This is a genomic window from Flavobacterium tructae, from assembly GCF_002217475.1.
Lineage (GTDB): Bacteria > Bacteroidota > Bacteroidia > Flavobacteriales > Flavobacteriaceae > Flavobacterium > Flavobacterium tructae.
This window is the reverse complement of sequence record NZ_MUHH01000017.1, coordinates 414,333-472,003: the sequence shown is the minus strand read 5'-3', so window position 1 is coordinate 472,003 and position 57,671 is coordinate 414,333. Positions and strand designations below refer to the sequence as shown.

General features: G+C 34.7%; 52 protein-coding genes (2 of these 52 cut by a window edge). 31 read left to right on the top strand and 21 right to left on the bottom strand.

Annotated elements, in window-relative coordinates; genetic code table 11:
• The 5 genes from tamL to B0A80_RS07015 all read left to right on the top strand — a co-directional run.
• On the top strand, positions 1–704 hold the 3' end of the coding sequence (tamL, locus tag B0A80_RS07035) for a translocation and assembly module lipoprotein TamL (RefSeq protein ID WP_089076838.1). The gene continues 1,858 nt to the left of window position 1, outside the view; only the last 704 of its 2,562 coding nucleotides appear in the window; the start codon falls outside the window, past its left edge; it ends in the stop codon at positions 702–704.
• Positions 705–762: 58 nt separating this feature from the next.
• On the top strand, positions 763–1,830 hold the full coding sequence (gene fbaA, locus B0A80_RS07030) for a class II fructose-bisphosphate aldolase (RefSeq protein WP_017498372.1): 1,068 nt from the start codon (positions 763–765) through the stop codon (positions 1,828–1,830).
• 82 nt (positions 1,831–1,912) lie between these two features.
• Positions 1,913–2,767, top strand: coding sequence for an acetyl-CoA carboxylase, carboxyltransferase subunit beta (accD, locus tag B0A80_RS07025; RefSeq protein ID WP_070905905.1), 855 nt, complete (start codon positions 1,913–1,915; stop codon positions 2,765–2,767).
• Between the two features lie 434 nt (positions 2,768–3,201).
• Positions 3,202–3,600 carry a helix-turn-helix domain-containing protein gene (locus B0A80_RS07020; RefSeq protein WP_070905906.1) on the top strand — a complete coding sequence of 133 codons (399 nt, stop codon included), beginning with the start codon at positions 3,202–3,204 and terminating at the stop codon, positions 3,598–3,600.
• Between the two features lie 54 nt (positions 3,601–3,654).
• Complete coding sequence (locus B0A80_RS07015) at positions 3,655–4,023, top strand: lipocalin-like domain-containing protein (protein ID WP_089076837.1); 369 nt, start codon at positions 3,655–3,657, stop codon at positions 4,021–4,023.
• Between the two features lie 251 nt (positions 4,024–4,274).
• Here B0A80_RS07015 and B0A80_RS07010 read toward each other — a convergent pair whose 3' ends face one another.
• Both B0A80_RS07010 and B0A80_RS07005 read right to left on the bottom strand, forming a co-directional pair.
• Positions 4,275–5,321 (bottom strand): NAD(P)-dependent alcohol dehydrogenase, encoded by a 1,047-nt coding sequence (locus tag B0A80_RS07010; protein WP_017498376.1) that lies wholly within the window; start codon positions 5,319–5,321, stop codon positions 4,275–4,277.
• Between the two features lie 96 nt (positions 5,322–5,417).
• Complete coding sequence (locus B0A80_RS07005) at positions 5,418–6,665, bottom strand: ABC transporter permease (RefSeq protein WP_017498377.1); 1,248 nt, start codon at positions 6,663–6,665, stop codon at positions 5,418–5,420.
• Positions 6,666–6,831: 166 nt separating this feature from the next.
• Between B0A80_RS07005 and purH the strand changes: the two genes are divergently transcribed.
• From purH to rodA, 6 genes are all read left to right on the top strand, one after another.
• A complete protein-coding gene (gene purH / locus B0A80_RS07000) occupies positions 6,832–8,358 on the top strand; it encodes a bifunctional phosphoribosylaminoimidazolecarboxamide formyltransferase/IMP cyclohydrolase (protein ID WP_070905910.1) in 1,527 nt (508 codons plus the stop codon).
• Between the two features lie 54 nt (positions 8,359–8,412).
• Entirely contained in the window at positions 8,413–9,441 is a 1,029-nt protein-coding gene (locus B0A80_RS06995; RefSeq protein ID WP_017498379.1) for a rod shape-determining protein, read from the top strand.
• Positions 9,442–9,549: 108 nt separating this feature from the next.
• Entirely contained in the window at positions 9,550–10,374 is an 825-nt protein-coding gene (gene mreC, locus B0A80_RS06990) for a rod shape-determining protein MreC (RefSeq protein WP_017498380.1), read from the top strand.
• Positions 10,367–10,873, top strand: coding sequence for a hypothetical protein (locus tag B0A80_RS06985; protein ID WP_026110182.1), 507 nt, complete (start codon positions 10,367–10,369; stop codon positions 10,871–10,873). Before mreC ends, B0A80_RS06985 begins: the two co-directional genes overlap by 8 nt.
• Entirely contained in the window at positions 10,870–12,834 is a 1,965-nt protein-coding gene (gene mrdA / locus B0A80_RS06980; protein ID WP_089076836.1) for a penicillin-binding protein 2, read from the top strand. The genes B0A80_RS06985 and mrdA overlap by 4 nt, the downstream gene beginning before the upstream one ends.
• A gap of 15 nt (positions 12,835–12,849) precedes the next feature.
• A complete protein-coding gene (gene rodA / locus B0A80_RS06975; RefSeq protein WP_070905914.1) occupies positions 12,850–14,085 on the top strand; it encodes a rod shape-determining protein RodA in 1,236 nt (411 codons plus the stop codon).
• Positions 14,086–14,293: 208 nt separating this feature from the next.
• Here the strand turns inward: rodA and B0A80_RS06970 are convergent, their stop codons facing one another.
• The 6 genes from B0A80_RS06970 to xrtF form a co-directional block, all read right to left on the bottom strand.
• A complete protein-coding gene (locus B0A80_RS06970) occupies positions 14,294–14,974 on the bottom strand; it encodes a DedA family protein (RefSeq protein WP_017494825.1) in 681 nt (226 codons plus the stop codon).
• 129 nt (positions 14,975–15,103) lie between these two features.
• Complete coding sequence (locus tag B0A80_RS06965) at positions 15,104–15,445, bottom strand: heavy-metal-associated domain-containing protein (RefSeq protein WP_017494824.1); 342 nt, start codon at positions 15,443–15,445, stop codon at positions 15,104–15,106.
• A gap of 137 nt (positions 15,446–15,582) precedes the next feature.
• Entirely contained in the window at positions 15,583–17,589 is a 2,007-nt protein-coding gene (locus B0A80_RS06960; protein ID WP_089076835.1) for a TonB-dependent receptor plug domain-containing protein, read from the bottom strand.
• Positions 17,590–17,701: 112 nt separating this feature from the next.
• Positions 17,702–18,097, bottom strand: a complete 396-nt coding sequence (locus B0A80_RS06955) for an HYC_CC_PP family protein (RefSeq protein WP_070905918.1) — start codon at positions 18,095–18,097, stop codon at positions 17,702–17,704.
• Positions 18,098–18,142: 45 nt separating this feature from the next.
• Entirely contained in the window at positions 18,143–18,589 is a 447-nt protein-coding gene (locus B0A80_RS06950) for an exosortase F system-associated membrane protein (protein WP_070905920.1), read from the bottom strand.
• Complete coding sequence (xrtF, locus tag B0A80_RS06945) at positions 18,579–19,115, bottom strand: exosortase family protein XrtF (protein WP_089076834.1); 537 nt, start codon at positions 19,113–19,115, stop codon at positions 18,579–18,581. The genes B0A80_RS06950 and xrtF overlap by 11 nt, the downstream gene beginning before the upstream one ends.
• A 71-nt stretch (positions 19,116–19,186) precedes the next feature.
• On the opposite strand from xrtF, the gene B0A80_RS06940 reads away from it, so the two are divergent.
• The 13 genes from B0A80_RS06940 to rpe all read left to right on the top strand — a co-directional run bounded on the left by B0A80_RS06940 (position 19,187) and on the right by rpe (position 34,663).
• Entirely contained in the window at positions 19,187–19,642 is a 456-nt protein-coding gene (locus tag B0A80_RS06940) for a GAF domain-containing protein (RefSeq protein ID WP_089076833.1), read from the top strand.
• Between the two features lie 156 nt (positions 19,643–19,798).
• Positions 19,799–20,065 carry a 30S ribosomal protein S15 gene (rpsO, locus tag B0A80_RS06935; protein ID WP_007804772.1) on the top strand — a complete coding sequence of 89 codons (267 nt, stop codon included), beginning with the start codon at positions 19,799–19,801 and terminating at the stop codon, positions 20,063–20,065.
• Positions 20,066–20,228: 163 nt separating this feature from the next.
• Entirely contained in the window at positions 20,229–22,364 is a 2,136-nt protein-coding gene (locus B0A80_RS06930) for a polyribonucleotide nucleotidyltransferase (protein WP_089076832.1), read from the top strand.
• 212 nt (positions 22,365–22,576) lie between these two features.
• Complete coding sequence (locus B0A80_RS06925; RefSeq protein ID WP_089076831.1) at positions 22,577–22,969, top strand: hypothetical protein; 393 nt, start codon at positions 22,577–22,579, stop codon at positions 22,967–22,969.
• Between the two features lie 303 nt (positions 22,970–23,272).
• Positions 23,273–24,814 carry a tetratricopeptide repeat-containing sensor histidine kinase gene (locus B0A80_RS06920; RefSeq protein WP_089076956.1) on the top strand — a complete coding sequence of 514 codons (1,542 nt, stop codon included), beginning with the start codon at positions 23,273–23,275 and terminating at the stop codon, positions 24,812–24,814.
• Positions 24,807–25,553, top strand: coding sequence for a LytR/AlgR family response regulator transcription factor (locus B0A80_RS06915; RefSeq protein ID WP_017494813.1), 747 nt, complete (start codon positions 24,807–24,809; stop codon positions 25,551–25,553). The genes B0A80_RS06920 and B0A80_RS06915 overlap by 8 nt, the downstream gene beginning before the upstream one ends.
• A 198-nt stretch (positions 25,554–25,751) precedes the next feature.
• Positions 25,752–26,003, top strand: a complete 252-nt coding sequence (locus tag B0A80_RS06910; protein WP_070905932.1) for a hypothetical protein — start codon at positions 25,752–25,754, stop codon at positions 26,001–26,003.
• Between the two features lie 237 nt (positions 26,004–26,240).
• A complete protein-coding gene (locus B0A80_RS06905) occupies positions 26,241–26,960 on the top strand; it encodes a hypothetical protein (RefSeq protein ID WP_070905934.1) in 720 nt (239 codons plus the stop codon).
• A gap of 20 nt (positions 26,961–26,980) precedes the next feature.
• Positions 26,981–29,716 carry a TonB-dependent receptor gene (locus B0A80_RS06900; RefSeq protein ID WP_089076830.1) on the top strand — a complete coding sequence of 912 codons (2,736 nt, stop codon included), beginning with the start codon at positions 26,981–26,983 and terminating at the stop codon, positions 29,714–29,716.
• A gap of 5 nt (positions 29,717–29,721) precedes the next feature.
• Positions 29,722–30,954 carry a DUF4249 domain-containing protein gene (locus B0A80_RS06895; protein ID WP_017494809.1) on the top strand — a complete coding sequence of 411 codons (1,233 nt, stop codon included), beginning with the start codon at positions 29,722–29,724 and terminating at the stop codon, positions 30,952–30,954.
• Complete coding sequence (locus B0A80_RS06890) at positions 30,942–32,678, top strand: hypothetical protein (RefSeq protein WP_089076829.1); 1,737 nt, start codon at positions 30,942–30,944, stop codon at positions 32,676–32,678. Before B0A80_RS06895 ends, B0A80_RS06890 begins: the two co-directional genes overlap by 13 nt.
• Positions 32,679–32,802: 124 nt before the next feature.
• A complete protein-coding gene (locus tag B0A80_RS06885; protein ID WP_007804760.1) occupies positions 32,803–33,666 on the top strand; it encodes a sigma-70 family RNA polymerase sigma factor in 864 nt (287 codons plus the stop codon).
• 334 nt (positions 33,667–34,000) lie between these two features.
• Positions 34,001–34,663, top strand: coding sequence for a ribulose-phosphate 3-epimerase (rpe, locus tag B0A80_RS06880; RefSeq protein WP_017494806.1), 663 nt, complete (start codon positions 34,001–34,003; stop codon positions 34,661–34,663).
• Here rpe and B0A80_RS06875 read toward each other — a convergent pair.
• Both B0A80_RS06875 and B0A80_RS06870 read right to left on the bottom strand, forming a co-directional pair.
• Positions 34,640–35,425, bottom strand: a complete 786-nt coding sequence (locus B0A80_RS06875) for a DNA/RNA non-specific endonuclease (protein ID WP_089076828.1) — start codon at positions 35,423–35,425, stop codon at positions 34,640–34,642. The two genes, rpe and B0A80_RS06875, sit on opposite strands and share 24 nt — an antisense overlap.
• A 122-nt stretch (positions 35,426–35,547) precedes the next feature.
• Positions 35,548–37,731 carry a carboxy terminal-processing peptidase gene (locus B0A80_RS06870; RefSeq protein ID WP_017494804.1) on the bottom strand — a complete coding sequence of 728 codons (2,184 nt, stop codon included), beginning with the start codon at positions 37,729–37,731 and terminating at the stop codon, positions 35,548–35,550.
• A gap of 201 nt (positions 37,732–37,932) precedes the next feature.
• Here B0A80_RS06870 and surE point away from each other — a divergent pair, with 201 nt between their 5' ends.
• The 5 genes from surE to B0A80_RS06845 all read left to right on the top strand — a co-directional run bounded on the left by surE (position 37,933) and on the right by B0A80_RS06845 (position 42,748).
• Complete coding sequence (surE, locus tag B0A80_RS06865) at positions 37,933–38,712, top strand: 5'/3'-nucleotidase SurE (protein WP_089076827.1); 780 nt, start codon at positions 37,933–37,935, stop codon at positions 38,710–38,712.
• The gene (locus B0A80_RS06860) at positions 38,705–38,977 is read left to right on the top strand and encodes a hypothetical protein (protein ID WP_017494802.1); all 273 of its coding nucleotides are present in this window, start codon (positions 38,705–38,707) and stop codon (positions 38,975–38,977) included. Before surE ends, B0A80_RS06860 begins: the two co-directional genes overlap by 8 nt.
• A 69-nt stretch (positions 38,978–39,046) precedes the next feature.
• Positions 39,047–40,165 carry a lipid-A-disaccharide synthase gene (lpxB, locus tag B0A80_RS06855; RefSeq protein WP_089076826.1) on the top strand — a complete coding sequence of 373 codons (1,119 nt, stop codon included), beginning with the start codon at positions 39,047–39,049 and terminating at the stop codon, positions 40,163–40,165.
• Positions 40,166–40,177: 12 nt separating this feature from the next.
• Positions 40,178–40,663, top strand: a complete 486-nt coding sequence (locus B0A80_RS06850) for a C40 family peptidase (protein ID WP_089076825.1) — start codon at positions 40,178–40,180, stop codon at positions 40,661–40,663.
• 48 nt (positions 40,664–40,711) lie between these two features.
• The gene (locus B0A80_RS06845) at positions 40,712–42,748 is read left to right on the top strand and encodes a ComEC/Rec2 family competence protein (RefSeq protein WP_089076824.1); all 2,037 of its coding nucleotides are present in this window, start codon (positions 40,712–40,714) and stop codon (positions 42,746–42,748) included.
• 52 nt (positions 42,749–42,800) lie between these two features.
• On the opposite strand, the gene B0A80_RS06840 is transcribed toward B0A80_RS06845, so the two are convergent.
• The 7 genes from B0A80_RS06840 to B0A80_RS06810 all read right to left on the bottom strand — a co-directional run bounded on the left by B0A80_RS06840 (position 42,801) and on the right by B0A80_RS06810 (position 51,845).
• The gene (locus B0A80_RS06840) at positions 42,801–43,247 is read right to left on the bottom strand and encodes a thioredoxin domain-containing protein (RefSeq protein ID WP_017494798.1); all 447 of its coding nucleotides are present in this window, start codon (positions 43,245–43,247) and stop codon (positions 42,801–42,803) included.
• A gap of 270 nt (positions 43,248–43,517) precedes the next feature.
• On the bottom strand, positions 43,518–43,970 hold the full coding sequence (locus tag B0A80_RS06835; protein ID WP_017494797.1) for a thioredoxin domain-containing protein: 453 nt from the start codon (positions 43,968–43,970) through the stop codon (positions 43,518–43,520).
• 226 nt (positions 43,971–44,196) lie between these two features.
• Positions 44,197–44,664 carry a thioredoxin family protein gene (locus B0A80_RS06830; protein ID WP_089076823.1) on the bottom strand — a complete coding sequence of 156 codons (468 nt, stop codon included), beginning with the start codon at positions 44,662–44,664 and terminating at the stop codon, positions 44,197–44,199.
• A 53-nt stretch (positions 44,665–44,717) separates the two neighbouring features.
• Entirely contained in the window at positions 44,718–46,202 is a 1,485-nt protein-coding gene (locus B0A80_RS06825; RefSeq protein ID WP_089076822.1) for a peptide MFS transporter, read from the bottom strand.
• Between the two features lie 14 nt (positions 46,203–46,216).
• Positions 46,217–47,875, bottom strand: coding sequence for a peptide MFS transporter (locus tag B0A80_RS06820; protein WP_070905952.1), 1,659 nt, complete (start codon positions 47,873–47,875; stop codon positions 46,217–46,219).
• A 79-nt stretch (positions 47,876–47,954) separates the two neighbouring features.
• On the bottom strand, positions 47,955–49,631 hold the full coding sequence (locus tag B0A80_RS06815) for a peptide MFS transporter (RefSeq protein WP_017494793.1): 1,677 nt from the start codon (positions 49,629–49,631) through the stop codon (positions 47,955–47,957).
• A gap of 42 nt (positions 49,632–49,673) precedes the next feature.
• Positions 49,674–51,845 (bottom strand): S9 family peptidase, encoded by a 2,172-nt coding sequence (locus B0A80_RS06810; protein WP_089076821.1) that lies wholly within the window; start codon positions 51,843–51,845, stop codon positions 49,674–49,676.
• 183 nt (positions 51,846–52,028) lie between these two features.
• Here B0A80_RS06810 and B0A80_RS06805 point away from each other — a divergent pair, with 183 nt between their 5' ends.
• On the top strand, positions 52,029–53,345 hold the full coding sequence (locus B0A80_RS06805) for a hydroxymethylglutaryl-CoA reductase, degradative (protein ID WP_089076820.1): 1,317 nt from the start codon (positions 52,029–52,031) through the stop codon (positions 53,343–53,345).
• A gap of 101 nt (positions 53,346–53,446) precedes the next feature.
• Positions 53,447–54,361, top strand: a complete 915-nt coding sequence (locus tag B0A80_RS06800) for a GYDIA family GHMP kinase (RefSeq protein WP_089076819.1) — start codon at positions 53,447–53,449, stop codon at positions 54,359–54,361.
• 44 nt (positions 54,362–54,405) lie between these two features.
• On the opposite strand, the gene B0A80_RS06795 is transcribed toward B0A80_RS06800, so the two are convergent.
• The 4 genes from B0A80_RS06795 to B0A80_RS06780 form a co-directional block, all read right to left on the bottom strand.
• Positions 54,406–54,753, bottom strand: a complete 348-nt coding sequence (locus tag B0A80_RS06795) for a hypothetical protein (RefSeq protein WP_233430720.1) — start codon at positions 54,751–54,753, stop codon at positions 54,406–54,408.
• A gap of 444 nt (positions 54,754–55,197) precedes the next feature.
• Positions 55,198–55,782 carry a hypothetical protein gene (locus B0A80_RS06790; protein ID WP_233430719.1) on the bottom strand — a complete coding sequence of 195 codons (585 nt, stop codon included), beginning with the start codon at positions 55,780–55,782 and terminating at the stop codon, positions 55,198–55,200.
• A gap of 187 nt (positions 55,783–55,969) precedes the next feature.
• A complete protein-coding gene (locus B0A80_RS06785) occupies positions 55,970–56,548 on the bottom strand; it encodes a hypothetical protein (protein ID WP_233430718.1) in 579 nt (192 codons plus the stop codon).
• 5 nt (positions 56,549–56,553) lie between these two features.
• Positions 56,554–57,671 carry the 3' portion of a type III secretion system effector protein gene (locus tag B0A80_RS06780; RefSeq protein ID WP_124020563.1) on the bottom strand. The gene runs 382 nt beyond the window's last position, so 1,118 of the gene's 1,500 nt are visible here — the last part of the coding sequence; its start codon lies beyond the right edge, outside the window — the gene reads right to left on this strand; its stop codon occupies positions 56,554–56,556.

Genomic DNA, 57,671 nt, shown 5'->3' with positions numbered 1-57,671 from the left:
CCAAAACCACAAAAAAGGATCTTGCCGATAATACGTTCTATCAGTTTAAAACCAAAATAGAATCAGCCGGTACTTTGCTGTCAGCTATTTCAAACATTGGGAATTTTCAAAAAAATGACAAAGGCAATTACGAAATTTTTAATCTGGAATATTCAGAATATATCAAAACTGAATTTGATTATATCAAACACTGGGATTTTGGAAAAGAAAAAGTACTGGCCGTAAGAACCTTTTTCGGAATTGCGGTTCCATTTGGAAATTCAAATTATATCCCGTTTTCACGAAGTTATTATGCAGGAGGTTCAAACGACAACCGCGCATGGCAGCCCTATTCTTTGGGGCCCGGAAGCACAAATGCTGTAAATGATTTCAACGAGGCCAATATGAAAATTGCAATGAGTGCCGAGCTTCGCTTTAAAATTTTTGGCGCTGTTAAAGGAGCCATCTTTGCAGATGCCGGAAATATCTGGAATGTGCTCGATAATGTGATTGATGAGAAAGCAAAATTCTCTGGCGTAAACGATTTAGCTGAAATTGCATTGGGTACAGGATTTGGTTTACGCTACGATTTAAGCTTTTTTGTTATCCGTTTAGATATGGGCTTTAAGACCTATAACCCAGCACATGAGAAGGGAGATCGCTGGTTTAAAGAATATAATTTTGGGCACTCGGTTTTAAATTTTGGAATAAATTATCCATTCTAATGCTAATTAATTCTTATTTTTGCAACCTAAAAACTAAAAACAACTAAAAAAAATTACAATGGCACACAATATTAAACCGGGAGTAGCTACGGGAGATCAGGTTCAGGAGATCTTTAATTATGCGAAAGAAAAAGGATTTGCATTACCTGCAGTAAATGTTACTGGTTCAAGCACAATTAATGGAGTTCTTGAAACTGCAGCAAAATTAAATGCACCGGTTATCATTCAATTTTCAAACGGAGGAGCACAGTTTAACGCTGGAAAAGGATTATCTAATGCAGGTGAAAAAGCAGCAATCGCTGGTGGAATCGCCGGAGCAAAACATATTCATACTTTGGCAGAAGCTTACGGAGCAACTGTAATTCTTCATACTGACCACTGTGCAAAAAAATTATTACCTTGGATTGATGGTTTATTAGATGCTTCTGAAAAACATTTTGCAGAAACAGGAAAACCATTATACAGTTCTCACATGATTGACTTATCTGAGGAGCCAATCGAAGAAAACATCGAAATCTGCAAAGAATATTTGGCAAGAATGAGTAAAATGGGAATGACATTAGAAATCGAACTTGGTATTACAGGTGGTGAAGAAGATGGTGTTGACAACTCTGACGTTGACAGTTCAAAATTATACACTCAGCCAGAAGAAGTTGCTTATGCTTATGAAGAATTATCTAAAATAAGCCCTAAATTTACAATTGCTGCTGCTTTTGGAAACGTTCACGGTGTTTACAAACCAGGAAACGTAAAATTGACTCCAAAAATCTTAAAAAACTCTCAGGATTTCGTTCAAAACAAATTCAACACGGGTCATAATCCGGTAGATTTTGTTTTCCACGGAGGTTCAGGTTCTACACTTGAAGAAATCAGAGAAGCAATTGGATACGGAGTAATCAAAATGAATATCGATACCGATTTACAATTTGCATACACAGAAGGAATTCGTGATTATATGGTTAAAAACATTGACTATTTAAAAACTCAAATTGGTAACCCGGAAGGTGCTGATGTTCCGAACAAAAAATATTATGACCCAAGAAAATGGGTACGTGAAAGCGAAGTAACGTTCAACACAAGACTTGAGCAAGCTTTTGCAGACTTGAATAACGTAAATACATTATAATAAAAAAGTTGAAAGTTTCAGGTTTCAAGTTTCAGGTTTCGCAACTTGAAACCTGAAACCTGAAACAAAAAAAATACTCAATATGGCTTGGTTTAAAAGACAGGAAAAAGGGATTACGACCGCTACAGAAGATAAGATGGACGTTCCGAAAGGATTGTGGTACAAATCTCCAACAGGAAAAATTATTGATGCTGACGAATTAGCCCGAAACTTATTTGTAAGCCCTGAAGATGATTTTCATGTTCGAATTGGAAGCGCAACCTATTTTGAAATTTTATTTGACAATAATGAGTTTGTTGAATTAGATAAAAACATGACTTCTAAAGATCCTCTGCATTTTGTGGATACAAAAAAATATGCAGAACGACTGAAAGACGTTATGGAAAAAACCCACTTAAAAGACGCTGTGCGTACCGGAGTGGGAAAATCTAAAGGAAAAGAACTTGTAATTTGCTGTATGGATTTCGCCTTTATTGGAGGATCTATGGGAGCTGTTGTTGGAGAAAAAATTGCCAGAGGTATTGATCACGCTATCAAAAACAAACTGCCTTTTGTAATGATTTCTAAATCTGGTGGAGCTCGTATGATGGAAGCTGCTTATTCTTTAATGCAATTAGCAAAAACATCTGTGAAATTAGCGCAATTAGCAGAAGCTAAATTACCTTACATCTCTCTTTGTACAGATCCAACAACCGGAGGAACAACTGCATCATACGCTATGTTAGGAGATATCAACATTTCTGAGCCAGGCGCATTGATTGGTTTCGCTGGTCCGCGTGTAGTTCGTGACACCACCGGAAAAGATTTACCGGAAGGTTTCCAAACTGCTGAGTTCTTATTAGAGCACGGTTTCCTTGACTTTATCACGCCAAGAAAAGAATTGAAAGACAAAATCAACTTGTACATCGATTTGATTCAGAATAACGAAATTAGATAGTTTTTAAACTTCTAAATTATACCAAATCCCAAGAAATTTTCTTGGGATTTTTTTATTTTTATAACCAACGGAATGAATTCCGTTGCTACCGATATTTCATTCCTACGGAATTTTTATCGGCGTGCAAAAAACAATCCTAACTTCGACGCGATAAACTACCGACATTTCATTCCTATGGAATTTTTATCAGTGTGTAACTTCAACATGATAAATCATATTCTTATCAATATTTCATTTTTACGGAATTTTCTTAACTAACAATTTTAATAGCAACTAATTAATACTTGTCTGAAAAATTGTATTTTTGCTCTACATACATCAATCTATTATAATAGCTTTAACCCAAACGAACTATTAAAAATGTATCTCACAATAATTGATGTGTTTTTTACCAAATGCCATTTTTATTAAAGCTTTATAAATATCTTTGAATTATGAGTACAGCAACAAAACCAAATCACATAGGACGAAAAATTAGTCGTATTCGTGAACTTAAAGACATGAAGCAGGAAGCTTTGGCTCAGGCTTTAGGAACCTCCCAGCAAACCGTATCCACAATAGAGAATAGCGAAACCATAGATGATGCAAAACTTGCAGAAGTAGCCAAAGCTCTTGGCGTAAGTGTTGAGGCTATAAAAAACTTTAACGAAGAAAACATGATTAGTTATTTCAATAATTTTTACGACAACAGCTGTAATGGAGCAAATGGAATGTTTCATGCAAATTATTGCAATTTCAATCCATTAGATAAAGTCATTGAACTCTACGAACGTATGCTTCAGGCAGAAAAAGAAAAAGTTGAATATTTAGAAAAATTACTGAAAGAAAAATAAGCCCTTTCAAAAATATATTTGTTCCTCAAAATCTAACTTTAAAATCGTAACCTTATGAAAAAGATTGTTTTTCTAGCGCTAATTATGTTAGCTTCACTTTCCATTCAGGCACAAACGTCAAAAGAACTTATTGGAAAATGGCAACTGGTAAAGCTTAGTAAAAATGGAACGGAGAAAGATATAAAAGAAAAATTCAAGAGTGATCAAGTGTTTCAGATCTTCAACGAGGATGGAAAATTTACAGGAATCGTAGGAGACAAAAGCACCAAAGGCAAATGGAAACTTTCGAAAGACAACAACACCTTAACTGTTACCGTTGATCTTATTCCTGTAAAATTTCAAATTGACTACTTCGACAGTCAGAAACGTGTTATCACCCAAGATCAACTTGGCACTTTAGAATACAAAAAGGTAGACAACTAACACGATAAAAAATCCTTACCTAAACCACATATAAGATTCAATAAAAACAAAAGTCTGTAAAGCTCTAAAACAAGCTTTACAGACTTTTGTTTTATACAATTAAGTTCCGAAGGAGCATATATCTATAGCCAAAAATATTCAATCCAAGCAAAAGCTCCAACGGAGCGACATGTCAAAACAAAGCTACCAGAACCTATACATCAAGAAAAACAGCTGCTAAAAACTCGAATCTTAGCCACTAAGAACCTTAGCTACTTCAAAGAAGCCATATCAATTACAAAACGATACTTCACATCGCTTTTATTCATTCGGTCGTAAGCCTCATTAATATACCCCATATCGATAATCTCAACATCTGAAGTAATATTATGTTCTGCGCAGTAGTCCAGCATTTCCTGAGTTTCTCTGATTCCTCCAATTAAACTTCCTATGATACTTCTTCTTTTCATAATTAAAGTAAAAACAGGAATTTCGGCAGGTGCCGGCGGAGCACCTACTACGATCATGGTTCCATTTGTCGTCAACAAATTCAAATAGGCATTATGATCGTGTTTAGCAGAAACAGTATTCAGAATAAAATCGAAACTATTGGCAAGCGACTCCATTGTTTCGGGATTTGAGGTTAAAGCAAAATGATGCGCGCCTAACTTTTTAGCATCGGCTTCTTTTGAAGGAGAGTGGCTTAACATCGTAACTTCGGCACCAAAAGAAACTGCAAATTTCACAGCCATATGACCTAATCCCCCAAGCCCTAAAACTCCAACTTTATGTCCTTTACCTACTTTTAAATAACGCAAAGGCGAATAAGTTGTAATTCCGGCGCATAATAACGGAGCAACTCCTTTGATATCAAGTTTTTCAGAAACGTGAAGCGTATAACTTTCATCTACAATAATACTGGTTGAATATCCTCCCTTGGTCGGAATATCCGTTCCTCTCTCTACGCCATTGTAAGTTCCGGTCATTCCTTCATCACAAAATTGCTCTTCACCGGACTGACAGCTTGGACACACTCTGCAGGAATCTACAAAGCATCCCACTCCTGCCAGCTCTCCAATTTTAAACTTAGAAACTTCGCTTCCAACAGCAACAATTCGGCCTACAATTTCGTGACCGGGAACTAAAGGGTAATTTACGGGCCCCCAATCCCCTTTTGCGGTATGAATATCTGAATGGCATACACCACTGTACAAAATTTCTATCTGAACCTGATGGGCACCCACTTCTTTTCTTTCAAACGTGTAGGGTTTTAACGGATTAACAGCATCATAGGCTGCATAAGCTTTAACTGGTATCATCGTATCGCTTTTTAAGTTAGGGTATTAAAATTACGATAAAATTCAACAGCAGAGCTAAAATAATAACGGTTAAAAATTGATTTTTTAGCAGAATGCCTACATCCCGGTTCGAATGGCTTCAACCGGATCCAGATTTGCAGCGGAGATTGCTGGCAATATTCCCGAAATTAAACCGATAAATGCGGCGAGAGTGGTTCCTAAAATTATATTTCCGAAACTAAGAACAAATTCAAAATCAAGCATTTTTGTTAAGACCAGTGCAATTCCCCAAACCATCACCAAACCTATTATCCCACCAATAACAGAAAGAATTACGGCTTCAAACAAAAACTGAAATAAAATAAATCGGTTTTTAGCGCCCAGTGATTTCTGAATTCCGATTAAATTGGTTCTTTCTTTTACAGATACAAACATAATATTGGCAATTCCAAAACCACCTACCAAAAGAGAAAATCCACTGATAATCCATCCCACGACATTCATCTGTCCTAAAATTCCATCTATAAAATCGGTAAATCCGGAAAGTACATTAATAAAGAAATTATCTATTTCTCCTGCTTTCATACCACGAATAGCTCTTATTTTTTGTGCCACCTGTGCCTTATAAGCATCCATATCTATCCCTTTTACAGGCTTTACAACAATTACGGGTGTCATGGCATCACTATCACCATACATTCGGCGTAAAAAATTGGCTGGCAAATAAACCGATGTATCATTACTGTCTCCAAAAAAACCTGCTCCTTGTTTTGCAATTACACCAATTACATTAAAACGTTGTCCGTACAAACGGATACTCTTCCCAATGGGATCACTTGTACCGAAAAGCCCTTCAGCAATTTCGTAACCCAAAACAATAACAGCCGCACCGGAATTCGACTCAGATTCGGTATAAAATCTCCCTTTATCAAAACTTAATCCTTCAATATTTACAATTTCATTCGACGACGGGATAATATTTACATCACTTACGGTTTTTGAATCGTATTTTAAACTTTCGTGTTTCACAAAAAGCTGATATGCTACCTGATCCGTATTGGTCAATGAATTTTTCAGCCCTACATACTCATCATATTTCACATTTGGAAACTGATCTCTTTTCCATTGTGGAATTTCAGAAGGTCCAAAACTAAACTTCATTAAATAAATTGTATTTTTATCTAAGCTACTCAAATCTTTAGAAATTTTACGATCTAAAGAATCGACCGCCGCCAAAACAGCAATAATCGAAAAAATTCCGATCGTAACCCCTAATAACGACAACAACGTTCGCAGTTTATTATTTCGCAGCGCATTTACGGCAAAACCCAAACTTTCTTTTAATAATCTTAGATAAACAAGCATATAGTCGTATTTTTCAATAAAGTAAAATTCAATAATTTAAAATCAAAAACCTAATAAAAGTTAACTTACTCATCAGTAGATTTTTTTAGCATAATGTTACATTAATTTTCTTTAAAATAATATATAAAAAAACTACTTTTGCAGTCTCAAAAATCATAACTACACGATGAGCACAACTAAAACAATACAATCGGCATTAATCTCTGTTTTTTCAAAAGACGGTTTAGAGCCAATCGTTAGAAAATTACACGAACAAAACGTAACACTTTACTCGACCGGAGGAACCGAAGATTTCATAAAAAACCTTGGTATTCCTGTTGTTCCTGTTGAAGACATTACTTCTTTCCCTGAAATACTTGGAGGAAGAGTAAAAACACTTCACCCGAAAATCTTTGGTGGAATTTTGAACCGTCAGGATAACGAAAGTGACGTTCAGCAGATGAAAGAATTCGATATTCCTCAGATTGATTTAGTAATCGTTGATTTGTATCCGTTCGAAAAAACAGTTGCCTCAGGTGCAAGTGAGCAGGATATTATTGAAAAAATTGACATTGGCGGAATTTCTTTGATCCGTGCCGGTGCAAAAAACTTCAAAGACACTGTAATTGTTGCTTCGGTAAACGAATACAGCCTGCTTTTAGATTTGATTACAGAACAAAATGGAGCAACTACTCTTGAAAACAGAAGATTATTGGCTACCAAAGCATTCCACGTTTCCTCTCACTACGACGGAGCTATTTTTAACTATTTCAACACTGACGAAACCATTTACAAAGAAAGTATTGCAGATGGTCAGGTTTTAAGATACGGTGAAAACCCTCATCAAAAAGGATTCTTCTTTGGCGATTTTGATGCTATGTTCAAAAAAGTTCACGGAAAAGAATTATCATACAACAACTTATTAGATGTTGATGCTGCAGTAAACTTAATTAATGAGTTCAAAACTGACGGCCCAACATTTGCCATTTTAAAACACAATAACGCTTGTGGTTTAGCTTCAAGAAAAACAATTAGTGAGGCTTATTTAGCAGCGCTTGCTTGTGATCCAACATCTGCTTTTGGCGGGGTTTTGATTGCAAATACTAAAATTGATGTAGCAACAGCAGAAGAAATCAACAAATTATTCTGTGAAGTAGTAATCGCTCCAAGTTATGACGAAGAGGCAATTACAATACTACAAGAAAAGAAAAACAGAATCATTTTAATTCAAAATGAAGTTGAATTACCAACAAGACAAGTAAGAACATGTCTTAACGGATTGTTAATTCAGGACAGAAATAATATTACAGATACTAAAGAGCATTTAAAAACCGTTACTATTACTGAGCCTACAGCTGAAGAAATAGAAGATTTGATATTTGCTTCAAAAATTTGTAAAAACACCAAATCAAATACAATCGTATTTGCTAAAAACGGAACATTAATTTCGTCAGGAACAGGTCAGACTTCAAGAGTTGATGCTTTAGTTCAGGCAGTTGACAAAGCAAAAGCTTTTGGATTTGATTTAACCGGTGCTTCGATGGCAAGTGATGCATTTTTTCCATTTCCGGATTGTGTAGAATTAGCCAAAAAAGCAGGAATAACTGCTGTTATTCAGCCAGGAGGCTCAATAAAAGACGAATTAAGCATAAATTATTGCAATGAAAACAATCTTGCAATGGTATTTACGGGAACACGTCATTTTAAACATTAATTTGTTTAACTTTGTTCAAAATAATTTATAACATTTTAAACCCCTAAAAAACTTATGGGATTTTTTGATTTCATGACCGAGGATATTGCGATAGACCTTGGTACCGCAAACACTTTAATCATACATAATGATAAAGTTGTTATTGATAGTCCATCGATCGTTGCACGTGATAGAATATCAGGCAAAATCATTGCTGTTGGTAAGGAAGCCAATATGATGCAAGGTAAAACGCATGAAAACATCAAGACCATAAGGCCTTTGAAAGACGGTGTAATTGCTGATTTTGACGCTTCGGAAAAGATGATCAACATGTTCATCAAAAGTATTCCGGCATTAAAAAAACGCATGTTTACTCCGGCTTTAAGAATGGTGGTTTGTATTCCATCCGGTATTACCGAAGTGGAGATGAGAGCGGTAAAAGAATCTTGTGAGAGAGTAAACGGAAAAGAAGTTTACTTAATTCACGAGCCAATGGCAGCAGCGATTGGTATTGGTATCGATATCATGCAGCCAAAAGGAAACATGATTGTTGATATTGGAGGTGGTACTACAGAAATTGCCGTTATCGCATTAGGTGGAATTGTGTGTGACAAATCTGTAAAAATTGCAGGTGACGTTTTCACAAATGATATTGTTTATTACATGCGTACGCAACACAACCTTTTTGTTGGAGAAAGTACTGCAGAGAAAATAAAAATTCAAATTGGTGCCGCAATCGAAGATTTAGACGGACCACCGGAAGACATGTCAGTTCAGGGTAGAGACTTACTTACAGGGAAACCAAAACAAGTAGATGTTTCTTACCGTGAAATTGCAAAAGCACTTGACAAATCGATTCAGCGTATTGAAGATGCGGTAATGGAAACATTATCTCAGACTCCGCCGGAATTAGCAGCCGATATCTACAACACAGGTATTTATTTAGCTGGTGGTGGGTCGATGTTAAGAGGTCTTGACAAACGTATTTCGCAAAAAACAGATTTACCTGTTTATATTGCTGAAGACCCGTTAAGAGCTGTTGTTCGTGGAACCGGAATGGCACTTAAAAACATTACAAAGTTCAAAAGTATCTTAATCAAATAAGATCCATAATAACAATCAATATATTTTCTCGGAGCCAAATTTAAACATTTGGCTCTGATTAAATTTGAAACCAAAAGCATATCCTGAAACAAAATAACCACACAAGAAATGCAGCAAATTTTTAATTTCATTATAAGAAACAGTAATCGATTGCTGTTTTTGCTGCTTTTAGGTATTTCGTTGGCACTCACAGTTCAGTCTCATTCTTACCACAGAAGCAAAATAATCAGTTCGGCCAATTTTCTAAGCGGAGGTGTTTATGAAAGAATCAATCGCGTAAATGAATATTTAAATTTAAGAACTGAAAATGACGAACTTGTACTTGAAAACGCAAGATTAAAAAGTCTATTATTCAACAAACAAGACACCACAAAACTACCTTTGGCAGACAGTGTAAAAGGAGTTAAACCTGCGGATATTATTGTTTCAAAAGTAATTCACAACTCCTATAACACACATGAAAACTTCATCACGCTTAACTCAGGGGCAAACGATGGCGTTAAACCGGATATGGGGGTAATCAATAGCTTAGGAATTATTGGTATTATTGATGACACATCACCAAGATATGCGACTGTCGTAAGTATTTTGAATACAAAATCTCAAATCAATGCCAAGATTAAAAAATCAAATCATTTTGGATCATTGACCTGGGACGGTAAAAGCACCGGATTTGCACAGCTAAAAGATGTTCCGAGATTAGCTTCCATCAGAAAAGGTGACACCATCGTAACCGGAGGACAATCGGTAATTTTCCCTGAAGGAATCAACATTGGAACGGTTGACAAGATCTATATTGAGAAAAACACAAGTTACTACGTTATAAATGTTAAACTGTTTAACGATATGACCAACTTGGGACACGTATACATCATCAAGAGCAAGGACAGAGAAGAACTTATTAATTTAGAAAACAAGGAGAAAAATGAATAGCGCTTTGTTACTCAATATTTTTCGATTTATTATGTTACTAGCAATTCAGGTTGTTATTTTCAATAATATGAATTTTTTAGGGTACATAAGTCCCTTCCCATATATCTTGTACATTATTTTGTATCCGGTAAACAGCAACCGAACAGGTTTGATTGTATCCAGCTTCTTACTTGGAATTATTATGGACATGTTTTGTAATTCGGGAGGAATTCATGCAGCAGCCTGTCTTGTACTGGCTTATTACAGACCTTATATTTTTAAATTCTCGTTTGGACTTAGTTATGAATATCAAACTATTAAACTGAATGATTCCTTAACTCCCGAACGGTTTTCATTTATTTTAGTTTCTGTTGTATTACACCACATCGTGTTATTTATTCTCGAAGCTTTTCAGTTTAAATTTATTCTGGACGTTTTGCTTCGAACTTTATTTAGTTCGATCTTTACCATAATCACCTCAATTATCATAATTTACCTTATTAAGCCTAATAAACGATGAGAAAAGTTTTGCTGCCCTCTTTAATTATTATTGCAGCATCCTTGCTAGTGATCAGGATCTTTTATTTGCAGATTATCGATGATTCGTTTAAGTTAAAATCCGAAAATAATGCCATAAAGAAAAAGTATGACTATCCGGAAAGAGGTTATATTTATGATCGACATGGAAAATTATTGGTTGCCAATCAGGCTTCTTATGACATCATGGTGATTCCGAGAGAAATCAAAGAAGACCTTAATATTCCTGAATTCTGTACTTTATTAAACATTACCAGAGAAGAGTACGATAAAAGAATTGCCAAGGCTAAGGTATACAGCCCAAGACTGCCTTCGGTATTTTTAGCACAGCTGAACAAAAATGAATTCGCCGCTTTTCAGGAAAAAATTCGAAAATATGAAGGCTTTTATTTTCAAAAGCGTTCTCTTCGTGACTATGAAGTAGATTACGGTGCCAACATCTTTGGCTTTATCACACAGGTAAACGAACGACAAATTGCCAAAAACCCTTACTACAATAGTGGAGATTTAATTGGAAAACAAGGTGTTGAAGAAAGCTACGAAGACATCCTTAGAGGTATTAAAGGTGTAAAATACATTCAGAAAGACAAATACAATAGAGAAATTGGCTCTTACAAAGAGGGTAGATACGATACTATCGCCGTAGCGGGAGAAGACATCAACTTAACAATTGATGCCGAGCTTCAAAAATACGGAGAAGAGTTAATGATCAATAAAAGAGGAGGAATTGTCGCTATCGAACCTAAAAGTGGGGAGATTTTAGCATTAGTAACAGCTCCTTCTTATGATCCCGGAATTTTAGTTGGAAGACAACGATCTAAAAATTACACCCTTTTATATCACGATTCGATTGCAAAACCATTATACGACAGAGGACTTTTAGCAGAGTACCCTCCCGGTTCTCCGTTTAAAATTCTTACCGGTCTGGTTGCTTTACAGGAAGGTGTTATCAACGAGCAGACCACTTTTATGTGCCACCATGGATTTAGCTATGGTAGAGGCCGTTTTATGAAATGCCACGGTTTTGGTCCTCATCAATTACACAATGGGATTTACAATTCCTGTAACACCTATTTTGCACAATCTTACATGCTAACCATTAACAAGTATAACAATCCTGCTAAGGCGGTAGATGTGTGGAGCGATCATATTAAAAGTTTCGGCTTGGGACAATTTATGGGCTATGACCTTCCAACAGGTAAAAGAGGAAATATCCCAACATCAAAAACATATAAAAGAATTTATCCTAACGGAGGCTGGAGAAGTACAACCATCGTATCAAATGCTATTGGCCAGGGAGAAGTTTTAATGACTCCAATCCAACTAGCCAATATGATGGCAACTGTCGCCAATCAGGGATACTATTACACCCCTCACATCATTAAAAAGATCGAAGGAAAGAAAATTGATGCAAAATTCACCACTAAACATGTTACCACAATTGACCAAAAATATTTCCCGCCAGTCATAAGCGGTTTGTTTGATGTGTATAACAAAGGAACAGCTTACGCCCTTAGGGTAGAAGGCATTGATATTTGCGGAAAAACTGGTACGGCAGAAAATTTTGCAAAAATTAACGGTAAAAGAACACAGCTTAAAGATCACTCTATATTTGTGGCTTTTGCACCAAAGGATAATCCAAAAATTGCAATTGCAATTATGATTGAAAATGGAGGATTTGGAGCAACTGTTGCGGGTCCGATTGCCAGTTTAATGATCGAAAAATATCTGAGACATAAAATTACCAGGACCGATTTAGAAACAAGGGTTTTAAACAAAAGCTTAGCCAGCGAGTATGCAAAACTGGGCGGTATGAACGAAGCCAGTGCCATTGAATCTACACCAAAAGATTCTCTTTTAAAAGCTAAAATTGTTCCCGTTAAACCGGTGACACCTAAAGCAGAAGTTAAAAAAACAGTATCAGACACCACTAAAAAGAACTAACAAAGATTATTTCAAATGAAAAATCAAAGTGTAAAAAATAACATTGACTGGATAAGCGTTTTTATCTACATTTCGTTGGTGATATTAGGGTGGCTGAACATCTATTCTTCCTCTTTATTATCAACCGAAGGAACTTACCAAAAGCAATTAATCTTTATCGGATGTACCATTCCTCTGATTTTTGTGGTGCTTTTTGTAGATGGAAAGTTCTACGAGAAATATGCGACTATTATTTTTGGCGTTTCACTTTTGTCCTTAGCCGGTTTGTTCTTATTCGGAAAAACTATTGCCGGGCAAAGATGTTGGTACGCTATTGGCAGCTTCACTTTGCAGCCATCTGAGTTTGCCAAAGCAGCCACTTCATTGGCATTGGCCAAATATTTAAGTGACACACAAATCAACCTAAAAGACACTAACAGGCAGCTTCAGGCTTTGGCTATTGTATTTTCACCTGTATTATTAATTTTACCTCAACCCGATCCGGGAAGTGCTTTAATTTATAGTATTTTCATCATTGTTCTGTATAGAGAAGGACTACCATCCTGGTACGTATGGACTGGATTCATTACCATTCTATTATTTGTATTAACACTCGTTCTGGAACCTTATGTGGTTATTTTAATTGCCTTAGGAGTTTTAACGATCATACATTTCAAAGGCAGGGTGGTTGATAGAAATATTATCTTAAGCGGTATTCTTTTAGCTGTTATGTCCGCTTTTGTTTTCTCTGTAGATTATGTTTTCGATAATGTTTTTAAACAGCACCACCGTGACCGTTTTAATATCTTATTAGGAAAAAGTGTTGACATGAAAGGTATTGGATACAACACCAATCAATCTGAAATTGCTATTGGATCCGGGGGATGGATTGGAAAAGGTTTCCTTGAAGGAACTCAAACCAAAGGAGGATTCGTTCCTGAACAACACACCGATTACATCTTCACAACTGTTGGTGAAGAATGGGGTTTTGCAGGATCTCTAGTGGTAATCTTGCTTTTTGCCGGTTTATTTCTGAGAGTTATTTATCTTGCTGAAAGACAAAAAACAAAATTCAGCAGGGTATACGGGTATTGTGTTGCCGGAATTTTGTTTATACACTTCTTTGTTAACATTGCCATGGTTATTGGAATTTTCCCAACAATTGGGGTTCCTTTGCCTTTCTTTTCTTATGGAGGTTCCGGACTCTGGGGATTCACAATTTTACTGTTTATCTTCTTAAAAATGGATGCCAATAAGGTAAATGAATGGTAGTTTTCTTAAAGGTGCTAAGCTTCTGAGGTGCTAAGATGCTAAGTTTTTTTAGTTCATAGGCTCAATGATTTCTGGAGTTGATATTTAAGTAGCATTTCATTTCTCACATCTTACGACTCGCATTTTACATTTCACAAAAGAAAAACATATTACATAAAAAAAGTCCGAAACTTAATTGCTTCGGACTTTTTTATAGATTTTATTTGAATTATATCTTTTCGCTTGGTCTCTTTTTAAAGAGTTTTATCAATACAGGGAATGTAGATATGATTACAATTATAATAATGATGTATTCGATGTGATGTTTTAAATCTATTCCTTCTTTCAAAAACACTCCATACAGGTAATGTCCGGCGAAGATCAATATAAACGACCATAAGAAAGAACTCAAAACATTAAAGAACATAAATTTCTTTTTATCCATCGAAACTATTCCTGCCACAATAGGCGCGAATGTTCTGAAAATTGGAAGAAAACGTGCGTAGATAATTGCTTTTCCACCGTATTTCTCAAAGAAGTCTTTTGATTGCAATAAATATTTTTTCTTGAACCAAAAAGAGTCTTCTTTTTTAAACAAATAATAACCGCTTTTGGCACCAAACCAATATCCGGTCATATTTCCTAAAACTCCCATTATAGCAACCAGAGTCGAAAGTATAAATACATTAAGAAAATCTGTTGGTATATCAACAACATTCTGCATTAAGTCACGACTGTAGATACCTGCTAAGAAAAGTAAACTGTCTCCCGGGAGAAAAAATCCTGCAAAAAGTCCTGTTTCAGCAAAAACTATAAAGAGAACAATAAATAAACCAATTTGAACCCCTCCAATGCTTAATGTTATATAAAATTCAGGGTTGATTAATTGAGTCCAATCAAAATTATTCATAAATGCGCTTGGTTATATTTATAAGGTGGTGAAATTAACAATAATTTGCTTCAACCACAATTAAAAGCCATATTTTAAAGATAAATTAACTATTAAAAGCCCGGATACAAACCCGGGCTCTTTTGTTTTTTATTCTCTTACATATTTGCAGCAGGAATGTAGATTATCATAATCAGCATCCGTAGCTTTAACCTCTTTAGTATCATGTCCTACCTTAGCTATAACGGCATTTAAATCTGCCGTAGATGATTTTTCTTCGTTCAAAATCACCGCAAGCTGATGCGTGTTAATATCCCAAACCGCCGATTTTACACCCGGAACACTAAAAGCAGCTTTTTCAATACGTTTTTTGCATTGCTCACAAGTACCGTTTACCTCAGTTGTATACTTTAAATTTTTATTCTTTTTAGTTTGAGCCTGAGCTGAGAATCCTAAAAAGGTTATCAGTGCAATTAAAATTATTCTGTTCATCTTGTTTATTATTTAATGTTATTTTTTTATGTTATGTGTGAAATGTTTTATGTGAGATGTAAGATGATTTCATAAAATTTTTGTGTTTCCACAATTCACATTTTACAATTCACATTTCACATCTCAGATTTTTACCTCTATTTTATCTTAAAACGCAATCCCGCGTAATACATCTGCCCAAAAATAGGAGCATACGCAACAGACGCATCAAAATTAGGACCAAATGGATCTGAAGCTCCCAAAATGGCTTTTTGCTGTTTGTAATTTCCGATATTCTCCCCTCCTACATATACTTCAAAAACAGAAGAAAAAATTCGCGTTACCTGAGCATTCATCACCGCATACGAAGGTGAAAAATTTGGAAATTGATCCGCAATAGGATTTGATGCTGTATAAGGCAATTGTTGTTTTCCGGACCAGTTAAATGTATAATCAAATTTCCATTGCTTACCATCATTTACTTGAGTTTCGTATTCCAAATTCCCCAGAAAACGATGCTTCGCCTGTAACGGTCGCTGAAAAGTTCCTCGCAGATAATCCGTTTGAATGTCGTAATACTTATAAGCTGTTCTTAAATTCAGGTTATGGATAAATTCGAAATTAAATTCCAGCTGAAAGCTATTGGCAAACGAACTTCCTTTCAGATTATAAAACAAAACATTCTGCGGACTCTGCATCAAATCCACAACGGCCTGATTTTGAAAATCGGTACGATAGAAATCAAATCCAACTTCAGCATTTTTATTAAAAACACGGAATTTCTGAGAAAAACTCACTCCATAATTCCATGCGATTTCCGGATTCAATCCATAAATTTTTCCACCTTGATCTAAAATTGAAAACGTTCTGGAACTCGCAAAAAGCTGTTGATTTTCGGCAAAGATATTAGCCGAACGTTTCCCTCTTCCGGCAGAAACACGAAGCACTCCAAACTTCCAGGGATTGTATCGCATGTGTAAACGTGGCGTAACAAACAACCCCAATCGATTGTGATTGTCTACCCTGCCTCCTAAAATCAAACTAAAATTATCGGTATTGTCATAAGTATACTCAAAAAATGCACCAACAGAATTATCAATTCGGCTGTAATCATTTGCATTTACAAACTCCTGATACTGATCGTAGGCAAAATTTAAACCCGTAGAAAACTTATGCTTTGTATTGTTAATAATCGAATTGAAAATTAAATTTGAATAATAACTATTTTGTCTGATATCATAAAGACTCAGTCCAAAGTAAGAGTTTTGATTATGGGTATTAAAAGCATTCTGAAAACCGATACTTTGATACGGCATATCTTTAAAGACATATCCAATTTTTGTAGAAACATCAAAACGTTCTGTGTTGATTTCTGAACCCCAGTGATTTTTTGTTCCGCGATCTGTATCCTTATCAAAATCAAGTTCTCCGGTCTGTTTTTTATCATTCATATACCTGAAATTGATAAAACTTACTAAACCGCTATCAGGATTGTAATATTGGTAACGATTCATGACATTAATCTGTTTTCCCAACGGATTATCCAAAAAACCGTCGTCGTTCATATCGTTCTTTGCTACACGCGCATTACCATGAACAAACAAACTTGTCGCCCATTTATCCGACAGTTTTCTATTAAAATGGGCATTCAACTCAAAACGGGCATCTGTAGAGCCATAAGCATTTAAGAAAAACGGAATGTCGTTTAATGGTTTTAAAAGTTCCGTATTAATCTGTCCGGAAATGCTCTCATAGCCATTGATAACACTCCCTGCTCCTTTTGTAATCTGAACACTTTCGATCCATGTTCCCGGGGTAAACGATAATCCGTAAGCTTGTGAAGCTCCGCGTACAGAAGGAAGATTCTCTTCGGTGATTAATAAATAAGGGCTTGTTAAGCCAAGCATTTTAATTTGTTTGGTTCCGGTTAAAGCATCCGAAAAATTCACATCAATCGAAGGATTTGTTTCGAAACTCTCGGCCAGGTTACAGCAGGCTGCTTTTAATAACTCCTTGCTGGTAATAACAGTAGTATTGGATGTAAGCGTATAGGATTTTTTTATTCCTTTTTGCTTTTTTGTGATTTTTACTTCCTGCAGATCTTCTTGCGAAAACGCAGACACGGATAGCAAAAATACCACAAAAAGCAGTATACTTTTTTGCATAAAAAAATGATTTAATGTTAAATAGAAAGCTATTTCTATAGAATTTCTTCAAAAGGAGAAATAAACAAACAGCATAGCGCAAGCCAAAAAGGCCTGGATCTAAACATTAAAATCAGGAATAAAAAATATACTGGTGATACAACTTAAATAAAGGAGGTGCATTGGCATCCGAATAATAAGAAATAACCTGATTGCTTTTGAAATTTACAATTCCAAGGAAAGCAATCGGCTGATATTCCTGAACTGCCATAGGAAAGGCAAACTGAAAGAAGAAAAACTTTAAGGTAGCATCATCTGATTTCTTTTCAAAATGAACTACTTTGTCTTTACAGCAAGATGATTTTTTTTCAGAGGTTCCGCAACAATTCTTTTCCGGAGCTGCTGCTGTTGTATTCAATGAAACCGAAGCAATCTCTCCGCCACAATAGTGCACATCAAAAGCAAACCCAATATTGGAGACCAATAATAGGAAGGCCAAAAATAATCCGGTACACTTTTTTAGTTTCATACTGCAAAATTATTTAAAAGACTCCAGAAAAGACTGAATAAAGTATTATTTTTTTAAATTTTGCTGCTGATAATAAAATGCAGGAATAAATAACAACACAAATATGGGCTGAATAATGAACCTTCGCACATAAAAAAGAAGCCAGTTTCCTTCTGCAAAACATTCAAGAACGACAAAAAACATCCCCAAAAGTATCACAGCAAAAAACACATACAGCAACAAACTAAACTGAAGCATATCCCGATCCTGAAACAAAACATAGATCAATGCCAAAGACAAAATAGTGTTCAGTACATAACGGAGTAACAAATTCAGAAAAAGAGTAAAAGTTTTCACCTCGGGAAAAGGCAAATTTTTAAAATCACCGTCAAAATAATCCAAAAACGGATCATAGAACAGCTGATTTTCAAAAGCTCTGATAACTGCAAAACACAATACAATCGCAACCGCTATTATTAATTTGGACTTATGTTCCAGGATTCTACTTAGCATACTTCGAAAATTTGTTTACCCATATAATCCACAAAAGAAAAACGAAACCATAAATAATCAAAGGAAACAAAGTTCCGTGCAAGAAATGATCCTGTTCCGGAAAACGAAACAATAAAACAACCAATATTGCAATTCTCGCTACATTTAAAACATAAATAGAGAAGATTCCAAACACTATAAACAACAAAGTGGCTCTGAACTTTCCGGAAAAAGCAAGTACAAAAGCAACAAACAAAATCATAACGCTTACCGCATTACAGCCTTCAACAATCCGAACGGAATAGTGCTTATTGTACCAAACCTCCATCCAGGAATCAGTAAGGCTTTTATGAATCTTGATATCACAATTAAACCCCTGCATCAATTGTTCGACATTTCGCCCTACAGTGTTGGTTATTCCATCGATTTCATTTGGTCCAAAACCGTTTAGATAAAACTTATATAACAAGGTGAGTCCAATATAAGCAGCAAAAAAAGTGCCTATAAAAATAAGGAAGGGTTTAAACTGTATGAGATATTTTTTCAACGAAATTTTTTTTCAAATTTATGTATTTTTTGAGTTTAGCTTTAAATACTTTTGTATAAAATCTTAACATCATGACATTTCAAGAATTACAACCAAAAATAAGCACTATTGTTTCTGACACCGTACTAGTTAGAGACGAAAAATTATTAGCAATCTGCCAGTTATTAAACGAGAATATCGAATACTATAATTGGGTTGGTTTTTATTTTGCTAATCACGAGAACAAAACCTTACACTTAGGCCCGTATGTCGGAGCTGAAACAGATCACACGGTTATTCCTTTCGGGAAAGGAATCTGCGGTCAGGTAGCCGAAAGTAATGCCAATTTTGTAGTGCCGGATGTTGCGGCGCAGGACAATTATATTGCCTGCAGCTTTACGGTTAAATCTGAAATTGTTGTTCCGTTATTTGTTGATGGAGTAAATATTGGTCAGATTGATATCGACAGTCATGTTATAGATCCGTTTACAGAAGCTGACGAACGATTTTTAGAATTCGTAAATCAGGAAGTTGCTAAATTATTTTAATCCAAATCATATTCCAAAAAGTTAAACATTGCACATATATACCAAATGTTTAATTTTTTCAGTATTAAAATTTATTTTCTCGGAAAAAAGTTCTAATTTTGCACCCGTCTTACAAAAGTTGTATGACATACATAAAAATCATTAAACAATATTGGAATGTATTTAACTAAAGAAAAGAAAGAAGAGATTTTCGCACAACACGGTGGTGCAACAAACACTGGAAGCGCAGAAGGTCAGATTGCATTGTTCACTTACAGAATTTCACACTTAACTGAACACTTGAAAAAAAATCGTCACGATTACAACACTGAGCGTTCACTTGTACTATTAGTAGGTAAGAGAAGAGCTTTGTTGGACTACTTGAAAAAGAAAGAGATCAACAGATATCGTGAGATTATCAAAGTATTGAATATCAGAAAATAATCAATATAGAAAAGAGGTGCGAGAGTGCCTCTTTTTGTTTTTACATTACAAGCATTTTATAAGAAAAAAAGTTTGGTTTTTCATTGGGTTTTAGAACAATAACTACACACAACAACAACTACAACACAACTAAAACCCATTGTATAATCAAAAAGGAAAAATTATGATTCCACAATTATTTGTAGAAAAAATCGATTTAGGTGATGGCAGAAGCATCACAATCGAGACAGGACGTTTAGCAAAACAAGCAGACGGTTCTGTAGTAGTAAGAATGGGCGACACGATGATTCTTGCAACAGCAGTTTCAGCTCGCACTTCAAACCCGGGCGTTGATTTTTTACCTTTAACGGTAGATTATCGCGAAAAATTTGCAGCAGCAGGTCGTTTTCCAGGTGGTTTCTTTAAAAGAGAAGCTCGTCCAAGTGATAGCGAAGTATTGACAATGAGATTAGTTGACCGTGTTTTACGTCCGCTTTTCCCAGACGATTACCATGCTGAAACTCAGGTTATGATTCAATTAATGTCTCATGACGAAGAGGTTATGCCGGACGCTTTAGCTGGTTTAGCGGCATCTGCAGCGTTAGCTGTTTCAGATATCCCTTTTTATAACTTAATTTCTGAAGTACGTGTTGCACGTATCGACGGAAAATTGGTCATCAACCCAAGCAGAGAAGAATTAGAAAAATCTGATATCGACATGATGATTGGAGCTTCTATGGATTCTGTGGCAATGGTTGAAGGTGAGATGAAAGAAATTTCAGAAGCCGAAATGATCGAAGCCATTAAATTCGCTCACGAAGCTATTAAAGTTCAAATTCAGGCACAATACCGTTTACAGGAAGCTTTTGGTAAAAAAGAAATTCGTACTTACGAAGGTGAGAAAGAAAACGAAGAAATTTACAAAAAAGTAAAAGCTGCTGCATACGATAAAATTTATGCTATTGCAAAAGTTGGTTCTGCTAAACACGAAAGAGGAGCTGCATTTGCTGAAGTAAAAGAAGAAGTAAAAGCTTTGTTTACTGAAGAAGAATTGGCTGCTGATGGTGATTTAGTTTCTAAATACTTTTACAAAACAAACAAAGAAGCTGTTCGTAATGTAGTTTTAGAACTAGGCGTTCGTTTAGACGGAAGAAAAACAACAGATATCAGACCAATCTGGTGTGAAACTGATTACTTACCAAGAGTTCACGGATCTTCATTGTTTACACGTGGAGAAACTCAGGCGTTGGCTACAGTAACTCTAGGAACTTCAAGAGAAGCAAACCAAATTGATTCTCCATCTGAACAAGGTGAGGAGAAATTCTATTTACACTACAACTTCCCTCCTTTCTCAACTGGTGAAGCAAAACCTCTAAGAGGAACTTCAAGAAGAGAAGTTGGTCACGGTAACTTAGCTCAGAGAGCTTTGAAAAACATGATTCCGGCAGATTGTCCTTACACTATTCGTGTTGTTTCTGAAGTATTAGAATCTAACGGTTCTTCTTCTATGGCAACCGTTTGTGCGGGAACAATGGCTTTAATGGATGCAGGAGTTCAAATGGTAAAACCGGTTTCCGGAATTGCTATGGGATTAATTACTGATGGTGAGAAATTTGCTGTATTGTCAGATATTTTAGGAGATGAAGATCACTTAGGAGACATGGACTTTAAAGTAACCGGAACTGCTGATGGTATTACTGCTTGTCAAATGGATATCAAAATTGACGGTTTACGTTACGACATTATGGAGCAGGCTTTAAGTCAGGCTCGTGATGGACGTTTACATATCTTAGGTAAATTAACTGAAACTATTGCTACACCAAGAGCTGACGTTAAAGCACATGCCCCAAAAATCATTACCAGAACTATTCCTGGAAACTTTATTGGAGCATTAATCGGACCTGGTGGAAAAGTAATTCAGGAATTACAAAAAGCTACGGGAACTACTATTGTAATCAACGAAGTTGACGAACAAGGTGTAATTGAAATCTTGGGTACAGATCCTGCCGGAATTGAAGCGGTATTGGCAAAAATTAAGTCAATTACTTTCAAACCACAAATGGGAGAAGCTTACGAAGTAAAAGTAATTAAAATGTTAGATTTTGGAGCTGTGGTAGAATATACTGCTGCACCAGGAAATGAAGTTTTATTACACGTTTCTGAATTAGCATGGGAACGCACTGAAAACGTAACTGATGTTGTAAACATGGGTGACGTATTTCAAGTGAAATACTTAGGTGTTGATCCAAAAACTAAAAAAGAAAAAGTGTCAAGAAAAGCGCTTTTACAAAGACCTCCACGTGAGGAGAAAAAAGAGTAATCAGATCTTAGTTTACTAAAGGTTTATTCATAGAAAACCCCAATTCATGCATTTGAATTGGGGTTTTTCGTTTTTATGACATTTTCTAACTAAAATTTCCCTTGATTACTAGAAAAATCACAAAAAAACACGACAAACCTTACATTTATATGTGAAAATAAAATATCTTTAACACACCAAAAAAACAGATTAATAATCCTTAAAACACCACTATGAACTTCAACGTTACCCAAATCACAAGAATTAATCAGCAAGATTTTGTCTTTTCAGACAAAAGCAATCTTACTTTCCCAATTCCACCTTTAGCTTCAGCACAGCTTTACAGAAATCAGGGAGTCCTTACCTTAAAAATATGTGCTACGGTTTACATCAACTCTAAAGATTCAGCTGCCCCATCAGTTCGTACACTAATAGAAAACGATACTAATATCGAAGTTTATTTTGACTATACATGGGATGAAAGCACACCAGACACCTATGATGTTTGGTATGTTGAAATCGATTATATTTCTGACAGAATTAGCCAAATTACGTCTGTTACATCTTACTTAAGAAATTTGGATCCTGAAACCTCTAGAGGTACAGAAACATCTGTTGGAAACTAATTACTTAAAAAAAGACATAATACATCGTTTAATTTCTTAATTATACATATGAGAAATTAAGCGATGTTATTTTGAAATAAAAATAAAAACTAATGAATCTACGAAATGTTTAAAGTTAAATTACACTTTATCTCGATTTTATTTTTTTTATCCCTTCAGTCTATTTGTCAGACACAACCTAATGCAACAGGTCTAAGCCAACTATTAAACAAAAAAGCCATACAATTTAGAAACGAAACTAGTTTTAATAAAGCACAATTTTTCTTTATTAAAAATAATTGGGATTCTACTTTAGTGCATTCAATGAAGCAACTAACTTCCAGCAGTAATAAAGAACTTAGAGACTATTGTCATTTTTTTAGAGGTTATAGTTTTCGAGAAAAAAAATTATTTAAAGAAGCTAAATCAGAAATGCTTTTAGTATCCAATAAATTTGAACTTTACCCATTAGTAAATAAAAATTTAGGTCAGATTTCGCTGGAATTAAAAGAATTCGAAAAAGCAATTTATTATTTTGAAGAAGTCGAAAAACTCCCCACTTCAAATAGCCGAGGATATAAAATAAGTATTATTTACCAAAACTTAGGCATTTGTTATTTACATCTAAATAATTTTAAAAATACTGAAAAATACTTTTTTAAAAGTCTTATACTTCAAGAAAAAGAAAAAGACACAGCCTCTCTTATTGGACTATACATAAACATCGCCAATCTATATTATCTTCAATACAAGGATCAACAAGCAATTCCTTATTTTGAAAAAGCTTATTCTTTATCTAAAAAGATAAATGATTTTGAGAAAAAAAGACAAGCCTCTAAAAACATGGCTGTTGTCGAAGAAAATAGAGGAAATTTTAAAAAAGCCCTAGAATACAGAAAAGAATCAGAACAATGGAAAGATTCTCTAAACAATCAAAACAAAATCTGGGCAGTTGCCGATTTTGAGAAGAAATTTGCCGTGGCTCAAAAGCAAAAGCAGATTAAAGTTCTTGAAGTCGAAAATAAACTGAAAAACACACAGCGTAACGGTTTGTTTTTTGCTGCTGTTGGGCTATTATTGATTTTAACAGCAGGAGTTTACCTCTACGCTCAAAAAGTCAAAAACGGTAAGACTATTTTACGTCAAAAAAACAAACTTGACGAATTAAATGCGACCAAAGATCAGCTATTCTCGATTGTCAGTCACGATTTGCGTTCGTCCGTTAATGCTTTAAAAACCAGCAACACTAAATTATCTTCTACACTGGAAACCAAAAACTATGATGAATTAAATCACCTAATAATTCAAAACAGTACTATCGCAAATGGCGCTTACACTTTGTTGGATAATTTGCTGCATTGGGCCATGTTACAAACCAAACAGTTGTACTTTCAGAAAGAATCCATTCACTTGTACTCTATCGTTCAACAAATTGAACACAACTACAAACCTTTGCTTCTTGACAAAGCCATTACTTTTGAAAATTCGGTCTCAAAAAATAGTTTTATCTTTGTAGACCTCGATTCGTTAAAAATTGTGCTTCGAAATTTATTAGACAATGCTATTAAATTCTCGAATGAAAATAGCAAAATCAGCTTTTACACCCAGGAAACTAACCCTGATTTTTGTGAACTTGTTATTCAGGACAATGGTATAGGAATGAGCGAAAGCACCATTCAGGAATTACTCGCTGACAATGCTTTACTTGCCAAAAAAAATAACACTGAAATTATAGGTACTGGTTTAGGTTTGCAGCTGTGTAAACAAATGATCAAAAAAAATGGCGGAACACTAGCCATAGAAAGTGAACTCCATGCAGGAACTAAAATGATTTTGACTTTCCCAAAAACAAAAAACAATGGATAATATTCATGTATTAATTATAGAAGACACTCCTGAACAAAGCGATGCTCTGCGTAAAGTACTGCTTCAGAACAATTATAAGGTTGTAGGCATAGCAACTAATTTTGCTGATGCGTTAAAACTCTTTTACGAAAATACCATCGACATTATTATTATTGATATTTTCTTAGACGGGAAACCGGAAGGAATCACATTTGCGGAATCGATTAATATTATTCCAAATGCAGCAAAACCGTTTGTGTTTTTAACCAGCTCGCAAGACCGTCAAATTTTTGAAAAAGCCAAACTTACAAAACCGTTCAGCTTTTTACTAAAACCTTTTAATGAATTGGAAATTCTTTATGCCATAGAAATGGCTGTAGAAAAGTTTTATGCTCAAACCGAAGTTTTTCAGACTGAAGAACAAGATACTGTGATTAGCAACGACTACTTATTTATAAAAAAGAAGAACTCTTTAAAAAAAGTAGCATTAAATGATATCCTTTATATTGACGTTGAAGAACGTTATTGCAATATCATAACCGAGAAAGAAAAATTCGTAATTCTTATCTCTTTAACAAAAATCAGCAATCTGCTGGATAAAAACAGATTCATAAAAACACATCGAAATACAATTGTAAACACAAATAAAATTGAAGAAATTATTCTGGCCGATAATCTCATTATTTTAAAAGGTGACCACAAAATAAATCTAAGTGATACCTACAAAGATTTCATAAAAAAGATGAATATTTTGTCATAACAACAGTAAGTCGAAAAAATAAAAACTCAGCAAATCCTCTCTATCCGGGAGGATTTTTTTGTTTTAAAAGAAGAATACCCTCCCACAGGGTTAGTAAAAAATTTCATGACAAAAAATTCTGCTTTCATGACATTTTTAATTTCCTTCCCGCAAATCGAAATTACTTTTACACCAAGAAATCCAAATTATAAAATCTAAATGAGAATTGAATTAAACAGACCATCGGACATGAAGCTTTTATCAATATTAAAAAAAATAAAAAACAACCCCTGGGTTGGCGTAACTGTCTCTCTTCTCTTTATCATTCCTTGTTTATATAAAATTCTGGACGACATCACCGTTTTCAGAATCGAATATCTTTTGTTAGCCGTCGCATTTCCGATCTACATCAAATCGCTTAAAAAAATATTTGATGACATTTTAGATACCTCAGATGATTTTTCAGATTAAAAAATAAATTTTGCCCCAATTTTATCGAGACACTTTGGCTTAATCTTTTTAAGCCTGAGTGTTTTTTTTATTTTAAGACAGGACAGATTTCCAAACTCAATAATACCGCATAAATCACTCGTTTTTTAAGTCAAAAAATAACAACCTTATTAAAATTTAACAAAAAGACCATTGTTGTTAACATTTTTTTGATATTTTTGAAGAGCTATAAACCAAAAAATCAAAACCACCAATCCTTTGAAGAAAAACCAAATAAAAGGTCAATATATATTTTTATTGGTCTTATTCTTAAATGCATACATAATTTACGGGCAAACAAACAACGAAATCTTAGTATACAACTGGTTTGACAAAAATCTGGGTGTAGAATCGTTAGAATTTGAAAATGGACCCGCCCATTTAAACTTCGACAAAACAGTCAACAACGAAAACCGATATTACATTTCCGAAGATTTCAGAAAAGGAAGTATGCAGTATAATAATCAAAATTATTCTGATCTGTTACTCAACTACGATACTTATACCGACGAATTGGTTATAAAACCGTATGGTGAGCTTAACACCACTAAAATTAATCTCTTTACCCAAAACATCAGTTACTTTAAAATAGGTAATGATAAGTTTGTTCATTTAGACGTTCCGAATTCAACCACTTTCAGGAAAGGATACTATGAAGAAGTTCCGGTGGGAAACAATGTTATTCTTTACATAAAACACTCTAAAGAGAAGAAAAAAAGTAATAAAGCCGAAGTTGATTTAATAGGATATACAGACAGAAAAGAATTCATCCTTTTAAAGCAAAACAATTTTTATCCTATAAATGATAAAAAAGAGATCATAACTTTATTTCAGGAGAATAAAAGAAAAATAAATGATTTTTATCTGATGTATAGAAATCTAAGAAAAGAAGATGCTGCATTATTTATGAAAAACCTCCTCAAGTACATAAATAACTAAAATCTGTAGCAATTATCCAAATGAGAATATTTACCCTTCTTTTATTATTTTTCGGTTTTAATCAATGTATTTATTCACAAGATCAAAAGATTAGTATAAATTACAACAACATCAATCGGATTGAAGTTCTAAAAAAAATAGAGGCTTCTACAAATTATAAATTCTACTTTCAAAAGGAATGGATAGACAACAACGTATTAATATCCGGAGATTACTCTAATAAAGCCATACAGGATGTACTAAGCAAAATCTTTGAAGACACTGATCTGAATTTCTTTATCACCAAAAACAAAGTCATTCTGACCAAGAACAGTATCATTTATGACAAATTTCAAAATGATAAAGTTAAGGCCGGCAATATTCCTATCTTTTTTCAACAGTATGATTCTGTAAAAAAGAACAAAACAGATCAGGCTGCCCCTATTGCATTAATTGGAAAGGAATCCATCGATTCTGAGACTGACTTTTATACCATTTCAGGCTATATAACGGACCTAAAAGACGGTAAACCCCTTGCTGACATAACGGTAAAAGCAAAAAATACCACCGCAACAACCGTTACAAATGCTCAGGGATTTTACAGTCTAAAACTACCTGTTGGCTTAGCAACAATCGAAATCGAATCATTACTGTACAATAACACCGCCCGTAAAATAATGATTTACAGTGACGGTACTTTGGATTTTCCGATAATTGAAAAAATAAATCAATTAAAAGAAGTTTTGGTAAAAGGAAAAAACAGTCAAAATATAAGAACTGCAATAACAGGAGTTACAACAATTGAAGCCGAAGGCGTAAAAACGGTTCCTCTCGTTCTGGGAGAAAGAGATGTTCTAAAAATTGCCCTCACCATTCCCGGAATAAAAACTGCAGGAGAAGGCTCTTCAGGATTTAATGTAAGAGGAGGAAAAGAAGATCAAAACCTAATGTTGTTGGACAACGGAACAATATACAACCCTGCTCATCTTTTTGGTTTTTTCTCTTCTCTAAACCCTTACACCATCAATAAAGTTGATATTTACAAAGGAGGCATACCATCTGAATTCGGCGGCAGATTGTCATCGGTTTTTGACATTACTTCTAAAAACGGAAACACAGAGAAATTTTCGGGTGAAGGAGGAATTGGTCCGGTTACCAGTAACCTTACCGCTTCGATCCCTGTTGTAAAAGGAAAAGCAAGTTTATTATTGGGAGGCAGAGCCACTTACTCGGACTGGATTCTAAAAACCTTAGACGATGAAAATCTCAAAAACAGTCAGGCTTCTTTTTATGATTTATTTGCAAAATACAGTCACAAAATAAACAAAAACAATACTGTTGAGGGCACCGCCTATTACAGTAAAGATAAATACAGCATCACTCCTGACTCGTTATATCAATACAGCAACCGTTTGATTTCTTTGAAATGGAAACATGCTTTTAATGAAAAAAACAACAGTGAACTTAATGTCTCCAATAGCGAATACAAATTCAGTATCGATTACGAATCTGTTAATCCTGAATCTTTTATTTTCAAATACAAAATAAACGAAACTCAGGCAAGTCTTAAATTCAATAGTGAACTGAACAGTAAGCATAAATTTACTTATGGAATATCAAGCAAATTATACAACGTTAGTCCCGGCGAGCTCAATCCTAATGGAGAAACTTCGATAGTGACTCCTATAAAAGTAGATAACGAAAAGGGATTAGAATCAGCACTGTTTTTCTCTGATAAGTTTAAAATTACCGAAAAACTATTGTTAGATGTTGGAGCGCGATACTCCTTATATGCGGCTTTAGGAGCATCTACACAGAAAATTTACAAAGAAGATGTACCTAAGACTCCTTCAACAGTTATAGAAGAAAAAACGTATGGTAATAATAAAGTAATTACGACTTACGGAGGTTTTGAACCAAGGCTTGCTTTGCGCTATATATTTGATGAGAGTCTATTTGTAAAAGCCGGTTTCGATAAAAACTACCAATACATCCATTTGTTAACCAATAACACAACCCAATCCCCTACAGATACCTGGAAGTTATCTGATTTGAATGTAAAACCGCAAAGCGGACTACAGTATTCTCTTGGGATTTTCAAAAAACTGGATTATAAAGATATTGAGTTAAGTCTGGAAGGATACTACAAAACTTCTAAAAATATACTCGATTACAAAGTTGGAGCCAACTTACTTTTAAACAAGGATCTTGAAACGGAATTACTGCAAGGTAATGGAAAGGCTTACGGTGTAGAGTTTTTGCTAAAAAAATCAACCGGAAGACTTAATGGCTGGCTTGGGTATACTTATTCAAGAACCTTTATAAAACTGGACAGCAAGTTTAACGATGAAAAGGTAAACAATGGTGCCTACTTTCCAACTAATTTCGATAAACCGCATGATGTAAGCATCGTAATGAATTACAAATTTACACACCGCTATAGTTTTTCTTCCAATTTTGTATATCAAACCGGAAGACCAATAACCTATCCTATCGGAAAATACAATTACAATGGTACCGAATACACACTGTATAGCGATCGTAACAAATACAGAATACCGGATTATTACAGACTAGACATAGGATTAAATATTGAAGGCAATCATAAGATAAAAAAATTAGCACACAGTTTCTGGAACATCTCCATTTACAATGTGCTGGGGCGCAATAACCCTTATTCTATCTTTTTCGTAACAAAAGAAGGCCAGGTAAAAGCCTATCAAACCTCTATTTTCTCTGTTCCGATACCAACAATTACCTATAATTTTAAATTTTAAAAGTTATGAAAAAGATCTTACACTACGGATTTCTTATAACGATACTTCTTTCAATTGTATTGGGATGCACTACACCCTATTCGTACCAAACTAATGGCTTCGAAGATGCTCTGGTAATAGAAGCCACCATGACCGATCAATATAAAAACCATCAAATTAAATTGTCCAGAACGTATAAACTTGACGGAAAGAAACCAACCTTTGAAAGTAAAGCGGTGGTATATGTTACCGATGATCTGGGTAATAAATATGATTTTCAGGAAAAAAATGAATCCTATATTTCCGTAAACCAGTTTCAGGCCAGTCCCGGCAGAGCTTATCAATTGCATATCCTTACGAAGAATGGAAGAACATATGTCTCTAATGAAGAAAAACTGCCACAACAGACTCAAATCGAAAAAGTAGAAGCAAAAACTTTGACAAAAAAAGGAGAACTGGGAGTCGAAATTACCGTAAATAGCAATGATCCAACAAATAAATCCCGATACTACCGATACGAATACGACGAAACTTATAAAATTGTTGCTCCAAAAGCTTATCCTAAAAAAGCCGTTGCTGTTTTTTTTGCCCCGGGCTCCAACCCAAAAGGACAAGTGGTATTTGAAGACAGAACAACAGAAGTCAGAGTTTGTTACTCAGATAAAAAATCGAATGAACTAATTCTAACCAATACGAACCAGCTAAGCGAAGACAGAGTTACTGATTTTCCAATTAAATTTATTAGCAGTAAAGACCCCATCATAAGAACCAGATACAGCATTTTAGTCAAACAATATGTACAGAATCTCGCTGCCCATACTTTTTATGAGACCCTTAAAGAAATTGCTGATATAGGAAGTATACTATCGCAAACCCAGCCTGGTTTTTTCTACGGAAACATAAACCCTGTTGACAATCCGGGTGAGAAAGTGATTGGTTTTTTTAATGTGTCCTCCTATTCCGAAAAAAGGATCTTTTTTAATTTTACCGATCTTTTTCCTAAAGAACCAATCCCTAAATACCAATATTATTGCCCCTCTCCCGTTCCTGAAAATGAAATAAATGATTTTTATTTCGAATACTGCTTCAATCCCAACAACGAGATTTGCCGAGGAAATGACATTTTAGATTTACTTAAAAGCGGAATAAAAACTTTTTTCCCTAATGAGTCACCTACTTCTTACCTACTATATCCCGTTGAATGCGGAGATTGCACTTCATTTTCATCAAACATAAAACCATCATTTTGGATAGACTAAAACAGATAACGATCATCACTTTAGCAATGTGTTTTCAGCAGATATTATTTGCTCAAAAAAACAATGCCGTAACTGAACTGAATGCAATAGATCAAAACCTCAATGAGTCCATTTACATCAGTACAAATGCTAATTCCTATATAACCGGAGAATCTTTATTCTACAAGATTTTCTGTATCAATAAATCAACAAACGAAATATCAAAATATAGCAAAGTTGCTTACTTGCAACTGGTCGACAAAAACAAAACAACAGTTCTTACCCATAAATTGTTTCTGGAAAACGGAACCGCCGGCAGCGACTTTTTCATTCCAACAACTCTGGAAACCGGAAACTATAAAATTATAGGATATACCAACTGGATGCTGAACAAAGAAGTCTCAGAATACTGCAATATTGACATTTACATCTTAAACCCGTACAAAGATAAACCTCTAAATACCATTTCTCAAAAAGAAGTAACTTTAGCAGAGACGATAACAAACAGAGACATCTCTTTTAATTTAAAAAGCAAAATTTACAAAAACAGAGATCAGGCAGAATTGCAAATCAACACAAATTCTGATGAGTTTTCAAAAGGAAATTATGTGCTTTCAGTAAGAAAAGCAGATGGTTTTATCGCTCAAAAGAAAATCAATTTTGAAGAACTTAGTGCAGGTAATACTTATAAAAGTTCTCTATCAGAAATAAAAAAACCTAATTTTCTATTGCCGGAATTACGCGGTGAACTAATTTCAGGAAAAATAAGATCCAGCAATGCTGACATAAAAAATAAAAAAGTAGCTCTTTCTATAGTGGGCAAAAATTACACATTGAAGCTTGCCAAAACTGATAATGAAGGAAATTTTATTTTTAATCTGGAAAAGCCAAACTCAAACTCCAATGTAATCGTTCAAATCCTGGAAGACAACAAACAGGATTATACCATTGAAATGGACAAACCGAAAAATATCAATTTTTCAAATTTAAGCTTTCCGGAATTTCAGTTCAATTCAGACTTCAAACAGAATATTTCAGAAAGACTGATTTCCACTCAAATAGAAAACGCTTATTACAATCTTAAAAAAGACAGCATATTAGCCTCAAATGATACTATTCCTTTTTACAACAATTTATCAAAAGAGTTTAAACTGGACGCTTTTACACGATTCGCAACTATGGAAGAAACGATAACTGAAGTTGTAAAAGGCGTCTACTTTTCAAAAGATAAAAACAACTATGCTATTCATGTTTACGATTACGATCCTAATTACGAATCTCCTTTACCAACTTTAATAATCGTAGACGGACTGATTATAGAAGACCTAAACGAGTTATTTCGTTATAACCCAAAAAACATCCATAAAATCAATGTTGTAAAAGGAATTTACAATTATGGAGCAAAATCTTTTAACGGTTTAGTTTCGTTTACAACTAAAAATGGCGATTACGAAACCAAACTTAAAGGCAGTTTTATTATCAGACCCGAACTTCTAAGACCACAGTCTAAAAAAGAATACTTTAAACCTGACTATACCGGCACTAAAAATGAAAGAATTCCTGATTACAGACATCAGCTTCTTTGGATTCCTAAAGTGGATTTAAGTGATGCAAATTCAAAAATACAATTTTACACGTCAGACGTATCCGGCAAATTTGAAATCACACTTGAAGGATTTTCTGCTTCAGGAAAACCTGTTTTTATAAAGGAGACTATCGAAGTTAAAGAGGCGCTTTCAAATTAGATGGGAAGAGATAAAAAAGCAGCCAAACAATTAATTTGTAAAAATAATTTAAATTAATTGTAACTTTTTTTGAACTCATTACGTATAACCATTTGTACACTTAAAAATTGAGGAGACAAAAAACATGAGACAACTTAAAATCACCAAGCAGGTAACCAATCGTGAAACTGCATCATTAGACAAATACCTACAAGAAATTGGAAAAGTTGACCTAATTACCGCCGATGAAGAGGTAGAATTAGCACAAAGAATAAAAGCCGGTGATCAAAGAGCATTAGAAAAATTAACAAAAGCTAACCTACGTTTCGTTGTATCGGTTGCTAAACAATATCAAAATCAAGGATTAACTCTTCCTGACTTAATTAATGAAGGAAACTTAGGTTTAATTAAAGCCGCTCAGCGTTTTGATGAGACTCGTGGTTTCAAATTCATCTCTTATGCTGTATGGTGGATTCGTCAATCGATCCTGCAGGCTTTGGCAGAACAATCTCGTATTGTTCGTTTACCATTAAACAAAATCGGTTCTATCAATAAAATCAACAAAATGTATGCTTTATTAGAGCAATCTAACGAGCGTCCGCCTTCTGCTGAAGAAATTGCAAAAGAACTTGACATGACTGTAAATGACGTGAAAGAGTCTATGAAAAACTCTGGTCGTCACCTATCAATGGATGCACCTCTTGTTGAAGGTGAAGATTCTAACCTTTATGACGTTTTACGTTCAGGAGAATCTCCAAACCCGGACAGAGAATTAATTCACGAATCATTACGTACTGAAATTGAGCGTTCACTAGAGACATTAACTCCAAGAGAGGCCGATGTTGTTCGTTTGTATTTTGGTCTTGGCGATCAGCACCCAATGACTTTAGAAGAAATTGGAGAAACTTTCGATTTAACTCGTGAGCGTGTTCGTCAGATTAAAGAAAAAGCAATCCGTAGATTAAAACATACTTCAAGAAGTAAAATTCTTAAAACTTATCTTGGATAAATTCCAAAGTTCCAATTATAGCAATTCCAAATTCCAATTATTTTGTTGGAATTTGGAATTTATTTCAAAACTACCTATATTGGACGACAAAGCAAACAACAGTTTGATTGACTGTTCGTTTTTTGATTGATGATTGAAACTCCGGCTGATTACCGGAGTTTTTTATTTTACTTTTTTACTGCAACACTTTTACAAATCAGACTTTTTAAAAAACACAATGCTTCTTGAATTTATTACTCCAGTCAAAACATAAAAACTTTGCATAAATCTTTGCGAGCTTTGCAATTAAAAAAATTAACTTTGCAAAAAAAACAACACAACACACAACTACACAATGAAGAATACACTTATTGCTCCTTCTGTTCTGGCAGCTGATTTTGCTAATTTGCAACGTGATATCGAAATGATCAACAACAGTCAGGCCGACTGGTTTCATATTGATATTATGGACGGAGTTTTTGTTCCGAATATTTCTTTCGGAATGCCAGTTTTAGAAGCTATTTCAAGACATGCTAAAAAAACAATAGACGTACACCTGATGATTGTTGATCCGGATCGTTACATTAAAACTTTTGCCGATTTAGGCGCCAATATCCTGAGCGTACATTACGAAGCCTGCACACACTTACACAGAACGCTACAAGCCATCAAAGCTGAAGGAATGAAAGCAGGAGTTGCAATTAACCCTCACACTAATATTGATTTATTAGAAGATGTAATCAACGATATTGATTTAGTCTGTATCATGAGCGTAAATCCAGGTTTTGGAGGTCAGTCGTTCATCGAAAATACTTATGCTAAAGTAGAGAAGCTAAAAGCCTTAATTACTCGTAAAAATGCTTCGACCATTATTGAAATTGATGGTGGTGTGACCAGTAAAAATGCCAAACAATTAGTAGAAGCCGGTGCTGATGTTCTGGTTGCCGGAAGCTTTGTATTTAAAGCCGAAAACCCAACTCAGACTATTGCTGAATTAAAAACTTTGACTACTTTTTAGATTCTTTAAATTGGGAAAGAAATCAATTCCGGTCATTTTCTCAAGAGTCTCAATTGGAACTACAAAATCATAAAGTGATTTGTCACTATCCTTGTTCGGAACTAAAAAAGCAATCGCCTTATGTTCCTTTCCGGTTTTGACCAGGATAATTTTATAAAAATACCTAGGAACAGATACTTTTTCTGTTCCTATTTTTTTATCCGAATCTTTCAAAATTCCTCCTGTCACTACATAAATGTCATGATACTTTTCAGCCCAATAACGTGTTTTCTGTTCCAGTCTGTTCCAGATTCCGCTGTTGAAATCGTGATCTTGTGGTGAAATATTTGAAGTGTAAAAGGTATCGTTGTAAGCACTCTCATTAAACTCCATATCTCCCGCAGGACAAAGATGCCCCTTATCATAACCCGACTTTTTATAATTCCTCCAATCTGCAGAACCGGTTGGTACTTTTGGATCTTCAATAAAATAAGGGCGCTTATAATCGGCATTTTTTAGATATTCTTTCTTTAATTCATAAGCAACCCATTCTGCCTGTTCAAATTTTTCATTGTAGGACAATGTGTAATAGTTATGTTTTACAATTTGTCGGGTCGTAGAAGTCGGCAAATATGCTGCTGTAAATACGGAATCTGAACTGCCTTGATTCGAAACAAATGGAATCTCCTTCTCCTGTTCGGACAGTTTTTCACTTTCATTAATTTCTTTTTTACAGGATAACAGCACAAATCCCAACAAACTCAAAAGGATATAATTTTTCATCTTTCTTTCGGATATTTTTATCTGGTTTCCAACATCTGTAGAATACCGTTAAATCTACAAAAAAAACGCTCCAAAAAATACATTTTGGAGCGTTTTCCTAACAAATTAATCCTTTTACAGTATTAAGATTTTACTAATTTATCTCTTTTAATTTTAGTTGTAGCGCTGTTTCTTACTACACCTTTTACTTGTAAATCATCTAAAACATTCAATGCTTCTTCTACATAAACATCTTTAGATAATGCCTGATGCCAAGCCTCTCTTTTTTCTTTTAATGTAGCATCACTTTTCATTTCAAGCTCTTCGTAAGGCAATGATTTAAAAACCAAATTATTTTTGTAATCTGAAATTGGTTTGTATTTTTTACCTTCAGTTTCTACCTGTTCCTGAGTTGCTTTGAAGTTTTTGATGTTTAAACTGTAAGTATTCTCCTTGTTCTTAACATCAATCCATTTTGCATTGTCTTCGATCAATTTAAACTGTGCATTTTGAGCAATTCTGTTTTTACTGCTTTCAATTGCTTTAGTAAAATTTGTATTCGAATGCCATGTGCTATAATCCGCCGGATCTATTTTATCCCAAGGCATAGCATTGTCGATATCGCGTTCCCCCATTTTTAAGTAAGCATAACGATCCGGCATTACCACATCACTATGAACTCCTTCTAACTGAGTAGAACCTCCGTTAATTCTATAGAACTTTTGTCCTGTAATCTTCAAAGCACCTAAATCTCCATAATTTGCATTACGAACAAATTGATTCAAATCCAGAACATTCTGAACTGTTCCTTTTCCGTAGGTTTGTTTACTACCAATGATAACCCCACGTTTGTAATCCTGAATTGCTGCCGCCAAAATCTCTGAAGCCGAAGCTGAGAAACTGTTTACCATAATTACTAATGGTCCGTCCCACTCCACTTTTTTATCTTTATCGTACAGTACTTCTTTCTTTTTTCCTGCAGATTTCACCTGAACGATTGGCCCTTCTTCGATAAATAAACCTGCAATATCAACAACAGTCGATAAAGATCCTCCTCCATCGTCACGCACATCAAGTACGATACCGTTTATATCTTCTTTTTTAAGTCTTTCTACTTCAAGAGCAATATCTTTTCCGGCATCACGACCGTCTTTGTTCTCAAAATCGATATAAAATTTAGGCAGGTAAATTACTCCGTATTTTAATCCGTTTCTTTCTACAATACTTGATTTTGCGTATGTTTCTTCAATTTCAACTACATCTCTGATAATTGAAATGATTTTAATTGTACCGTCTACTTTTTTAACTGTAAGTTTAACTTCTGTTCCTTTGTGTCCTTTTATTTTTTTCACAACATCGTCCAAACGCATTCCCACAACATCTACAGGCTCTTCGTTTCCTTGTGCCACTTTCAGAATTAAATCTCCTGCTTCAAGTTGTTTTCCTTTCCATGCCGGTCCTCCTGAAATTAACTCATCAATTTGAGTAAAATCATTTTTCTTAGTCAATCTTGCACCAATACCTTCCAGTTTTCCACTAATATTAACATCGAAACGATCTTTATCTTCAGGCGCAAAATAGCTGGTATGAGGATCAAAACGAGTCATGATTGAATTTACATATACTGAAAACCAATCTTCTTTATTCAAATCTTTAATCAGGCTAAAATTGTCATCTAAAGATTTTAGTGAGCTTTCACGTGTTTCTTTTTCCAGAGTTTCAAAAGTTTTCTCCTTATAATTCGGATCTGTTTTCTTTTTATCCTCTTCTAATTTTTGTTTGGTAACAAGCGAAGAAAGTGTAGATAACTTAATTTGTTTTCTCCATCTTTCGTTGATCTCAGCTGTATTTTTGGCATACGGCAATTTGTCATAATCCGCATTAAAAGTCTCATCAATATCGTAGTTGAAAGGCTGTGCTAAAATTGTCTTATAACGTTTTTTGCTTTCCTCCATTCGTTTCATCAATCTTGTGTAAGTAAGGTTGAAGAACGTTAAGTCTTTATTCAAAAACTGATCGTCCAATTGCAATTCATATTGTTTGAATTCGTCAATATCCGATTGCAGGAAGAATCTCTTAGACGGATCTAATGCTTCGATATAATCTTTAAAAATTCCCTTAGAGAATTCATCATTTATTTCTGCAGGACTATAGTGTCCTTTTTCAATGACAAATGCTAATAATTCTAAAAGTGTTTTATCTCTATTCGGGTCCGGATCTACTGATTTGTCTGCATTTATTTTAAAAGCAAACAACGTCAATGACAAGCATAATACGGCTATAAGTATTTTATAATTTCTTTTCATAAACTTAATAATAGCATTCATCAAATTTTTTAATCTAAGTTACGGTAAAAACTGTGCCAACAAAGCCAAGCCCGCTATAATTTTTTGTTAAAGGTATAAAAATGTTTGACGCGCAAAAATCTTCTTCAAATTAGTTGACAAATTTTGCTCTTTTTGTTCGTTTTCTACCGAAATCTGTCACTACATTTGCTTAAACCCCTTATATAACCTTACGATTTTAGCATGAAAAATGAGAAACCCCTAATATTAGTTACGAATGATGATGGCATTTTAGCTCCCGGAATAAGAGCTTTAATCAGTGTGATGGAAACTATTGGTGAAGTCGTAGTGGTAGCTCCGGATAAGCCTCAGAGCGCCATGGGCCATGCCATTACCATAAACAACACTTTGTTTCTTGACAAAATTTCTAAAGAAGAAGATGCGGTAACGGAATATAGCTGCTCAGGAACTCCTGTAGATTGTGTTAAACTGGCCGTCAATGAAATTTTAAAAAGAAAACCGGACTTGTGCGTTTCAGGGATTAATCACGGGTCAAATTCTTCTATTAATGTGATTTATTCCGGTACGATGAGTGCTGCTGTAGAGGCCGGTATAGAAGGAATTCAGGCAATTGGGTTTTCTTTATTAGATTTTGACTGGAATGCCGATTTTGAACCGATCAAATCGTTCGTTAAAAAAATTACCTTAGAAACTTTGAAAAACAAACTTCCTCAGGGTGTGGTTTTAAATGTAAATTTCCCAAAACTAAAAGAAGAAGAAATCAAGGGGGTAAAAATCTGCCGTCAGGCTAAGGCTTACTACTCTCAAAAGTTTGACAAAAGACAGACTCCTTTCGGTAAGGATTATTACTGGCTTACCGGAAAATTTACAAACGAAGATCAAGGTGAAGATACTGATGAGTGGGCCTTAGAAAACGGATACATTTCAATTGTTCCGGTACAGTTTGATCTGACCGCACATCATACCATGCAGCAGCTTAATACCTGGAAATTAAATGAATAAAAAAGACATTATCATAGGCTTTGTTATTGGAATTTTCACAGCTTTGCTTGGAAGTTTTTTGTTTGTTTCGTTCTTCACCAAATTTGATTTCTTTACGGGAATTCAAACCATCAGGCAACAAGGATATCTCGGAAAAGTAATCACAATCGGGACCGTTTTAGATCTGGCCGTTTTTGGTATTTTTCTAAAAACGAACCGGGAACTGATGGCCAGAGGTGTTGTTTTGGCAGTCATTGTTCTTGCGATTTCAACTTTGTTTATTTAAATCTTATCTTTGTGCTGCAAAAATTATTTTGCGTTTTAAAGTTGGAAACACACTTTCAAAAAAATCAATATGAAGTACTACATAATAGCTGGTGAAGCGTCAGGAGATTTACATGGTTCTAATTTAATGAAAGCACTATATGAGGAAGATCCTCAGGCGGAAATTAGATTTTGGGGCGGTGATTTAATGCAAAAAGCCGGCGGAACTCTGGTAAAACATTACCGCGAACTGGCTTTCATGGGGTTTGTTGAAGTTCTTTTCAATTTAAAAACCATATTAAACAATATTAAAATTTGCAAGAAAGATATCACAGCATTTCAACCTGATGTTTTGATTTTTATAGACTATCCCGGTTTTAATATGCGTATAGCGAAATGGGCCAAAGCTTTACATTATAAAACGCATTATTATATTTCGCCGCAAATCTGGGCCTGGAAAGAGAATCGTATCAAGGCAATCAAAAATGATATTGACAAAATGTTTGTGATTTTACCTTTCGAAAAAAGCTTCTACGAGGACAAACATCATTTTCCGGTCGATTTTGTTGGGCATCCTCTGATTGATGCTATTCAGAATCAGCCTTCTTTTAATGAAACAACCTTCAGAAAAGAAAACCAACTGGGAGAGAAACCTATTATTGCGGTGCTACCCGGAAGCCGTCAACAGGAAATCACAAAAATGCTGAGTGTGATGCTAAGTGTGGTGGATGATTTTCAGGATTATGAATTTGTAATTGCCGGTGCTCCAAGTCAGGATTTTGAGTTTTATCAGCAATTCATCAGCAATAAAAACATCAAATTTGTATCGAACAAAACGTATGATTTGTTACGCTCTTCAACCGCAGCTCTGGTAACATCCGGAACCGCGACATTAGAAACGGCTCTTTTTAAAGTCCCAGAGGTAGTCTGCTACAAAGGAAGTGCTATTTCCTATCAAATTGCCAAGCGTATTATCACGCTAAAATATATTTCACTTGTCAATTTAATCATGGATGAAGAAGTGGTTACAGAATTAATCCAGAGTGAATGCAACACGAAACGAATTAAAGAAGAATTACAAAAATTACTGACTTCTGACTATCGCGAAAAATTATTAAAGAAGTACGACATCTTAGAGCAAAAACTGGGAGGTGTCGGAGCCAGTAAAAAAACCGCAAAGCTTATTGTAGCTGATTTAAAACACGTTTAAAACTTTCTTGCTTTGAAAAGAATATATTATTTAATACTCATCACTGTCCTTTTTGCTTCCTGTAAATCGGCCTCAACTGCGGTGGGCAACAAAGAATCAAAGCGGGAAAACAGGTATACGGTTACGCATTTAATCGAACACGCAACAGACAATATTGGGGTGCAATACAAAGCCGGTGGCACTACAAAAAGTGGCTATGACTGCTCCGGATTAGTGTTTACCACTTTTGAGTCGGAAAATATAAAACTACCCCGAAACTCTTTTGAGCAGGCTAAGGTGGGAAGAATCATTAAATTTAATGACGCCCAAAAAGGGGATTTAATTTTCTTCAAAACAAACAGAAGCAAACAGATCAATCATGTCGGACTTATTGTTGAAGTAAAATCAGATGAAATCAAATTTGTGCATTCCTCTACCTCAAAAGGAGTTATTATTTCATCCACTAAAGAATCCTATTATCAAAATTCATTTGCTCAAATCAACAGGGTACTAGAATAATCGTATAAATTATATTCTTTTTCTTACAAAATTTAATACTTTTGACTCATGAAAGTATTAGATTTTCCTTTAAGTAAAATTACCATTTGGTTTGGCTGTGGCATTTTGGCTGCTTATTATTACCCGTCAAAATTCTCAGTAGTAACTTCCGTTTTTATTCTTGGTTTTACTGCTTTTTTACTTGTTTACACTTCCCTTCAAAAGAATAACAAGCGAAGTATCTATTTTGGAATAAGTATCTCTTTCATTTCTTTCCTTATTGGCATTGCAACGCTTTTACTTCATACGGAATCATTACAAGAATCCAATTATACTCATTGTAAAGAAGTTTTTAGCTCTCCACAAACGATAACTTTTGTGGTACGCGAAAAACTAAAAAGCAACGCATACAGCGACCGCTACTATGTGCAGATAAAGAAAATCAACAACAGGAATTACTCCGGAAAAATTCTTGTAAATGTAGAAAAGGACAGTGCCGAAAATCCAATTATTATTGGAAACATAATAAAAGTCAAAACCATTTTACAACGTACTAGCGCGAATAAAAACCCAAATCAGTTTGACTACCAAAAATACCTTTCAGACAAACAGATTTACGGTCAGTTGTACCTCAATAAAACAGAAATCGCGGTTAATAAAAAACTTCAAAAAGACATCTGGTATTACTCCGGACGTTTACATTCCAGAATTTATAATAATCTAAAAAAAACAGGTTTTCGTCAAACGGAAATGAACGTTGCACTTGCTCTTATATTGGGACAGCGACAAGAAATTTCAAATGATTTGATTCAGGATTATCAGTTCTCTGGTGCTACGCACATTCTGTCAGTTTCCGGTCTTCATGTTGGTTTTATCATGCTGTTCATTAGTTTTATTTTAAAACCTGTTCCCAACACGCAAAAGGGCTCTTTATTAAAATTAATTTCAATACTGTTATCTCTCACACTTTTTGCCGTAATCTCAGGATTATCTCCATCGGTACTGCGTTCTGTTGTCATGTTTTCTTTTCTTGCTGTTGGCAGCCATCTTAGAAGAACAGGAAGTACGTATCATACTTTACTTGTCTCTTTGTTTTTAATTCTACTCTTCGAGCCTTACTTTTTGTTTGATGTCGGTTTCCAGTTAAGTTATCTTGCTTTGTTTTTCATTCTTTGGCTACAGCCTCTCTTAAACAGCATCTGGTCTCCTAAGCTCAAAATCTCGAAATTCTTCTGGAACGCACTAACTGTTTCTTTCGCTGCCCAAATAGGCACATTACCATTATGCTTGTATTACTTTCACCAGTTTCCGGGATTATTTTTTGTTACCAATATTGTTATGATCCCTATATTATCTTTTATCATGATTGCCGGAATCCTAGTATTGCTTATTGCTATTTTTTGTCCTCCTCCAATGGTCCTCACTGCGATATTTGAAAAAAGTATTTTCCTCTTAAACTATACCATCCATTATATTGCATCACTCGAGTGGTTTGTTATTCGCAACATTAGCTTCAACTTTTGTCTTCTTATCTCCTCTTACTTTCTAATTATTTCTGCTATAATCTGGGGTAAGAAAAAAAATTACAATACAACTTTCGCTGTATTGATTTCAATTATAGCATTTCAGATTTCTATGATTTATACCAAGAGAGAAACCGCGACCAAACGTGAAATGATAGTTTATCACACCAAAAACAACTCTATAATTTCTCAGAAAAATGGAGGTCGTATCAAAGTGTTTTCAAATGATACTCTTTTACTTCAATCCCCGAAAGCTACTCTTCTAAGTTCTTATCTGTCAAGTGATTTTAGCCAATTAAGCGCTACTGTCAGCATCAAAAACCTGCTATATTTTAATGGAAAAAAGATCTTAGTGATTGACAGTTCCAGAGTTTATAAAATCAGCTCCCAACCTGACATAGTATTGTTGATTCAATCCCCGAAAATCAATTTAGACCGGGTTTTGCAAGAGCTGCATCCTAAAATTATAATTTCAGACGCATCGAATTCCTACTCTATTCAAAAAATCTGGAAAAGAAGTTGTCGTAAAAAAAACATCCCTTTTCATGCCACAGCCGAAAAGGGATTTTATTCTTTAAACTAATAAATCAAACTTAGTCCGAAAAGACAAAATAGTCCGTCTAATTCTACAAGATTCACGGATTCAGAATTAAATTTGCATCTGCAATCCACGCTTTTGCACCACCTTGCTTGTACGGAACCAAACCTAAGTTATTAAAAGTAGTTTTGCCTTTTCTGACGGAAGCCATTAAAAGACATACTTGCGGAAGTTCCTGAATGCCTAAAGCGTTTTTTAACTTGACATTTTGCTCCTTTACCATATCAGATGCTTCTGTATCTGACATATCCAATTTTACCAAAATGACATTATCACGCGACCATACTGCAAAGTCAGGTGTAACAAAAATTTCACTCTGGATTCTCTGCGAAACTCCGGCAGCAGTGAAAAAAATTAATAAGGGCCGTTTTTGTGAATCACTCGCCATTATAGCATCATTCATATCTGTTTTCCAAATCAAATTTTGCGAATGCAGGCCAAACGAACCTAAAAAAAGTAATAAAATAAGTAATTTTCGGTTCATACTAAATTGGTTTTTTAAGTAGGTTAATGCGACTAAATTAACATAATATCTTCACCAAACAAGTGAAAATCAAATAAAATGAGTTAAAAAAGCAACATAAATTCAAATTCATTAATAAAGTCTTGGATTTTTAAGAAAATAAAAAAATATACCCTTTTAAATAACAAAACCATTGATTATCCGGATAAACCGTTCAAAAAAAAATCCCTTCTCACTCAAGAGCAAAAAGGGAATCTACAAATTAAACTAAGAAACTTAATTTAAATCTTACTACTCACCTGAATGCAAAATTGCATTTGACTCCGCGATCCAGGCTTTTGCACCACCCGGTTTATACGCAATTTTACCTAAAGCGCTAAATGTGGTTTTATTTTTTCTAATCGAAGCACTTGCAAAACAAACTTCAGGCAAGTCCTCCACTCCAAAAGCATTTTTCAATTTGAGCTTTTGTTCTCTATCACTTTCATCCGCTGTACTGTCAGACAAATCAAGTTTTACAAGAATAACGTTGTCACGGGACCAAACCGCAAAGTCTGGAGTTTTAAAAATTTCATTCTGAAGATTTTCCGGCACACCTGAGGCAGTGAATAAAATTAGCATTGGTTTTTTCTGTTCATTACTAAGCGCAATAGCATCCGTCATATTTGTTTTCCAAACTAAATTCTGCGCCTGCATAAAAATTGAACCTAAAAAAAACAGTAGGATAAGTATTTTTTTGGTCATATTAAATTGGTTTTTGGTTAGAATATTAAGACGAAATTAACATAATATTTTAATTTTCCAATTTTTATTAATACAAAAAATGCGTTATGTATTTTTTTAACCAAAATAAATTACAAAATACACAATAAGTGTAAAATTTAGTTATTGCTTTTTCTTACGAAACAAAAAAACTCCTTGCCAAAAGGCAAGGAGTTTTTCTAACTATAATTGTAATTTAATGTTTATGCTACGATTTTTTAGGATGTACAATTCCTTCAGCAACTGTTAACCAGGCAGTCGGGCCACCCGCAACATATCCTGTCTGACCCAATCCTTTAAAATTCACTTTCCCGTCTTTTGACTCTGCGCTTGTGAAATAAATAGTCGGAAATCCCTGAATTCCAAATGCTTGCTGTAATTCATTATTCTGATTTTTAAGCTCTGGTGTCTGAGGCGTTCTTCTTGGATAATCAAGCTCAACCAACACTACATTCTCGCTCGCCCATTTTTTGAATTCAGCGGTTTTTAAAACCTCATTCTGCAAACGAATACACCACCCACACCAGTCACTTCCGGTAAAAAACATTAACAGAGGTTTTTTCTCTTTATTACTAACAGTGATCGCTTCTTTAACATCCGTATACCATTTTAACTCTTGTGCCTGCGTTACAAATGCTCCCGCTAAAAAAAGCGTTATTAAAAATATTTTTTTCATATCCTTTTATTTTACACACAAATTTAAACAAAAAAAGAATCGTAAAATGTCGTCTATTTTACTTCTTGCATTAATTTTCTAATAATTGGCGAAATTGCTAATAATATCAAGCCCGCAACTAGCGAATAAATAGCCAGTTGATAGTAACCTTCTGTATACGATTGTAATTTAGAAATCAAGGTGTCGCCGGTATTTGATCTGGAAATCTCGGCTCCCAGTTTACCCGCAGCCAACTGTCCAAAAGCACTTGCCAGGAACCACAACCCCATCATCATTCCGAATAATCTTTTTGGAGATAATTTGGTAATAATTGACATTCCAATTGGCCCCAGACAAAGTTCCCCAATAGTGGTTATCAGATAAGCAAACGTAAAGACATTCAATGAAGCAATTCCGTTAGCATCAGCAAAGAATTTAGTCAGATAGAAGATGTAAAAGGAAGCTGCCAGGAATAAAAACCCAATTCCGAATTTAATTAAAGTATTCGGTTCAATTTTCCGTTTCCCTAACCATATCCACAACAAACCAATAAGCGGACTTAAAACTACTACAAAAAAAGTATTCGAACTGTTGTTCACAACGTTGGGATCAATTGTAAAAAACAACAATTTATTATTCAAATTATCTTTTGCAAAAAGCGATAACGATCCACCACTTTGTTCGTAAATAGAATTGAACAGGAAATAGAAAAATACAAACAGAAAAGCAGCAAAAAGCTTCTTTTGCAATTTCGAATCTCCCAGTTTAAACAATTCATAAGCAAAATACAAAACAGCAACTGTACCAATAGTATACATAAAATAATCCGTATACTTCGTATTCTTAACCATTATAAAAATAAAAGGCAAACTCAAAATAGACACAGCATATACGGTTATCTCACGAATTCGTCTCTTTTGCGGTGTTAAATTCAATAACGGAGAATCACCAATTGGTCCTAAATATTTTTTAGTAAACAAGAAGGTGATCAACCCTAAAAACATTACAATTGCAGCGGATAAAAAGCACAATTGCCAAGAATAAAACTTCCCTAAATACACACACAAAGCACCACCAAAAAGTCCGCCAACATTTATACCGGCATAAAACATCCCATAACCTGCATCTCTTCGGCCATCATCTTCACGATACAATTCTCCGACCATCGAGGAAACATTGGGTTTAAAAAAACCTGTCCCAATAATAGAAAAAGCAATTCCGTAATAAAAGAAATCATGAGGCGCAATAGCAATCAAAAGGTTCCCCAGAATCATGACGATTCCTCCAAAAAACAACGATTTTTTAAACCCTAATACTTTATCGGCAAAAATACCTCCAATAAATGTAAAGGCATATACAAAAGCCTGAATAGCACCATATTGCTCGCTGGCATGATCTTCTTTCAAGAAAAGCTGATCGACCATAAAAATAACCAAAACCCCACGCATTCCGTAAAAGCAAAAACGCTCCCACATTTCGACAAAAAACAAATACCATAATTGTTTCGGATAATTGCCTTTAAAATTTTGAATTTCTTCTAAAGTGATTTTTTGCTCCATTTATTTATAAATAATTAATTAATTCCTCTCTCTTTCATCACTTTGTTAAGTTGCTTTACTAAAGCAAACATCAATATTGTCGCAAACATTAACAGCGCAAAATTTACCCAAAAAAAGTTGACTTTATTGTCGTAGCTATCCCACATACTGGCTAAAACACCACTTAGTTTATTCCCTATAGAAGTTGACAGAAACCAGCCTCCCATCATTAAAGAAGTGATATTAACAGGACTTAATTTGGAAACTACTGATAATCCCATGGGACTCAAAAACAATTCACCAATTGTTATAATACCGTAATTCGCTACTAACCACCATGCACTAACTTTCTCTGTACCGTTATCCCCAATTTTTACAGCAGCTATCATAACCAAAACAGACAACGCCGAAATCAGCAAACCGAAAGCAATCTTTGTAGGTGTTGAAGGTTCTTTTTTACGCATTCGTAAAAAAGAGAAGAATGCAACGACCAAAGGAGTTAATATAACGACCCAGCCCGGGTTGATAGACTGACTTAAATTTGTTGCCCAAAGATGAACCTTAGCACCTTCTGCCGGTAATTTATCCGGAGCAACATTTCTAAAATATAAAGGATAATTGACTTCTTTCTTAACCACTCCATTTACCTTTTGCAAACGAAATTGATCATCGTATAATTCCGTAGAGTCCTTTTTATATTCAACTTCTTTTGCCAGTTTTAGCTTAGCAATCACCATACCTGATGTTCCAGTTACTTCTCTGTCAGTATATCGATCTGCCCAGGTAGTAAGCGCCGAGCCATTAAGCTTAAAGACTGCCCAAAATAAAATCACTACTCCAAAAATAGCCAATAAAGCTCCTATTGATCGCTTATCTTCTGTTTTTGCTTTAAAATAAAGCGAACCGTAAAAGAGAACTATTGGAATACATGCAAAAATGAAAGCGTCTGTACTGTCTGAACCAAATATAGAACTATTCACATTAGCATCTGAAGCTACTCCTTTTATCAACCAGCCAATTGCTCCAAAAACAAAAGAGGGTAATAAAATAAACAGTATAATTTTATAAAAAGGCATATCTCCTTCCTGCACTCCTTTTTTCTGGTCGTGTCCCACATAATGCTTCGTACCCAACAAAAACACAATAACTCCTATAAACATTCCGACACCGGCAGCCATAAAAGCCCAATGCCACCCCAAAAGGATTTGCAAAGCAGCTCCAAAGAAATTACAAATAAAGCCTCCAACATTAATTCCCATATAGAAAATATTGTAACCTTCATCTTTTTTATCTTTATACTCTTCTTTAGAGTAAAAACTACCCAGTAATGTAGAAATATTGGGTTTAAAAAAACCATTTCCAACAATTATCAAAGTCATGGCAATATAAAGCATGGTCAAATCATGCACTCCAATTAAGAAGTAACCAACCCCCATTAAAATTCCGCCAAGGATGATTGATTTTCTATATCCTAAATACCGATCGGCAATTAGTCCACCAATAAACGGAGTCAGAAAAACCAAAGCAATAAAAGTCCCGTATAAATCAGAAGCCTCTTTCTCGGTCATGGCAAAACCGCTCTTTACATCTTTCAGATATAAAGTAAAAATTCCGATCATTAAATAATAACCAAAACGTTCCCACATTTCAGACAGAAACAGGAATGGCAATGCTTTTGGGTGTTTTTTCCACATAACTATAAAGTCTTTAAAATTAAAATTACCTACAAGCCTAAACCTGTAGGTAATTTTTTATATATGATTACGATTTATGTTATCTAACACCATGCATCATTCTTTTCAGAAATGGAGTCAAAGCAAATAAAATAATTGCAGCAATACCCGTTAAAACAACAAATACCATAAAGAATTCGTATAAGTTATGAATTTCGAATCCGGCAAAGAAGTGATTATGAGCACTAATTTGGTGATGCTCTAATAAAGCCAATTGTTCAGCTGTTGGTGTAACTTTGTTATCTAAGACTGCCTGAAGGTCAATTCCTAATTCTTTTGCTTTTGCAAATTTGTCTCCGGTTGCCGGTAAGATTGAACCTAAAGTTCCTCCTAAAGCATAACCTGAAGCATTTGACAAGAAGAATACTCCGTACAATAACGAAGCAAAACGTTTTGGAGAAAGTTTACCTACCAATGACAAACCAATTGGAGACAAACATAGTTCCGCACATGTATTTAAGAAATATAATAAAATAAGCCATTTTACCAATAACAACCCTGATGTTCCGATATAAGAAACCTGAGTAGCGATCATAAAGAAACTAACCGAAATTACCACTAAACCAACGGCTAATTTTACCGGTGAAATTGGCTCTTTACCTTTAGCTCTTAAAGTATCCCAAAGTACGCTAAACGGCACTGCTAATAGCACTACGAATAGTCCGTTAAAAATCTGAACCATTGACGGAGGCATTTGCCATCCGAAGAAATTTCTATCCGTTTGGTTGTCTGCAATAAAAGTCAATGACGAACCTGCCTGCTCAAAAGCTGCCCAGAAGAAAATAATAAAGAAAGAAACGATGTAAATTACAATAATTCTGTCTCTCTCTACTTTAGTCAAAGAAGTATCCGAAATAATTAATCCGGCCAATGACAAACCACTAGAATAAATCAAAGTATAAATCAAGTTCTGACCTACCACATAATGGAAGAAGAATCCTAAAGCAACAAAAGCGATTCCTGCAATTGTTAAAGCTTTACTTGAGAAATTAGCTTTCTGAGCTTCTCCTTCTTCAAAATCAGAAGCGTCATTTTTAGAAGGTAAACCTCCTAATGGTTTTCCTTCAGGAGAAACCACATATTTATTTTTCAGGAAGTAAAAAAGAATTGTTCCGATAAACATTGCGGCAGAAGCAGCAAGGAATCCCCATCTAAAAGCGTGGATATCTCTAACTCCACCGGCATCTTTAACATCTCCTAACAAAGGACAAATAGACTGACCTAAAAAAGCACCAATATTGATACCCATATAAAAAATAGTAAAAGCACTATCTAATTTTGTCTTTTCCTGTTTAGGATACAAACTTCCTACCATACTTGAAATATTTGGTTTGAAGAATCCGTTACCGAATACGATAACTCCTAATGCAGTGTACATAATAATCGTAGCAAACGCTCTGTTACCTTCAAACACACTACCACTGGTAAACAGCAACAATTGTCCGATTGCCATAAGCAACCCTCCTAAGATGATACAATTTCTGTTTCCTAAGAAACGATCGGCAACAAAACCTCCCAACATTGGCGTTAAATAACAAAGCCCAAGGAAACCTCCGTAAATCAAAGAAGCCTCTTCTTCCTTCATCAACAATGAATTTACAAGAAATAAAGTTAATAAAGCTCGCATTCCATAAAAGTTGAACCGCTCCCACATCTCCGTTCCGAATAATACCCAAAGTCCTTTTGGATGCGCTGTTTTTACCTGAGTTTCTCCCATATTCTTTATTATTTATTTAAGGTTTTTAGTTTTGTTTTATAATTATAAATTTTCTTTGATGAAGTTAGTCATTTTGTTGTATAACTGAATTCTGGTCTTTCCTCCATAAATACCATGATTTTTGTCCGGATAGATTTGAGAATCAAATTGTTTATTAGCCTGAATCAACGCTTCCATCATTTGCATGGAGTTTTGCACGTGTACATTATCATCTGCTGATCCGTGAATCAATAAAAACTTACCTTTTAGTTTGTCAACGTGATTTATTGGAGAGTTCTGATCGTATCCGCTTGCATTTTCCTGAGGAGTCTGCATGTATCTTTCCGTGTAAACGCTGTCATAAAAACGCCAGTTGGTTACCGGAGCAACGGCAATAGCCATTTTGAAAACATCATTCCCTTGGAAGATACAATTTGAAGCCATAAATCCTCCAAAACTCCAACCAAAGATTCCAATTCTTGAAGCATCCACATACGGATATGCTCCAATTACTTTTGCAGCGTCAATCTGATCTTCTACTTCGTATTTTCCTAATTCTTTTTGAGTAACTTTTTTGAAATCTGCCCCTTTAAAACCTGTTCCTCTACCGTCAACACAAACCACAATATAACCTTGTTGTGTTAGGGATGCAAACCAATAGTCGTCTGAATTGTTCCAATCGTTGTTTACCTGCTGAGAACCAGGCCCGGAATACTGGTACATGAAAACCGGATATTTTTTTGAAGGATCAAAGTCTTTAGGTTTTAAAATCCACGCATTAAGTTCATTGCCTTTAGCTGTTTTTAAAACAAAAAATTCTTTTGTTGGTAAATTGTAAGCTGTTAATTTAGCAGAAAGTGCCTGATTGTTTTCGATAACCTGAATTTCTTTTCCTGTTTTCGCCTCGTTTAAAGTATAAGTAGTAGGTTGTGTACTGTTTGAGAAAGTATTGATAAAAAACTGAAAGTTTGGACTAAAAGTTGCCGCACTTGTTCCTGTATTTTTAGACAAACGAATTTTATTCTTTCCGTCTAAAGCAATACGATAAATATCTCTGTTGATTGAACCATTTTCTGTAGACTGATAGAAAATTGTTTTATTTTTTTCATCGAAACCGTAGTAAGACACTACTTCCCAGTTTCCTTTTGTAACCTGATTTTTAAGTTTTCCGTTTTTATCATATAAGTAAATATGATTAAACCCGTCTTTTTCGCTTGTCCAGATAAAGCTATTGTCTTTTAAGAAGGTCAAATTATCGGTAACATCCACATAAGCTTTGTCTTTTTCATTCAAAACCACTTTTGCTGCGGCGGTAGTTCCATCTACAAACAACAAATCCAGATTGTCCTGATGACGATTTAAAACCTGAGCAGATAATACATTGTTATCATTTGTCCATTGTAATCTTGCAATATAAAAGTCATTGTAGTTTCCTAAATCAACTTTTTTACCCGCATTACTCACTGCATCATAAATGTGTAAAGATACTACTGAGTTTTTTTCTCCTGCCTTAGGATATTTAAACGTTTCAATTGTTGGATATAAATCTTTTTGAAAGATTGACATCGAAAATTCCGGAACAGCACTTTCATCAAAACGGATGTAAGCTAATTTTTTACTGTCTTTACTCCAGTCAAAGGCACGAACAAAGGAGAACTCTTCTTCATAAACCCAATCCGTGATACCATTAATGACAGCATTTTTCTTGCCATCGGTAGTAACAGCTGTTGATTTTTTCGAAGCCAGATCATACACATACAAGTTATTCTCTTTTGCGTATGCGATTTTAGTTCCGTCCGGAGAAAAAGTTGGCTCCTGAATCTGAAAATCAAATAATTTAGTCAACGTTTTTGTGGTGATGTCGTATAAGAAGTAATTTGCTGTAAACGAGTGACGGAAAATTTGTTTGCTGTTACAGGCAATTAAAATCTTTTTCTCTGAGGCATCAAAAGTATAACTGTCAATTCCTTCAGCAAGATCCTTATGATTCTTTGTATCGATTAAATTGGCTACTTTTTTTAGTGTTGCAAAATCGTACAAATCAATCTGCATGCTTCGGCTGGCCTGATCTACATTTAGTACCGTATATTGGTCTGTATTTTTTAACGATTGCAGTTCATCCATTCCTTTTGCCCGAAATGCTCCGCTATAAATATTCTCGACAGTAATTTTTTGCTGACCAAAAATAGTGGTCACTAAAAATAAAAATATAACAGTAATTTTACCTGTATTCATTAGAATTATTTTAAATATAAAAAAAGAGCCCAATTTTAATAAAAAAAATGAACATAATACCCATTTTAATTGTTAAATGTTAAAAAAAATAACGATTGCGTAGTTTTCAATTTTCAAATACATTGCAAACAAAAGTCTTAAAATAGTATCTTTGCCGCAACTTTATTATTTAAAATACTGAGAATGAACAACGCCGTTGCCGGATTTTCGAAATTATCCAAAAAAGAAAAAATAAACTGGATTGCCAATACCTATTTTTCAAGCCCTGAAGAAGCCCTTTCTATTATAAGAAATTACTGGAATACAGACGAAAAGCTACAGCAATTGCACGATGAATTCATCGAAAACACCATTACAAACCTTTACATCCCGTTAGGAGTAGCGCCAAATTTCCTAATCAACGGAAAACATACCACAATTCCGATGGCAATTGAGGAAAGTTCGGTAGTAGCCGCAGCATCAAAAGCAGCAAAATACTGGTCGACCAGAGGTGGTTTTAAAGCAACGGTTATGGCTACCGAAAAAATAGGTCAGGTTCATTTTACCTTCAACGGAGACGCGGACAAACTGCAATCTTTTTTCGATAAAATTAAACCTAAATTCTTCACCGACACGCAAAGCATTACTAAAAACATGCAACAACGCGGCGGCGGAATTTTAGACATAAAACTAAAAGACAAAAGAAGTCTTCTGGAAAATTATTTTCAGCTTCACGCTACTTTTGAAACCAAAGACAGCATGGGAGCGAATTTTATCAATTCTTGTTTGGAGCAATTTGCGACTACATTAAAAGATGAATTTCACCATTCTGATTTGTTTTCGGAAGATGAGACTCTAAAAGTAATTATGAGTATTTTGTCTAATTATGTACCAAATTGTATTGTTAGAGCAGAAGTTTCCTGCCCTATCGAAGATTTAACAGAAAAACACATTCCGAATCCGCAAGAGTTTGCCGAACGTTTTGTACAGGCGGTTCAAATTGCCGAAGTAGAACCTTTCAGAGCTGTAACTCACAATAAAGGAATTATGAACGGTATTGACGCTGTAATTCTGGCCACCGGAAATGATTTTAGAGCAGTCGAAGCAGGAGTTCACGCTTATGCTTCTAAAAATGGTCAATATTCAAGTTTATCTCATGCTAAAATAGAAGACGGCATTTTTACGTTCTGGCTTGAAATTCCTTTAGCACTGGGAACTGTAGGCGGATTGACTTCTTTACATCCACTGGTAAAACTATGTTTTGATATTCTTGAAAAACCTTCTGCAAAAGAATTAATGGAAATTGTTGCAGTTGCCGGTCTCGCACAAAACTTTGCTGCCTTACGTTCCTTAACTACTACCGGAATCCAGGAGGGACACATGAAGATGCACCTGAACAATATTATCAATCAATTTGAAGCAACTGAAGAAGAACGTCATTTAATTAAAACTCATTTCAAGAAAAGTGCCGTTTCACATAGCGCTGTGGTGGAGTTTATCGAAAATCTAAGAAAAAAGTAAAAATTTTAAATTCCAAACTTCAAATTCCAAGTTCCAAGGTTAATTGGAATTTGGAATTTATAACGACGTTTGGGGATTGGAATTTAATTTATAATTGAAGAATGAAAACAATTTTTTACAGTAACGGAAAATTGCTTATTTCCGGGGAATACCTTGTTTTAGACGGAGCTGACGCTTTTGCCTTACCTACCAAATTTGGTCAAAATCTGGTGGTTGAAAATGGCACAAACCAGGAAATCAGCTGGAAAAGCTATGATTTTGACGGACAGCTATGGTTTGAGGATTCAATTCCTTTTTCAGAGATCATCGACAATCCAAAATCAGAAATCGAGACTGTAAAAACGACTTTGATTCAAATTCTTCATGAAGCTTATCTTCTGAACCCGGAGTTCCTAAAAGCTACTGATGGTTACAGAATCAGCACCCATCTTACATTTCCTAAAAACTGGGGACTAGGCACTTCGTCAACTTTATTGAACAATGTTGCGCAATGGACGAAAGTCAATGCTTTTACTTTGCTAAAAAACAGTTTTGGAGGCAGCGGTTATGACATAGCCTGTGCACAAAATGACACGCCAATTGTCTATCAAATTGAAAATAATGCTGTAAAACCGATCTCTTTTAACCCGGATTTTACAGATAAAATTCATTTTGTGTATCTCAACAAAAAACAGAATAGTAAAGCAGCCATAAAAGCCTATTACAACAATAAAAATCAAAATTTAGCGCAAAATATAGCCGAAAACAACAAAATTACTTCTAGCCTTATCAATGCTAAAACAGCAAAGGAATTTGCTCTTGCTGCTGAAAAACACGAGGTTCATTTAAGCGATATTCTGGAAATGGAAACCATCAAAGAGATTGCTTTTCCAGATTTCAATGGAGTCGTAAAAAGCCTTGGTGCCTGGGGTGGAGATTTTGTGATGGTGATCTCCAAAGAAGATCCCAGATCTTATTTTGCTTCAAAAGGATACGAAACCATCCTGAGTTACGAAGAAATGATTCTGCAAAAATAAAGTCATCAGATTTTAACCGATCTAAAACCAGAATAAAGGAGATTTTAATTTACTTTTTTACTTTCGCGATCTTTGGTTTCCAGTTTTCTGACTTTTTGATTTTCCTGCTCATTAGATTCTCTAAGTGTGTTGTGCAGTCGCTCAGCCATTTTTTCTATGTTATTGGTTATAGAATCATAAACCTCTTCCATTCTGCGATGCTTCTCTTCTTTTATTGCCTTCAAAACGTCATCCACAAAAGCTTTATCATACTTCTCAGCAACTGAATCCCTTGTATTGGTTAGTCGGATTACATAATCATTACCTAAGACCGTCACTTTAAAATGCTGCTCTTCGTTACTTAAATAATACTTCCCTCCTAATTCATCCCCATTGATTTCGGTGCTGCTCAATTTTAAAAGCTCTGTTATTATTCCGAAAATATGATTTTCAATCTTAGAATAAACTCTGGGCTTTCTTTTCAACAGCTTAAACATAAAAATGGAATGCTGGATTACTACAATATTTATTCATCAGTCTTAAGTGGGTTTTGTTTGAATTTTAGAATATAATTTCAACAAATTAACTGTAATATTCTTAATACCACAAACTTTTAACCAAAATTCCTCACAAAAAATCTAAAAACACAAACAACAAAACTCCTTTAATCGCACTCAATACATAACAATAAAAAAAACCGAAACATTCTGTTCACATGTTTCGGTTTTTATATTTCTATTGAAGTCCAGAGACATATATTGTTAGGATAATACAAATAGGCATTTTTTTTTAAAACTTCTGTTATCATATATCTTGCTTAAACAAAAAATAGTGCTTATACAGAATCTCAATCACAACTAGTAATAAACATAATCTCCAATCACTTTAACTACAATCCACTTTTCTTTTTCTTTTTTCATAATGATAACTTCTGGCTGATTACTGCCAAAAAAAGATGCCACATTGTAATAAAACATTACATATTTTCTATCCATATAATACATAGGTTCGGAAACCATTACAACATCTTCTATCTTACTATTCATATATTTATCGTGAAATGCCGATCCAAATAAACCATCTTTACCTTCTAATACAAAATCATACTCAGGAAAATCTTCCTTTCTCCAATATCTTTTTACCGTATCAGACGCGTATTTTTCATACATTTTTTTCCAATGTTTTTCTACAAACAAACCGTCTTTATAATCTATAGGAACATTTGGCTCCCCAACATGATCAGGTCCTTCATCACCATTAAAAATTCTTAAAGCTTGTTTATTTGAAACCCTATCCGCTTGTAAAATATATTTCTTTCCTTTTTCTATCTTTTGAGTTGCTAAAAATGCATTAATAGGCTCAGAACTTTTAAGATATTGCGCACTAGCACATAAGAAAAAGAAAAAATAAATTGTAGTAAATATTTTTTTAGACTGTTTCATTATTTTCATTTTTTAGATGGTTTTCCTACAGGAGAAGTACTATCATACTGTTCCCTTTTTCTTTCTGCAGTTATTCTCGTGAAAATGCTTTCTCATTCTTTGAAGCCACCCAAGCTATGTCGAGATAGACCTGTTTAATAAAAGCTGAAGAAAAGACTAGTTTTAAATTCAATATTTAAACTATACACTAGTAATAAACATAATCTCCAATCTCCTTAACCACAATCCATTTCCCTTTTTCTTTTTTCATGATTACAACTTGTGGCTGATCACTATTTCCAAAATCAACTATATTAAAATAAAAAATAATGTACTTTCTATTCCTATAATACATGGGCTCAGAAATTATTAGAATTTTATAATTTAGGTTATTAACATACTTATCCAGAAAAGCCCCTTTCATAATTAAACCTCGGCCTTTCTCTAAAATAAGATTATAGCCAGGAAAATCTTCTTCCTTCCAATATCTTTTTATTGTATCATATGCGTATCTTTTATACATTTTTTCCCAATGCTTCTTCGCAAACAGACCATCTGTATAATCAATATCCTCGACAATATGCTCTAGTCCCTCACCTCCATTAAAAATTCGCAATCCTAATAAATTAGGTTCTTTGTCAGCCTGCAAAATATACTTTCTCGTTCTATCTATTTTCTTAGTTTCTAAAAATGCATTTACAGGCTCATAATTTTTAATATAGGAGCTGCCGGCACAAGACATCATAAGAAATGCTAATATTACAGCTACAGTTTTTAATTGTCTCATAATTTTCATTTTATACATGGTTTTCCCACAGGAGAAGTAACTCCATATTGCTCCCCTTTCCTTTCTGCAGTTATCCTCGCGAAAATCCTTTCACGTTCTTTATAATTTTTATTACTAGGGTCATCTGGAAATTTTTCAATGAAAATGGAAGTCCCCGTTAGCCCTCCCCATGCCATATCGAGGTATAACTGCTTAATAGAAGATGAAGAAACAACTAGCTTTCCTGTGTGAAACTCCTGTATCGTTGAAGCGATCGCATTCACATATTTATTCGCAATTAATTCGTGTTGCGCGTCTGGGAGTAAATTAGGATTTCTTGTGATTTCATGTTGTACATAAGCCTCATAAACGGTAGGAAAATCACATATTCCGGACGATCCACAACTTTTGTTTTCCTCAATTAAACTAATCAGATAAGCATGCACAACCTCATGAGCCATTGTAGTGGCGACAGACAAATCGGTAGGAGGATTTGTATTACCAGTTCCGTAAATATAATCCTGATTGAAAACCATATTAACATCGTTATTACTCCCGTTGGTCTTAGTGGTTTGCGCCCATACATTTGGTTTATTATTTTGTACTTGTCCCGTTGACATGTTTATATTAAAAACAGATCCCGCCGTACTAAAACGAGTCAGCATTTTTGCAATATCGGCTTGTTTTAAATTTTTCATTTTTTCCAAAACTGCTTTGGTACAGGCGTCCAATTTGTCTGCACTAATCTGCTCTTCTATCTTCTGTGCATTTGGAGAAGTCGTAGAACCTGAACTTCCACTTCCTCCACCTCCCGGAGATTTCACATACCCTTTCGGACTATTTCCCTTCGATCCTGAGTTTAAACTGCCTCCATAAGAGCCTCCACCGCTTCCTCCACCACCATAATCCTGTTTATTTTCGGATTTTTCCCTGCGAATGATCACTTCATCTAACTCAAAAGGATCTGATTTAGCCGTCGATTTATTGAGTCGCTCTGCCTCCTCCGGAGAGATTACTCTAAGTCCTGTTAGCCCTGCTGTCGTAGTGGAGTTTTCAAATTTTGCTCCGTTTACAAATCCGCTTTCTAAATCCCAGGCAATGATATATCCATTAAAGTTAGCTAAATCCGCTGAACTTTTTATTT

What these genes read in the sequence shown, in the direction of transcription:
- fbaA (WP_017498372.1), top strand. Translation starts at nt 763, where the DNA reads ATGGCACACAATATTAAACCGGGAGTAGCTACGGGAGATCAGGTTCAG.
- accD (WP_070905905.1), top strand. Translation starts at nt 1,913, where the DNA reads ATGGCTTGGTTTAAAAGACAGGAAAAAGGGATTACGACCGCTACAGAA.
- B0A80_RS07020 (WP_070905906.1), top strand. Translation starts at nt 3,202, where the DNA reads ATGAGTACAGCAACAAAACCAAATCACATAGGACGAAAAATTAGTCGT.
- B0A80_RS07015 (WP_089076837.1), top strand. Translation starts at nt 3,655, where the DNA reads ATGAAAAAGATTGTTTTTCTAGCGCTAATTATGTTAGCTTCACTTTCC.
- B0A80_RS07010 (WP_017498376.1), bottom strand. Translation starts at nt 5,321, where the DNA reads ATGATACCAGTTAAAGCTTATGCAGCCTATGATGCTGTTAATCCGTTA.
- B0A80_RS07005 (WP_017498377.1), bottom strand. Translation starts at nt 6,665, where the DNA reads ATGCTTGTTTATCTAAGATTATTAAAAGAAAGTTTGGGTTTTGCCGTA.
- purH (WP_070905910.1), top strand. Translation starts at nt 6,832, where the DNA reads ATGAGCACAACTAAAACAATACAATCGGCATTAATCTCTGTTTTTTCA.
- B0A80_RS06995 (WP_017498379.1), top strand. Translation starts at nt 8,413, where the DNA reads ATGGGATTTTTTGATTTCATGACCGAGGATATTGCGATAGACCTTGGT.
- mreC (WP_017498380.1), top strand. Translation starts at nt 9,550, where the DNA reads ATGCAGCAAATTTTTAATTTCATTATAAGAAACAGTAATCGATTGCTG.
- B0A80_RS06985 (WP_026110182.1), top strand. Translation starts at nt 10,367, where the DNA reads ATGAATAGCGCTTTGTTACTCAATATTTTTCGATTTATTATGTTACTA.
- mrdA (WP_089076836.1), top strand. Translation starts at nt 10,870, where the DNA reads ATGAGAAAAGTTTTGCTGCCCTCTTTAATTATTATTGCAGCATCCTTG.
- rodA (WP_070905914.1), top strand. Translation starts at nt 12,850, where the DNA reads ATGAAAAATCAAAGTGTAAAAAATAACATTGACTGGATAAGCGTTTTT.
- B0A80_RS06970 (WP_017494825.1), bottom strand. Translation starts at nt 14,974, where the DNA reads ATGAATAATTTTGATTGGACTCAATTAATCAACCCTGAATTTTATATA.
- B0A80_RS06965 (WP_017494824.1), bottom strand. Translation starts at nt 15,445, where the DNA reads ATGAACAGAATAATTTTAATTGCACTGATAACCTTTTTAGGATTCTCA.
- B0A80_RS06960 (WP_089076835.1), bottom strand. Translation starts at nt 17,589, where the DNA reads ATGCAAAAAAGTATACTGCTTTTTGTGGTATTTTTGCTATCCGTGTCT.
- B0A80_RS06955 (WP_070905918.1), bottom strand. Translation starts at nt 18,097, where the DNA reads ATGAAACTAAAAAAGTGTACCGGATTATTTTTGGCCTTCCTATTATTG.
- B0A80_RS06950 (WP_070905920.1), bottom strand. Translation starts at nt 18,589, where the DNA reads ATGCTAAGTAGAATCCTGGAACATAAGTCCAAATTAATAATAGCGGTT.
- B0A80_RS06940 (WP_089076833.1), top strand. Translation starts at nt 19,187, where the DNA reads ATGACATTTCAAGAATTACAACCAAAAATAAGCACTATTGTTTCTGAC.
- rpsO (WP_007804772.1), top strand. Translation starts at nt 19,799, where the DNA reads ATGTATTTAACTAAAGAAAAGAAAGAAGAGATTTTCGCACAACACGGT.
- B0A80_RS06930 (WP_089076832.1), top strand. Translation starts at nt 20,229, where the DNA reads ATGATTCCACAATTATTTGTAGAAAAAATCGATTTAGGTGATGGCAGA.
- B0A80_RS06925 (WP_089076831.1), top strand. Translation starts at nt 22,577, where the DNA reads ATGAACTTCAACGTTACCCAAATCACAAGAATTAATCAGCAAGATTTT.
- B0A80_RS06920 (WP_089076956.1), top strand. Translation starts at nt 23,273, where the DNA reads ATGAAGCAACTAACTTCCAGCAGTAATAAAGAACTTAGAGACTATTGT.
- B0A80_RS06915 (WP_017494813.1), top strand. Translation starts at nt 24,807, where the DNA reads ATGGATAATATTCATGTATTAATTATAGAAGACACTCCTGAACAAAGC.
- B0A80_RS06910 (WP_070905932.1), top strand. Translation starts at nt 25,752, where the DNA reads ATGAGAATTGAATTAAACAGACCATCGGACATGAAGCTTTTATCAATA.
- B0A80_RS06900 (WP_089076830.1), top strand. Translation starts at nt 26,981, where the DNA reads ATGAGAATATTTACCCTTCTTTTATTATTTTTCGGTTTTAATCAATGT.
- B0A80_RS06895 (WP_017494809.1), top strand. Translation starts at nt 29,722, where the DNA reads ATGAAAAAGATCTTACACTACGGATTTCTTATAACGATACTTCTTTCA.
- B0A80_RS06885 (WP_007804760.1), top strand. Translation starts at nt 32,803, where the DNA reads ATGAGACAACTTAAAATCACCAAGCAGGTAACCAATCGTGAAACTGCA.
- rpe (WP_017494806.1), top strand. Translation starts at nt 34,001, where the DNA reads ATGAAGAATACACTTATTGCTCCTTCTGTTCTGGCAGCTGATTTTGCT.
- B0A80_RS06875 (WP_089076828.1), bottom strand. Translation starts at nt 35,425, where the DNA reads ATGAAAAATTATATCCTTTTGAGTTTGTTGGGATTTGTGCTGTTATCC.
- B0A80_RS06870 (WP_017494804.1), bottom strand. Translation starts at nt 37,731, where the DNA reads ATGAATGCTATTATTAAGTTTATGAAAAGAAATTATAAAATACTTATA.
- surE (WP_089076827.1), top strand. Translation starts at nt 37,933, where the DNA reads ATGAAAAATGAGAAACCCCTAATATTAGTTACGAATGATGATGGCATT.
- B0A80_RS06860 (WP_017494802.1), top strand. Translation starts at nt 38,705, where the DNA reads ATGAATAAAAAAGACATTATCATAGGCTTTGTTATTGGAATTTTCACA.
- lpxB (WP_089076826.1), top strand. Translation starts at nt 39,047, where the DNA reads ATGAAGTACTACATAATAGCTGGTGAAGCGTCAGGAGATTTACATGGT.
- B0A80_RS06845 (WP_089076824.1), top strand. Translation starts at nt 40,712, where the DNA reads ATGAAAGTATTAGATTTTCCTTTAAGTAAAATTACCATTTGGTTTGGC.
- B0A80_RS06840 (WP_017494798.1), bottom strand. Translation starts at nt 43,247, where the DNA reads ATGAACCGAAAATTACTTATTTTATTACTTTTTTTAGGTTCGTTTGGC.
- B0A80_RS06835 (WP_017494797.1), bottom strand. Translation starts at nt 43,970, where the DNA reads ATGACCAAAAAAATACTTATCCTACTGTTTTTTTTAGGTTCAATTTTT.
- B0A80_RS06830 (WP_089076823.1), bottom strand. Translation starts at nt 44,664, where the DNA reads ATGAAAAAAATATTTTTAATAACGCTTTTTTTAGCGGGAGCATTTGTA.
- B0A80_RS06825 (WP_089076822.1), bottom strand. Translation starts at nt 46,202, where the DNA reads ATGGAGCAAAAAATCACTTTAGAAGAAATTCAAAATTTTAAAGGCAAT.
- B0A80_RS06820 (WP_070905952.1), bottom strand. Translation starts at nt 47,875, where the DNA reads ATGTGGAAAAAACACCCAAAAGCATTGCCATTCCTGTTTCTGTCTGAA.
- B0A80_RS06815 (WP_017494793.1), bottom strand. Translation starts at nt 49,631, where the DNA reads ATGGGAGAAACTCAGGTAAAAACAGCGCATCCAAAAGGACTTTGGGTA.
- B0A80_RS06810 (WP_089076821.1), bottom strand. Translation starts at nt 51,845, where the DNA reads ATGAATACAGGTAAAATTACTGTTATATTTTTATTTTTAGTGACCACT.
- B0A80_RS06805 (WP_089076820.1), top strand. Translation starts at nt 52,029, where the DNA reads ATGAACAACGCCGTTGCCGGATTTTCGAAATTATCCAAAAAAGAAAAA.
- B0A80_RS06800 (WP_089076819.1), top strand. Translation starts at nt 53,447, where the DNA reads ATGAAAACAATTTTTTACAGTAACGGAAAATTGCTTATTTCCGGGGAA.
- B0A80_RS06790 (WP_233430719.1), bottom strand. Translation starts at nt 55,782, where the DNA reads ATGAAACAGTCTAAAAAAATATTTACTACAATTTATTTTTTCTTTTTC.
- B0A80_RS06785 (WP_233430718.1), bottom strand. Translation starts at nt 56,548, where the DNA reads ATGAGACAATTAAAAACTGTAGCTGTAATATTAGCATTTCTTATGATG.